Below are 57671 nucleotides of genomic sequence, written 5' to 3' on the forward strand. Positions count from 1 at the left end.
GTTCGAATTTTGCCTTCGCCATGGGCCCTCAAGCGCCTCGTTTTCCAGTGGGGGCCTTGCCCCGGTTCAACATCGCGCGCTCTTTAGCTGCCCCGGCACGGCAGATCAAGCCGTCAGGCGGGTTCGCGCCGCCCCGTCACACCCCCGGGTCGCCCGCCCGGGGGCGCGCCAGTCCGCGCACCGCCATGCAGCCCGCTAACCCGCAGGCCTTCATTCCAGAGAACTGTCTGGGGCCGCCCGTATCGACGGGCGGCCGGGTCGCGGCTCAGCGGCGCTGTGCCATGTAGGCCGCAAGGTTCGCGGCCTCGGCGTCGCGGTCGTAGGGCGTGCGCACCTGCCCGGGCTTGGGCTCGAACCACTCGGGGTGATCCAGCAGCCAGTCATGCACCTGCTTGGCACCCTGCGTGACCAGGTTTTCCAGCTGCTCCTCCTTGCCGCGCGCGATGCCCGAGCCGATGATCGGCGCGGTGTTCTGCAGCCCTTCGAAGGCGGTCACGCGGAACGGCTCTTCGTTCAGCTTCTCCTGCGTGGCGTTGTCGTAAAGCGTGACGTCGAAGATCAGCACGGATTTCGGCGTGTAGATGACCGGGACCCCGGGTTGCGCCAGCACGTAGCCGCCGATGCCGATGCCCAGGTGGTAAAGCCCGTCGCCATCATAGCCGCCGATCCGCTCCTCGATCGCCTCGGACAGCGCGGCGGTCAGCTCTTCGGTGCTGGCGTCGCGCGAAAACGGGCCCTTGCGCACGTCGGGGGCGACCACGATGTTGTGGCCCAGCCGGAAATCGCCAAGCTCGGGCAGCGGTGCATCGGGATCTGGCGTGGCACAGCCGGCGAGCCCCGCGATCAGGACCAGAAGGCAGGCGAAGGGGCGCAGGAACGTCGTCATGGGGGCTCGGTCTCTCTTCGGTAAGCGTCGGGGCTGGGCCACAGCGATAGCGCAGCCTGCCCCGTCGCGCAACGCGGCCCCCCGCGGGCGCGCGGCCGGGCGGGCGGGCGGGCCACCCGCGGCAGGACGGGCTTTCGTGCCCAGCCCCGGGGCCCTAGGATCAGGATGGTGCGGACGGCCTCCGCCCGCGGCAACGGAGTGGCTATGGACTGGCGCGAGGAAGGCACGCTGTTGACCGTGCGGCGCCATGGCGAAAGCGCGGCGATCATCGATGTCTTCACCGCCACCCGCGGGCGGCACGCGGGCGTGGTGCGCGGCGGCGCCGGCCGACGGCTGTCGGCGGTGCTGCAACCCGGCGCGCAGCTCGACCTGACCTGGCGCGGCCGGCTCGAGGATCAGCTGGGCAGCTTCACCGTCGAACCCAAGCAGTCGCGCAGCGCGGGCGTGAGGGGCGACCGGCTGGCGCTGGCCGGGCTGAATGCCCTAACCGCTTTGCTGGCCTTTCTGCTGCCCGAGCGCGAACCCCACCCGCGTCTTTACGCGATGTCGGTGTCGATGTTCGACGCGCTGGAAACCGAACCCGACTGGCCGCTGGCCTACCTGCACTGGGAGCTGGCGCTGCTCGAAGAGCTGGGGTTCGGGCTGGACCTGTCGTCCTGCGCGATCACCGGGTCGCGTGACGATCTGGCCTTCGTCTCGCCCCGGACCGGGCGGGCGGTCGCACGCGATGCGGCGGGCGACTGGGCCGACCGGCTGCTGCCCCTGCCGCTGTGCATGCTGGGCCAGGGCCCGGCGACACTGAGCGAGCTTCTGGCAGGGCTGTCGACCACGGGGCATTTCCTGGAAAACCGCATCGCCCCGGCGATGGGCGACCGCCCCCTGCCCCCGGCGCGGCACCGGCTGATCGAGACCATCGCGCGGCTGCGCTAGGCGCGTCGGGGGCAATCGCAGCCCAGCCACCGGTCCAAGGGTCCGCTTCCGTCCTCAGCAGGCGATGGCCGCTCCAAGGTTCGGCACCTCGCTAGTGGCCGCCCCCTCCAGGAGGGATCGGCAAAGGCTCCCCTTTGCCCTGCCCGTTGCCCTGCGCGTCGCCCTACCCTGCGCCCTGCCCTCCGCAGACGGGGCAATCGGCACGGCTGTGCACCGTGATGACCCGGGTTTCGGCATAAAGCCCGTCATAGATCATCAGCCGCCCGCGCAGCCCCTGGCCCGCGCCGGTGATCTGCTTGACGGCCTCAAGCGCCATGATCGACCCCACCACCCCCGGAAGGGGTCCGGCGACGCCGGCCTCGGCACAGGTGGGGGCGAGCCCCGGCGCGGGAGGTTCGGGAAAGACGCATTGGTAGCAGGGACCGCCCGAGGCGGGATGCCACAGCGACACTTGCCCCTCCCACTGGCTGATCGCGGCACCGATCACCGGCACCCCAAGCCCGGCGGCAACGCGGTTCACCAGGTAGCGGGTCTCGATATCGTCGGTGCCTTCGAGGATCAGGTCGTACTCAGCGAAAAGCCCGGCCGCGATCTCGGGCGTCAGGCGGCGGTGATAGGGGCGCAGCACGGCAAAGGGGTTCAGCGCCCGCATCGCCCGCTCGGCAGAGAAGACCTTGGGCATGCCGATGCGGTCGTCGGCATGGGCGACCTGGCGTTGCAGGTTCGTGGCCTCGACCACGTCATCGTCGATCACCCCGATCGTGCCGACCCCCGCCGCCGCGAGGTGCAGCAGAGCGGGCGACCCCAGCCCGCCGGCCCCGACGACCAGCACCCGCGCCTGCTTGAGCGCGGTCTGCCCCGACCCGCCGATTTCGCGCAGGGCGATGTGGCGGGCATAGCGCGGCAGCTCTCCCTCCCTGAACCGGGCCGGGCCGGCGGCCTCGGTTTCGGGCGCTCCGGCGTCCCGCGCGACGCGGGATTTCAGGACGGCCAGCCCCCTGCGATAGACCCAGACCAGCGCGACCAGCCCGCCCAGCACCAGCCATTCGGCCAGCGACCCGCCCAGCGTCGTCCGCAGCGGGTGGCCCTCGGGCAGGACGGCATGGGCGAAAAGCACGGCGAGGTAGAGCAGCCCGATCATCGTCCAGCGGGTGCGGCGCGGCGTGCCCAGCACGGCGCCCACCCCCCAGAGCACCGCGGCGAGCACAAGCACCGGCGCCATCGTCTAGCCCCGCCCGGTGGAGCCGAAGCCGCCCGTTCCGCGGGCCGTGGTGTCGAGCGTCGCGACCTCGTGCCAGCGGGCGGGCGAGACGGGCGCGATCACGGCCTGCGCGATCCGTTCGCCGTGGACGACGTGGAATGCCGCCTGCCCGAGGTTGATCAGGATCACCCCGAGAGGCCCGCGGTAATCGGCGTCTATGGTGCCGGGCGTGTTCAGCAGCGTCACCCCGTCGCGCAACGCCAGGCCCGAGCGCGGGCGCAGCTGCATCTCGTAGCCGCGGGCCACGGCAACGCGCAGCCCGGTGGGGACAAGCACCCGCGCGCCCGGTTCAAGCACGACACCGTCCCGCTGGTCCTGGGGGAAGTTGGCGCGGATATCCGCCCCGGCCGCGTCGGCCGTCGCCGGTTCGGGCAGGGCGACGGTCGGGTCGGCCCACTCCTCGCGCACCACCTCGACCACCGCGGCGCCTTGTCCCTCGTGCACTGGCATGTCTCCTTGTCGTCTGTTCGGGGCCGGTTTGCGGTCTGTTCGCGCGGGGGCCGCGCTAGCTCAGCGCCTCGGCGATGCGGGCTGCCAGACGGCGCCCGACCTCGTCCTTGGCCATCCTGTCCCACGTCTCGGGCCCCGCCTCGGTGATCAGCGTCACCGCGTTGTCGGCACCACCCATGATCCCCGTGCCCTCGGACACGTCATTGGCGAGGATCCAGTCGCATCCCTTGCGCGCACGCTTGGCCGTGGCCTGCGCCACGACATCCTCGGTCTCGGCCGCGAAGCCCACGACTAGAGCGGGACGCCCGTCGCGCAGGTGGGCAATCTCGGACAGGATGTCGGGATTTTCCACCATGTCGAGCGCGGGGACACCCCCTGAGGTCTTCTTTATCTTGCCGCGCGGCGTCTCGCGCATGCGCCAGTCGGCCACGGCGGCCGCGAAAACGGCGATGTCGGCGGGCAGCGCCGCCTGCACCGCGGCCTGCATCTGGCGCGCGGTCTCGACGCGGATCGCCTCGACGCCCTCGGGTGGGGGCACCGCGGCGGGGCCGGTGACGAAACTGACCCGCGCGCCCAGCGCGACCAGCGCCGCCGCCACGGCCGCCCCCTGCGCGCCGGAAGAGCGGTTGGCAATGTAACGCACAGGATCGAGCGGTTCGTGCGTGGGGCCCGAGGTGACGATGGCGTGGCGTCCGGCGAGCGGCCCGTCGGCCCGCGCCGCCGGCTGGGACAGCTTCCCGCCCGCGTCCGGCACGCCGGACATGGCCACCGCCCCTTGCGATGCCGCACCGGACGCGTCGCCCAGCGCGGCCATCACCGCGTCGACGATGGCCAAGGGCTCGGCCATCCGTCCCGGCCCGTATTCGCCGCAGGCCATGTGCCCTTCGTCGGGGCCCACCGACAGGATACCGTCGCCGGCCAGCGTGTCGCGGTTGCGCCGCGTCGCGGGATGGTCCCACATCCGCACGTTCATCGCGGGCGCCACCAGCACGCGCGTGTCGGTCGCCAGCAAAAGGGTCGAGGCAAGATCGTCGGCATGACCGCCGGCCATCTTCGCCATCAGGTCCGCCGTCGCGGGCGCCACGACGATCAGGTCCGCCACGCGCGACAGCTGGATATGGCCCATCTCGGCTTCGTCGGTCAGGTCCCAGAGGTCGGTATAGACCTTCTGCCCGGCCAGAGCCGAAACCGACAGCGGAGTGACGAACTGGGCGCCTGCGCGCGTCAGCACCGGCGTCACCTGTGCCCCGCGTTCGCGCAGGCGACGGATCAGGTCGAGGGACTTGTAGGCGGCAATCCCGCCCCCGATGATCAGAAGAATGCGCGTGTCGGCAAGCATCGACGGGTCTCCCTGCAACCGCGCGACGGGGCGCGCGCGTGCTGCCCCGGATCTACGGGCCGCAGGGCCCGAACTCAAGCCCGCCCGCAGCGACCACCAGCGCCGGGCCCCTTACGGGCAGCTCTGCGGCCAGCCCTTGAAACGCCACGGGCCCCGCGGTTTCCGCAGGGCCCGGCAAGGCACAGGCATGGTGCGCACAGGTCAGGCGAAAAAGCCCATGACCTCGCCCGATTGCCCCTCGAGGCTCTTGCGCATCTTTCCGAAAGCGGCGGCTTCCAGCTGGCGCACCCGTTCCTTGGACAGACCCAGCTCGTTGCCGAGCGATTCCAGCGTCCGCGGGTCGTCGCGCAGCTTGCGTTCGCGCACGATGAAGCGTTCGCGGTCGTTCAGCTCGGACATGGCGGAGACCAGCCAGTTGCGCAGCGTGCCGATGTCCTTGTCGCGCGCCACGGTGTCCGAGGCCTGGTCGCCGCCATCCTCAAGCGCATCTATCCATTCGCGGCCCTCATCCTCAGCCGACTGGGTGGCGTTGAGCGAATAGTCCGATCCGGCAAGCCGACCCTCCATCATCTCGACGTCGTGCAGGGGCACGCCGACCTCGCGCGCGATCATGTGGCGCAGCTGGTGGCGGTCGAGGCTTTCGCCCCGCGACTGCGCCTCGCGCTCAAGCCGGGCCTGCACGCGGCGCATGTTGAAGAACAGCGATTTCTGGGAGGAGGTCGAGCCGGTGCGCACCATCGACCAGTTGCGCATCACGTAGTCCTGGATCGAGGCCTTGATCCACCAAACCGCGTAGGTCGAAAACCGCACGCCGCGATCGGGGTCGAACTTGTCCGCGGCCTTCATCAGCCCCAGCCCTGCCTCCTGAACCAGATCATTCATCGGAGCGCCGTAGCGGCGGAACTTGGCCGCCATCGAAATCGCCAGGCGCATGTAGGCGGTCACCAACCGGTGCAGCGCCCGTTCGTCCCGTTGATCGCGCCAGGCGTAGGCCAGCTGCAATTCGGTGTCGGCATCCAGAAGCTCGGCCTGCATGGCGCGCCGCGAAAGTGAATATTCTGAAAATCCGTCAAGTGCCATCGCCTGTTCCCCAACCTTAGCCCGCGACGCAAGGCTTACGCCTCCTCTGCGAACTTGATACGAAGCGCCAACGCCGTTGGCCGAAGGAAAGTTTCCGCAGAATGTTGCCAAGTCTCAGTTTTGCCCTAGGCGGCGCGGGATCGGGCAAGTCCGCCTATGCCGAGGCGCTGGCCGAGGCCGCGGCGCCGAACCGCCTCTATATCGCCAGTGCCGAGGCCGGCGACCGCGAGATGCAGGCCAAGATCGCCGCCCACCGGGCCCGGCGCGGCGCGGGCTGGCGCACGGTCGAAACCCCGCGCGATCCCGGCCCGGCCCTGCGGGGGATGGCCGGTGACGAGGTGGCGCTGTTCGACTGTCTCACCATGTGGCTGGCCAACCACCTTTTCGCGGAAAGCGACCTGGACCTGGCCGAGGCAGAGCTGTTTTCGGCCCTCGCCGCGGCCCCGGGCCGGGTCATCGTGGTCTCGAACGAAGTCGGCTTCAGCATCGTTCCCGACAATGCGCTGGCCCGGCGGTTCCAGCGCGAACAGGCCCGCCTGAACCGTGAAATCGCCGCCCGCGCGGGGCTGGTCGCGGGGGTCATGGCGGGGCTTCCCTTCGCGCTCAAGGGGACGCTACCGGAGCTGCCGTCGTGACCTGCGCCCGGCTGTGGTGGGTGCGGCACGGACCGACCCACGCGCGCAGCATGTGCGGATGGACGGACCTGCCCGCCGACCTCTCGGACACCGCGGCGTTGGACCGGCTGGCCGCGGCGCTGCCGGCGGGCGCACCGGTGATCTCGTCCGACCTGTTGCGCGCGCGCCAGACCGCCGCGGCGCTGGCGCGCGGCCGGCCGCGCCTGCCCGACGACCCCGCCCTGCGCGAGATGCATTTCGGCGCGTGGGAGGGGCGCACCCATGCAGATGTCGAGGCCGAGAACCCGACGCTCATCCGCCGGTTCTGGGAGACGCCCGGCCCCGTCGCACCTCCGGACGGGGAAAGCTGGGACAGGCTCGCCGCCCGGGTCGACGCCGCCGCCGACCGGCTGGCCGCGGAGGCCGCGCACCGTGGCGGCGACGTGATCGTCGTGGCGCATTTCGGCCCGATCCTCAGCCAGATCGCCCGCGCCCGCGCCATCCCCCCGCAAGAGGCCTTTGCCCAGCCCGTCCGCCACCTGTCGCTGACGCGTCTGCGCCGCGACGACCGGTGGTCAGAAGAGTGCGCCGATCAGGTGATCTGAGAGGCCTCCCGCGGCCGACCCGGTGCAAGGCCGCGACCGGGCGAAGCGGATTAAAGCGGGATGCCCCCTTGCGCCTGACCTTCCGCGCCACCCCGGCCCTCGCCGATCCGGCCCCGGCGGATCCGCCCCTGACGGGCAATTCATCACGATCCGCGCAGGCCCCGTCACGCGATGTCATTGGCGCACCGCGCGGGCCTCGTGGCAAAGACGAAGAGCCCTCATCGGAGTCTGGCCCGTGACCTACGACCTCTTCATCGCCGACCGTCTCTATTCCAGCTGGTCGCTGCGCGGCTGGTTGATCTTCGACAGCTTCGGCCTTCCGGTCACGACCCATGTGGCGGGGCTTTATTCCGGCAGCTTCGCGCAGGACCTCGCGCCCGTCGCCCCGGCGCGCACCGTGCCCGCGATGCGCACGCCCGAGGGCCTTGTCGTGGGCGACAGCCTCGCCATCGCCGAGACGCTGGCCGAGCGCCATCCCGACATCCCGCTCTGGCCCGCCGACCCGGCCGACCGGGCCCGCGCGCGATGGCTGGTGGCCGAGATGCATTCGGGCTTTTCGGCCCTGCGGCGCGACTGCCCGATGCGGCTGGGCTACGCGGTCCGGGACTTCGCCCCCACGCAGGCCGTCCGCGACGACGTCGCGCGCATCGAGGCGCTCTGGGCCTTCGCCACCGAGACGCGTGGCACCGAGGGGCCGTGGCTTTTCGGTGCCTGGTCGCTGGCCGACATCTTCTATGCACCGGTCGCGACCCGGATCGCGACCTATGGCCTGCCCGTCGGCCCGGCCGCGGCGGCCTATGTCGCGGCCCACCTCGCCCATCCCGCGCTGCGCCGCTGGCGCGGGATGGGACTGGCGGCCGAAGGGCCCGAACCACCGGCCTACCGGCTGGATCTGCCCCGGGCGCCCTGGCCCGGCCCCGCGCCGCTGCCCGCCGAGGCCGTCATCGACGGAACCGCCGAGAACAGCAGCTGCCCCTATTCCGGCCGCCCTGTCACCCATTTCCTGCGGTTCGACACCCGCGTCTGGGGCTTTTGCAACGCGTTTTGCCGCGACAAGACCGCGGCCGACCCCGCCGCCTGGCCGGCCTTCCTGGAAATGGTCGACACGGAAGCACGACGTTAACCCTTTGCTAACCCTGCCGCGCCGAGACTGCCTCTCAGGCGGGGCGGGCCCCGACACCGCGCGGGGGCGACGATCATGGCGACACGAACCTATACCGTGGCCTTCGAGGGGATCGAGGCGCGGCTGGTCGAGGTTCAGTGCGCGATCTCGCCCGGCCTGCCGGCCTTTACCGTCGTTGGTCTGCCCGACAAGGCCGTCAGCGAGGCGAAAGAGAGGGTGCGCTCGGCCCTGGGCGCCCTGTCGATCGCGCTGCCGTCGAAGCGTATCACCGTGAACCTGTCGCCTGCCGACATTCCCAAGGCGGGATCGCATTTCGACCTGCCAATCGCGCTTGCCCTACTTTCGGCCATCGGCATCCTGCCCCCCGACGTGGCCGAGGGGATCGTGTCGCTAGGCGAGCTGTCGCTCGACGGCACGCTGGTGGCGGCAGCGGGGGCCCTGCCCGCCGCGATGACGGCGGCGGCCGAATCCCGCACCCTGATCTGCCCCGCCGCAAGCGGCCCCGAAGCGGCGTGGGTCACTGCCGCCGAGGTCCTGGCCCCGACCCACCTGTCCGAGGCGATCCGTCACTATACCGGCCAGTCCCGGCTGCCCCCCGCCGAGCCGGGCGAGGTGGCCGACCTGCCGGTCGTCCGCGACCTCTGCGAGGTCAAGGGGCAGGAACGGGCCCGCCGTGCGCTGGAGATCGCGGCGGCGGGGCGGCATCACATGTTGATGGTGGGGCCGCCGGGCGCGGGCAAATCGACGCTGGCCAAGTGCCTGCCCGGCCTGTTGCCGCCGCTGTCGCCGGAGGAGGCTCTGGAGACATCGATGATCCTGTCGCTTTCGGGCATGATCAAGGGTGGCGGGCTGTCCCGGACCCGCCCGTTCCAGGAGCCCCACCACACCGCCTCGTCCCCCGCGATCATCGGTGGCGGGCGCAGCGCCGCGCCCGGTCAGGTCAGCCTTGCCCATAACGGGGTGCTGTTCCTCGACGAACTGCCCGAGTTCGCACGCGATGTCCTGGACGCGCTGCGGCAGCCGCTGGAAAGCGGCGAGGTCATGGTCGCCCGGGCCAATGCCCATGTCCGCTATCCCTGCCGGGTGCTGCTGGTGGCCGCCGCCAACCCCTGCCGCTGCGGCCATCTTGCCGAGCCCGAGCGCGCCTGCGCCCGCGCACCCGAATGCGGCGAGGATTACATGGGCCGGATCTCGGGGCCCCTGATCGACAGGTTCGACCTGCGGATCGACGTCCCGCCCGCGCCCGTCCCCCCGCCGCCCGACTCGCACGGGGCCGAAACCTCGGCGACCGTGGCCGCCCGTGTCGGCGCCGCGCGCCGGATTCAGGCCGACCGCTATGCCGGTCTGCCGGGCGTGCGCGTCAATGCCGACGCCACGGGGGACCTTCTTGGCCGTGTCGCGGCCCCCGACGACACGGGCCTTGCCCTTTTGACCCGCGCGGCCGAACGGTTCGGCCTGACCGCCCGCGGCTATCACAAGGTGCTGCGCGTCGCCCGCACCATCGCCGATCTGGAAGGGTCCGACCGCGTCGGGACCGGACACCTTGCCGAGGCACTGAGCTACCGCTTTCCCTCCGCCCGTGTCGTGAAACCCTTGGCCGCCCCCGCGATCGCCGCGGACTAGCCCGGTGGCCACCGGGGCTGCGGCGCTTTGGCCTGCTGGCCCTTAAAAACGGAGACCTGTCGATAAAGGTCGTCAACTTGGCGAAGCATGGGCTGCGCACGGCTCCGGGCGCGCTGTTGATCGCGCTGCCATCGCGGGCATCACCCTCTGCCTGTCGCCTGCCGACATCCCCGGGACGGGATCGCATGTCGATTCGGGCACCGCTTACGTAGCTTCGGCGCCCCGGCGGGCCGCGGTCCTGTCAGCGGATCACGAGACACCCGAACATGCGCAACGCCCGCCGGCAGGGCCGGCGGGCGTTGCGCAGTGCGTGAAGCGAGAGGTGTGCCGCCCGTCATGTCATCCGGGGCCTGTCCCCGCCCCGTCAGGCGGCGGAGCGGGTTCCGCCGAGATTGCCACAGAATTCGGCCAGCACGTCCGCGTAGTCGGGATCTTCCGAGGCCAGCGTCAGCGTCGCGGCAAGCATGCCCTGCTTCGAGCCGCAGTCGAAGCGGCGTCCGCTGAAGGAGAACCCGACAAGCCCCACACGCTCGATCCCAGCGGCAATGGCGTCGGTCAACTGGATCTCGCCGCCTGCGCCGGGCTCCTGCACCGCGAGGTCGTCGAAGATCGAGCCGTCAAGCACGTAGCGCCCGACCACCGCCTTGGTCGAAGGCGCCTCTTCGGGCTTGGGCTTTTCGACCATGCCCTTGGCAAAGGTCAGCGGACCGTCGGTATGCGTGGCGTCGAGCACGCCGTAGGACGAAACGCGCTCCTGATCGACATCCATGGCGGCGACCATGTGCCCGGCCTTGGTCTTGGCATAGGCCTGCGCCATCTGGGTCAGGCACCCGGGCTCGCCTAGCATCAGATCGTCGGGCAGAATAACGGCCACCGCGCCCGGCAAAACCTCGTCCCGCGCGCAGAGCACCGCGTGGCCCAGACCCAGCGGTTCTTCCTGCATGACGAACACGATTTCCTGCTCGCCCTCGTGGATCGCGGCGCGGTGCAGGTCTTCGGCAATGTCGCCCTTTCCCCGCTCGTTCAGGGTCGAGTGCAGTTCGGCATCGTGGCGGATGTGCCGCTCGATCGCGGATTTCGAGGGATGGTTGACGAAGATCAGCTTTTCGATCCCGGCTTCGCGGGCTTCGTCGATGGCATACTGGATCAGGGGGGTATCGATGACCGGCAGCAGCTCTTTCGGCGTCGCCTTCGTTGCTGGAAGGAATCGAGTCCCCAATCCCGCCACTGGGAAGATCGCGGTCTTGATGGCCGATTTCGTCATGCTAATTCGCTCCGTAAATTGTCTAGGTCGATATCGCGACGGGCGGACCACGCGATCGGGCCCGGGCGCCAACGTCGCAACCGCCGGGGTAGTTCCACGCGCAGCGGGTGACCCGGCGGCGCCCTCGGCGATCTACCCAATCATTGGTCAAAACACTCTTTAAACAACGCGGACAGCTTGCCTGACACGCCTGCGGATGACCAGCCCCGCCAGGGATGCCCGGCGATCCCTCGCCGGCCCTGCGAGGGCACCGCGAAAGGATCGCCCGCCGCCTCCGGCAGGATTGCCCCGGGACAGCACCCCGCCCGCTTCGCGCGACATGCCCTTTTGCGCAGTGGCGCCCCCTGCGGCACCCGCCGGGCGGGGGATTTGCTGCTTGAAGCTTCCGGCTGTCCGCCTACCCTAGGAGCAAAGCCGCCCCACGGACCGACCGGCCGGACAGGGCGACATGGCGGGGCCCCCGAACCGGCAGGATCTGCAAGATGCAGGCACTGCCCGACAGGGGCCTCGTCGTGCGGCGCGGCAGAACAGACCGCGGCACCTGGCCTTCTTGCCCGTGCCCGCGGACACGAACAGGAAGGACGCACCACTCCATGACGATGCAGAGCCTCTCGGCCAACCAGACCTCTGCCCACAGCCACCCCTACGACCGTATCGCGGTGATCGGCTCGGGCTCCTGGGGGACGGCGCTGGCCAGCGTCGCCCGCCGCGCCGGGCGCAACGTGATCGTCTGGGGGCGCGACGCCGACACTGTCGCGGACATCGCGCAGAACCGCCGCAACACCAAGTACCTGGGCGATACCGAACTTCCCGAGGGGATCGAGGCCACGACCGACATGGCCCATGCCTTGCAGGGCGCGCAGGCCGTGATGGTGGTGACGCCGTCGAAGACCCTGCGCGAGGTCTGCTCGCAGATGCGCCCCCATCTGAACAAGGGCGTTCCGGTGGCACTTTGCGCCAAGGGGATCGAGGCACATACCGGGCTTCTCTTGAACGAAGTCGCGTCCGAGGAGCTGCCCGGCCACCCCGTCGGCGCCATCTCGGGCCCCACCTTCGCCCGGGAAACGGTGTTGGCGCACCCCACCGCGGCGACCGTGGCGTTTCCCTTCCGCTACGCCGACCGGCTGGACCCGCTTGACAGCCCCGCGGTGCGCTTCGCGATCTCGCTGTCGTCGGAAAGCTTCCGGCCCTACATCTCGGACGACATCGTCGGCGTCGAGATCGGAGGTGCGGTCAAGAACGTCATCGCCATCGCCTGCGGGATGATGTCGGGCGCGGGCTTTGCCGAAAACACCCGCGCCGCGCTGATCACCCGCGGCATGGACGAGATGAAGACGCTGGCCGAGGTGCTGGGCGGTCGCCGCGAAACGGTGACCGGCCTTTCCGGCGCCGGCGACCTGACGCTGACCTGTTCCTCCGAAACGTCGCGCAACATGTCTCTGGGCATGCAGCTGGGCCGCGGCCTGTCGCGCGAGGAGTGCTTCGGCGGCGAGGATGTCGTCGTCGAGGGCGAGGTCAACGCGATCTCGGTCATCGACCTTGCGCGCCGCATCGGCGTCGTGCTGCCGATCTGCGACGCGGTGCACGCCGTGCTGCACCGCAAGGCCGACCTGCAGGACACCTTCCGCGACCTCTGGTCCCGCCCGATCGAATCCGAGCCCAAGGCGCTCGAAATCTCGCTCAACCATCCCTTCGCGGATGGCCGATCCGTTCCGAATCAAGGAGTCTACTGATGCGTCCCGACAGCTTTGCCGAATTGCCCGACATGGGCGGGCGGCACTTCGTCCTCGCCACCGACCTCGACGGAACCTTTCTCGGCGGGACCGAGGAGGCGCGCAAATCGCTTTATGACTGGATCGAGGCGAACCGCGAGACGGTTGGGCTGGTCTTCGTCACCGGCCGCGATCCGAAGTTCATCGCCGAGCTCTGCGAAAGCGGCGTGCCCTGGCCGGAATACGTGGTGGGCGATGTCGGCACCACCATCGCGCAGGTCGGCCCCGGTGGCCGGATCGAGCCCATCGAGACGCTGGAGCAGCAGATCTCCGAGGCATGGGCCGACAGCGGCGACCGGGTGCGCAAGGCGCTGGACGGGGTCTCGGGGCTGACGCTGCAGCCGACCGATTTCCGCTATCGCGTCAGCTACGACCTCTCGCCCGACACCTTCGACAAGGCCGCCATCGGCATCGTCGACGATCTGGGGCTCGACCACCTGATTTCCGACAACAAGTATTTCGACGTCCTGCCCAAGGGCGTCAGCAAGGGCCCGTCGATCAAGCGGTTGACCGCCCATCTGGGCATCTCGCCCGACCGGGTTCTGTGCGCCGGCGACACGCTGAACGACCTGTCGATGCTGGAATGCGGCCTGCCGGCCGTCGCGGTGGGCGGATCGGAACAGGCGCTGCTAGACCGGGTGTCGCCCCTGCCCCATGTTCATGCCGCCGAGGCGATCGGCGCGGCCGGGATCGCCGAGGCGATCCGCGAGCTCAATCTGCACGAGATGCCCTGAAGGAGGTTCGCTCATGCCCAGTGATCTGGTCATTGTCTATCACCGCCAGCCCTACGAAGAGGTCGAGGTCGACGGAAAGATCGAGTTCCGCGAGAACAAGAGCCCCAACGGCATCGTCCCCACGCTGAAGGGCTTTTTCGGCCGCGTGCCGAAGGGCGCCTGGGTCGCGTGGAAACTGGCCGAAGACCCCTCGAATCCCGATTTCAAGCGGGTGGTCGAGATCGAGGACAGCTACGGGAAATACTCGGTTTCGCGGCTGCCGCTGACCGAGCAACAGGTCAAGAGCTTCTACCACGTCACCTCGAAAGAGGCGTTCTGGCCGATCCTGCATTCCTTCAAGGAAAAGTATAACTACGACCCCGTGGACTGGCCGACCTTCCGCGAGGTGAACTGGGCCTTCGCCGAGGCCGCCGCCGCCGAGGCGTCGAAGGGGGCGGTGGTCTGGGTGCACGACTACAACCTGTGGCTGGTGCCCGGCTACCTGCGCCAGCTGCGCCCCGACGTGCGGATCAGCTTCTTCCACCACACGCCCTTCCCCGCCGCGGACATGTTCAACGTGCTGCCCTGGCGCAAGGAGATCGTCGAGAGCCTGCTCTCCTGCGACGTCGTGGGGTTCCACATCCCGCGCTACGCCGCGAACTTCGTCGGCGTGGCCGACAGCCTGTTCGAGATCGAGGTGCCGCGCCGCGAACCCGTAAACCCCGATTTCATCGTCGAAGGTACAGCCTTGTCCGAGCGTCGCGTCGCAAGGTCGATCAGCTACAAGGGCCGCAAGGTCGAGATCACCGCCTCGCCGGTGGGGGTCGACGTGGACTACATCGAAAGCCTCGCCCAGAAGCCGGAAACCAAGGATGCCGCGCAGCAGATCCGCGATGAGCTGGGCGATCGCAAGATGATCCTGTCGGTCGGGCGAACCGACTACACCAAGGGCGGCGCAGACCAGCTGATGAGCTTCGAGCGTCTGCTGGAAGAGAACGAACACCTGCACGGCAAGATGCGTCTGATGCACGTCTCGGTCTCGGCCAACCGCAACATGACGGTCTACGAAGAGATCCAGAACGAGATCGAGCAGGTCGCCGGCCGCATCAACGGCCGTTTCGGCACCTTCGAATGGACGCCGATCACGTTGGTCTCGCGCGCCATCCCCTTCGACGAGCTTGTCAGCTACTACTGCGCCGCCGACGTGGCCTGGATCACGCCCTTGGCCGACGGGATGAACCTGGTCGCCAAGGAATTCGCCGCCTGCCGCATCGACGGCGACGGCGTGCTGGTGCTGTCGGAATTCGCGGGCGCGGCGATCGAGATGGGGTCGGCCATCCTCGCCAACCCGTTCTCGTACCGCTCGATGGACCGCGCGATCCTTCAGGCGCTCGACATGCCGGAAGACGAGCGGCGCGGCCGGATGGAGCGGATGCGCGAGACGATCAAGCGCTACGACATCCGCGCCTGGGCCGAGGATCAGATGGCCGGGTTTGCCGGCGCGGGCGGTCCGCTGGACGATTCCGACGCCGCCTGACCTACGGCGACCCCGACACGAAAAAGGCCCCGTCGCGTATGCGGCGGGGCCTTTTTTCCTGTCGTGTCCATCCCCACGCCCGGGGCGCGCGGGGGGGGGCCGCTCAGTTGCCTACATTGCCCGCCGCGGTCACAAGACCGAACCCGGTCCCAATGAGCCCCAGCGCGACGCGCAGCGAGGTCACCGGGCTTTCCGTCGCCACGATCACGTCGCCGGGCATGATCTCAAGGTTCTTCGCCGCGAACAGGCCGTCGGCGTTGGTCAGGTCGATGGCGAAGATCACCCGCTCTTCCCGCGGCCCCTGGTATCCGGCGGTCAGCGCCGTGCGCGGGTATTCCCGCAGGATCAGGATGCCCTCGGGGTCGGCGCGCGATGCGACAAGGCCGCCCGCCATCGACATCGCCTCAAGCGCGGTGACATGGTCGCGGGGGAAATCGATGGTCTTCTGCGTGCCCGAGGCGCCGAGGGTCAGAAAGAACCTCTCATCCTCTTCGACGATGATCTTGTCCCCCCCCGTCAGGACCGCGTCGGCCTGCGGATTGTCGAAAAGCGTATCGGCCGAAATGGCGTAAAGCGTGCTGCCGCGCTGCAGCTTGACCCGCGGGTTGCGCAGCGTCGGGGGGATCCCTCCGGCGCGGCTGATCAGGCTCAGAACCGACGAATTGCGATTCTGCAGCGGGTAGCTGCCCGGCTGCGAGACGCCGCTGACCAGGTCGACCGAGCTTTGCTCGCCCGCGACCAGCACGGCCTGGACCTGCGCCGAGGGCGCGATCGAAGACAGGCGGTTCTGGATCGACAGCCGCGCCCGCTCGGGGCTTAGCCCGGCCACCCGCACGTCGCCCACATAGGGGACGAAGACCGAGCCGCCCGGCGACACGACGAGCGGTCCCAGTTCCACCTGCGACGTGGCCGGCGACACCAGAAGCGAATTATCCTCGCTGTCCCAGATCCGCACTTCCAGCCGGTCGCCCGTCGCGATGATCTGGCCCGTCGATCCGGCCGTCGCCGCGGGCCAGCCGCTGTAGCGCTCTGCCCCCAGGTCGGGCCAGGCCTCGACCGCCGGGATCAGGGCGCGCGTCACCGGGTAGAAGGCGATGCCGGACCCGGGCTCTGTCACCTCGCCCACGATATCGGATTCGGTCGGGCCGCCGCGCGGCAGATCTCCGCACCCGGCCGTGAACAACGCGATGCCGGCCGCCGAGAGAAGTCCGCCAAATCTCATGCAATCGTCCCAATCTATATCCCCGGCCCGCCGTCTGGCTATGGCCCGCGCGCACGTTACTATGGCAGAAGGCGAAGGCAAACAACGCCGACCCATGATCGGCGGAAAACAGGACAATTTTCTATGACGACACCCGTCCTGCTGGGCGCGACCGGCACCGTGGCCCGGCTGGTCCGGCATAGCTGGCCCGCGGCGGCGCCCGCGCCGGTCTGCCTGGCGCGGCGCGCGGCCCCGGGCATCGACGCGATCTGGGACATGGAGGGCGCTCCGCCCCCGCGGATGGCCGACAGCCCCAGCGCGGTCATCGACCTGTCCGGCGTCGTCCCCGGGCCCGGCGCGCAGCTTGAGCGGAACGCCGACCTGGCCCTCGCGGCCCTTGCCGCCGCGCGCAGCTGGGGCGCGGGGCGGCTTTTCTGGGCGTCGTCCTCATCGATCTACGGCGCAACCTCGGGGCCCGTGGACGAAGACACGCCGCCCTCCCCCCTTGTTCCCTACGGCGCGGCCAAGGCCCGGGCCGAGGCCGCCCTGATCCGGGCCGCGGCCGCCCCCGGCGCCCCGCGGCTGACGATCCTGCGGCTGGGCAATGTCGCCTTTGCCGGGCAGCCCTTCTATGCCGCGCGGCAGGGGCGCGTGACGCTCGACCGGTTCGCGGATGGCAGCTATCCCCGCCGCAGCTATATCGGCCCCCGGGGGCTGGCCGCTGTCCTCTCCGGCCTCCTGCAGCTCGACCAGGCGGGCGCGGCCCTGCCCGGCATCCTGAACGTGGCGGCGGCGCGGCCCACCGGCATGGACGCGGTGCTGGATGCGCTGGGGGCCGACTGGGGGCCCCGCCCCGCCCCGGCCGACGCGGTGTCCGAGCTCTGGCTCGATACCACGCGGCTTGAAAGCTGCCTGCCCGGCCGCGCGGGGTCGGGCGATGCGACAGACCTCGTGGCCGAGGGCGACGCCCTGCCTGACGCGGGACGCGACGCATGACGCCGGCCAAGCGGATGCTCGACCTCGCGCTGGCGCTGGTCCTTTCGATCGTGCTCGCCCCCGTGCTGGTGGCGCTGATCGCGGTGCTCTGGGCCACCTCGGGGCGGCCGATCTTCTACGCGGCCGAACGGATGCGGGCCCCGGATCGGCCGTTCCGGCTGTGGAAGCTGCGCACGATGACGGTTGTCGACACCGATTCAGGCGTCTCGGGCGGGGACAAGGCCAGCCGGATCACCCCGGCCGGGCGCCTGCTGCGCAAGACCCGTGCCGACGAGATTCCGCAGCTGTGGAACGTTCTGAAGGGCGACATGAGCTTCGTGGGACCGCGCCCGCCCCTGCGCAGCTATGTCGAGCGTCGGCCGGACCTCTACGCCCGGGTCCTGCGCTCCCGGCCGGGGATCACCGGCCTCGCGACGCTGCGGTATCACCGGCACGAAGAGCGGCTGCTGGCGCGCTGTCGCGACGCGGCCGAGACGGATCGCGTCTACCTGCGCCGCTGCGTGCCGCAGAAGGCGCGGCTGGACCTGATCTATCAGGAGAACCGGACGCTGTGCTTCGACCTTGCCCTGATGTGGCAGACCGCGGCGGGGGTACTGCGCCGGCGCTAGCCCGGCGCAGCGCACCCGCGGCGCGGCGCCGGGTCAGTCGTGCACCCGTTCCAGGACCAGGGAGCCGACCTCCGGGCCGACCCACTGCAACGACTGCCGGATCGTGCCGTCGGCTTCGATCCAGTAGAGGTTTTCAAAGCTGGCCAGATCCGAGCTGCAGGCCTCGGTGATCTTGCGCGACGGGTAGTCGCGGCCCGCAACCTCGATGCTGTCGGCGCCCGTGTCGGTGATGGTGCAGGTGAAGCGCGCGCGCCGGATCACCTCGTCCCCGTTCAGGTAGTAGTGATCGCGCAGCGCCGTGCCCCGGGTGCGGCGCACGTCGGGCGGCTGGGCCGAGGTGATGTCCTCGCCGAACCCCTTGGTCCCGACCAGCACGTCGCGGTCGAGCAGCAGCTGCGTCCCATCCACCGACTCGTAGGTCGTCACCGTCCCGTTGCGGCCCACGGGCATGATCAGCGCCGCATCGTCGTTCTTGCGTCGGGTCAGGACGACAACCTCGCCCAGGTCGCGGATCGCCTGATCGGACAGGGTGACCCGAGATGGCGCGCGGTTGCCCAGCTGGGACACGATGCCCGTCGTCACATTGCGCAACGTGCTCTGCCCGGACTCCGAGCCGCAGGCCGCAACGCCCAGTGCCGTGGCGAGCAACGCCGCCATACGCATGGTCTTTCCGGTCATCGCAGCACCCGCCCCCATTGTCCTTCAAGTTCGGATTCGTGGTAGGTGCGCGCCCGGCCGTAAAGCCGCCCCGGCACCGACAGGCGGGCCCCGCCGTCGCGGGTGACCGGCCGGATCACCGTGCTGGCCGCCCGGCGCGTCGGTTCGCCCGTGAACCACGAGGTCGGGATCCGCAGGCGGATGCCCTTGTCGAACGACCCTTCGCCGAAATCCTCGGCCGACACGTCGGTCACGGTCGCAAAGGCACCGACGGACCAGCCGTTCTCGAATTCGCGATCGAAGCCGAAGGTCGCACCATAGTCGCCCGCCAGGTAGCGCCCCACATCAACCTGAGCGTGATATCCGCCGCCGATGTCGTAGTAGGCCGACAGGTGGCCGGTCACGACGTCGTAGTCCTGGAATCCGAACTGCACGTCGTAGTCGCGCTGCTTGGCATAGTTCAGCTCGGCCCCGAGGGCGAGCTGGCTGTCGACCGGCTTCCACAGGATTTCGCCCGAGACGCCGCCGAACATGCGTTCGAGGTAGCCGCCCGTGACCCGGCCATAGAAATTGGTGGCCGGGCGGAAGTAGTAGGTGGCCGTCAGGCTATCGAGCGACGGGTCGCCCTCGCGGTCGTATAGCGGGAAGTTCGACCGCACCGGCGGCAGCACCGAGGTGTCGATCCGCTTGTTCTCGTCGAGGTTCCCGATCAGCCGCTTCGAGATAGAGCCGGCAAAGACCAGCCCCGGCGCGGCCTCGTAGGACGCGCTCAGCCGGGCGCCCAGATCGGCACGAATGGGCGAATCCGGATCGAAATAGCTGTTGCGGATGTAGGGGCCGAGGTTCCATTTGAACCGCGGCACGACCTCGGCGTTGCGCACGGACCCCGCGGGCTGCGGCACGGCTTCGCCGATGCCCGCCACGGCGGCAAGCTTGTCGGCGCCGTCGGGCGCGGTCTCGTAGGTTTCAAGGTCCGAGCGGCGCAGCGTGACGGTCGACACCGGCATGCCGTCGACCGAGGGCGTGATGCGGAAGGTCTCGACCGAGGCCGGCAGGACCCGGGACATCGCCCGGGCCGCGCGGCCGATGGCCTGCGCCTCGGCATCGAAGCGCGGGTTGCGCACCCGCACGGTCGCGGTGCCCGCGTCCACGGCCAGCGATTCCAGATCCAGCCCCTGTTCGTCGAAATCGGCGGCCAGGCGCTGGGTCAGCGTGGCCGCGACCCCCGGCGTCTGCGTCCAGTCCGTGGCATAGGCGGCAGGGTCGCTGCCGCGCGCCGGGCGCGGCTGGACCGGCAGCGGCCCCGGCGCGTAGGAGCCCGTCATCGGCGGCTCGTAGGGATTGGCGACGAAGTTGACCTTCAGCCCGATCTCCGAGCCGTACATGTAATAGGCGCCAAGGCTGGCGTTCTTGTTGAGCCGGTAATCGACGCCGAAGTTCAGCGGCGACGCGCGGTCGATGATCGCGTCCGAGACCGAGCCCCGCTCGCCCGCCTCAAGCTCGTAAGCGTCCGAGGAATACTCGGCCAGCAGCGTCATGCGGTCGGTGGCCTGGTACTCGATCCCCGCAAAGGGGGCAGCGGGACCGCGGAAATACTGCTCGGCGTTGAGCGTGCCGCCCTGGTCCACCTCGATCGGGTCGCGGTCGCCGAAGGGCGACCCCAGGTCCCCGTCCGACCCCAGGCGCCCCCAGCCCAGGCCGACGGTCGCGCGCAGGCGCGGGGTCACGGTCTTCGACGCCGCGATGTATTCGCCCGAGGACACGCCGGTGCCCACGAAATCCTGCAGGCCGACGGCCACGGCCGGCAGGTAGCGCGACTCCTTCAGGATCAGCATCGAGATGTCGAAGCTGCGGTCGTAGTAATCCTCGTACCCCGCGTAGTTCAGGTCCTGGAAGCCCTGATAGCGGAAGGTCCCCGAGACGCGCGGAAAGATCTGGAAGCTCAGCGAACCGCGGGAGATCCCGCCGAAATACGACAGTGTCGAGGCGAGCTGCCCATCGGGCTGAACGGCGGCGGAGGGCATGTCGATGACGCCCGAGACGCCGTAGAAGTTGAGCGTCGGCCGCCCCAGTTCCTGCGGAAAGCTGGCGGTGGTTCCGCCCAGCACGGCGGACAGGGCGATGGCACTGACACTGAGAGTTCGAATCACGGATATTCCTCGCAAACTGCCGCGCCGACATCGCGGCGCCCCGGCGGTCGATGCTGGCACACAAAACCACGCCCCCGCCGGTGTTTCAATTCGTGCCCGGCCGGACCGGGGATAAAACATGCCTTGTGGCGGATTGCACACGCGGCGCGGCACGGCGACGAAGCGCCCCGTCATTCCGGGGGCCCCGCCATTCGGCGCCCTACCGAACCGGCGTGCGCCCCGCAGGTCCCGCGCCCCGCAGGTTCCGACCCCTGCCGCGCAGGGACACGCCCCCGGCGATCAGACGATTTCGGCCGTCTCTCCGCGCACCACGCCGGCCCCGTAGCCTTCGACCCAGCGGCGGGCGACGGCAAGGGCGGCATCGTCGTTGCCCGTCGCCACGGCCTCGCGCAGCGACCGGATCGCGGCTGCGACCTCGATCTCGCTCAGGCTGGCCTCGTGCGCGCAGAAGATCTTTTCGTGCGGCGTGGTGATGTGCCCCTCGCCGATCAGAAGCTCTTCGTGCAGCTTCTCGCCCGGGCGCAGGCCGGTCACCTGGATCTCGATGTCGCCCTCGGGGTGCGTTTCGTCCCGCACGCTGTAGCCCTGGTCCGAAATGACCTGCCGGGCGAGGTCGATGATCTTCTTGGGCTTGCCCATGTCCAGCACGAAGACCTCGCCGCCCCGGGCGAAGGAGCCCGCGGTCAGAACGAGGCTCACCGCCTCTTCCAGGGTCATGAAATAGCGCGTGACCTCGTGATGGGTCAGCGTCACGGGGCCGCCACGGGCAATCTGCTCCTGGAACAGCGGGATCACCGACCCGGAGGAGCCCAGCACGTTGCCGAAGCGCACCATGGCAAAAACCGTGTCGGGCGACCGGTTGGCCATGTCCTGCACCACTAGCTCGGCCAGCCGTTTCGACGCGCCCATGACGTTGGTCGGGCGCACCGCCTTGTCCGACGAGATCAGGATGAACCGCGCCACGCCCGCCTTGCGCGCCTCGCGGGCCAGCGTCCACGTTCCCAGCACGTTGTTCGCCATGCCGACCAGCGGATTGGTCTCGACCATCGGCACGTGCTTGTAGGCGGCGGCGTGCAGGATCACGTCGGTCCCGTGATCGTGCAGCACGCGCCGGACAAGCCGCGGTTCGGTGACCGACCCGAGGATCGGCACGATCTGCGCGCCCACTTCCTCGGCCAGCGGCTGCAGCGCCTTCTCGGCCTCGTAGAGGGCGTATTCGCTGATCTCGAAGATCACCAGCGTGGTGGGCTTGCAGCCCAGCACCTGCCGGCACAGTTCCAGCCCGATCGAGCCGCCGCCGCCGGACACGAGAACCGACCGGCCCGCAAGCCCCGCACCATCGGCGGGCTGATCCGCCTGCACGGCCTTGCGCCCCAGAAGCTGGGCCGGCGGAATCGGCACCAGCTTGTCCAGCAGCGCCTCTTCCCCGATCAGCTGGGCGAAGGAGGGCAGCGCCTGCACTTCGACGTTGTTCTTTTCTAGACGCCGGGCGATCTGCATCCGCTTGGGTTGCGACAGCGACGGCATCGCCAAAAGGACCCGCCGGATATTGCGGTCGCGGACGATCCCGGCAATGTCGACCGGGCGCAGCACCGGCAGGCCGATCACCGTGAGCCCCTGCAGGGCGGGGCTGTCGTCGACAAAGGCCACCGGCTCGATCGAATCGTGCGAGGCGAGCGCGCGCGCCAGTTGCATGCCCGTCGTGCCGGCGCCGTAGATCAGCACCCGTCGCCGCGGCTGCTGATGGCGGTAGATCGCAAGCGTCAGCTCCAGCAGGAAGATCCGGCAGAATCCCGAGAAGACGAAGTAGACGATGCCGAAGACGACATAGGTGCCGCCGTTCAGCTGTGCCTGCGCCACCTGATGTAGCGCCACGTTGCACATCGCGACCAGCAGCGACAACAGCGCCACCCGCCCCATCCCGCGCATGTCGTAGGAATTCAGGCGGATGTTGGGAATGCCGAGGAAGGTCGAGATGCCGGCGGTCAGCACCATCAGCAGGGGCAGGATCAGGACCGCGTTGGCCAGGAATGTCGGGATCGTCTCAAGCCGCTGCTGCACGGCAAGCGTGAAGACATAGGCCAGCGGCACGACGGCCACGTCGACGCCAAGCAGGATCCCGCGGCGCTGCGGTCGCGACAGGGCGTTCAGAATGCGAAAGAGAAGGTTCAACGGCGGCTCCAGTCAGACCCATCTTCCAATCGCCGCCGACAGTTCGACTGACAAGGGTCAGGAAGCATTACTCTTGACACGTATCCGAGTTGCAATCCAAACACACCGGTACAGACCGAGTATTCGCGCTGACGTGGTAGGCTGCAAGACGAAACTGCTGCCCGTGCGGAAACTCGCCGATCCCCGCAGCGCGAGGGGCGGACGCAGAATCGCCGGATCGTGGCCAGGGGCCCCCGCGCAACCGGACTTAGGCGGGAGCAGATCCTATGGCAGGCGTGCGGCGGGCACTCGTAACCGGCTCGGCCGGATTCATCGGCATGCACGTGGCCGAACGGCTGCTGAACGACGGGTACGAGGTGACGGGCCTCGACTGTTTCTCGGACTACTACGACCCTGCGCTGAAGCGCTCCCGCACCGCGCAGCTGACCCGGCACGCCAGGTTCACCGCCGAGGAAGGCCGGATCGAAGATCCGAACCGCCTGATGGATCTGTTCGCCGAGCGGCGCTTCGACGTCGTCGTCCACCTCGCCGCGCAAGCCGGGGTGCGGTATTCCATCGACAACCCGCGCTCTTACGTAGAATCGAACCTGATCGGCACCTTCGAACTGCTCGAGGCGGCGCGCGCCCATCCCCCGGCGCACATGCTTCTGGCCTCGACCAGCTCGGCCTACGGCGCGAACACGCAGATGCCCTACACCGAGACGATGAAGGCCGACACGCAGATGTCGTTCTACGCCGCCACCAAGAAGGCGAACGAGTCGATGGCGCATTCCTACGCCCACCTCTTCGGCCTGCCGGTGACGATGTTCCGCTTCTTCACCGTCTACGGGCCGTGGAGCCGGCCCGACATGGCGCCCTACAAGTTCGTGTCGGCGATCCTCGAAGACCGCGAAATCGACATCTACAACCACGGCGACATGATGCGGGACTTCACCTATATCGACGACCTGGTCGAGGGCATCCGCTGCATGATCGACACGCCGCCGCGGATCGGCGCGCCCGTCAGCGACGACGACAGCCTGTCGCCGGTCGCGCCGTTCCGGGTTGTGAACATCGGCAACGCCGCCCCGGTACGCCTGCTCGACTTCGTCGCGGCGATCGAGTCCGCGCTGGGTCGCCCCGCAAAGCGGCGCTATCTCGACATGCAGCCGGGCGATGTGCCGGCCACCTGGGCCGACACCACGTTGCTGTCGGCACTGACGGGTTATGCCCCGAAGACCCAGGTCGCGCAGGGCGTGGCCAATTTCGTCGCGTGGTATCGCGACTACTACGGACACTGACCGCCCCGACGCCCGGCCCGTCCGGCAAGGGTCCTTATATCAGCAAAACACCTGGCCCGGGCTGCCCGCCCACCGGCCCGCACCCGGCCCGACCTCCGGGCAAGGGGCGCCTGTCCGCTGCCCCCCTCGTACGCCGGGCGGCTTTCGAGTCGCGACGGTTGCCTGTCTGCCACCCCCCCACGCTCGTCGTTCGCCCGAGGGCTGGTCCGCCGCGGTCTGCCTCGCTGTCCGGGTATCCCGGGCGCGCGGCAGGCCCGGCCCGACGACGTGCGGCCCCCCTGCCCCATGGCAGGACATGGGCCAAGCGGTCGCCCCACGGCGCACAGCCGGGAGGGTCGGCCATTCAGACGCGGGTTATGGTGCAGCCCGCGAACAGCTCTTCGGTGATGTCACGGTCGCACAGCCGTGTCGCCTCGCTGGTGACGGCGGCCGACGCGGCGGCCACGCCGTAGCGCAGGCACTCCTCGGGGCTGCGCTCCTGCGCGAGGGCGAGGGTGAAGGCTCCGACGAAGCTGTCGCCCGCCCCGACCTTCGACACCACCTCGACCGGCGCGCCGACCGCGTGCCACGCACCCGTCGCATCGGCCAGCACCGACCCGTCGGCGCCACGCGCCACGATGACCATGCGCGCCACGCCCTTCTCGACCAGCTCACGCGCGAAGGCGGCGGTATCCTCGACCTGCGGATGCGGGCGGCCGGCCAACTCCTCGGCCTCCTCGCCGTCCATCCGCAGGACGTGCAGCGCCTCGTGCGGCTTTTCCACCAGGTGGAACAGCGCGGGCCCTGAGGTATCGACGATCAGGCGCGCGTTGCGCCCCGCCACGTGCCCGGCGAGGATCGAGGGGAAATCCTTGGCCACCCCCGGAGGCTGGCTTCCCGAAAGCACGACCAGCGTGCCGTCCCCCGTCGCCTGATCGATCGAGCCCAGCGCGCGGGTCACGTCGTCCGACTGCCAGACGGGCCCCGGCATCACGAAGCGGAACTGGTCGTTGAGGCTTTCGTCGGTAACCGAGATCGACTGCCGCGTTTCGCCCGGGCCCTGAAACGCCACCGTCGCCACGCCTTCAAGCGACAGAAGCTGCAGGAGGTTCGCCCCGGTGGTACCGCCGATGGCCACCAGCGCCACCGCCTGTCCGCCCAGCTGGCGGATCGCGCGGGCCACGTTGATGCCGCCGCCGCCGGGGTCGATCTGCGGCTCGGTGCAGCGCAGCTTTGGCCCGGCCGACACCTTGGGCGCCGCGGTGGCGAAGTCGACGGTGGGGTTGAGCGTGATCGTCAGGATATGCGCGCGCATGGTCCTCGCTTTCAAATTCGACTGGCTGTTGGGATGCAGGGTGGGTCGCCCGACGGCGGAATGCAACTCCCGGCGGTACCGCCGCGGAGGGACACCGCGGCGGAAAGGCGAAGGGCGTGGAGGCGGTCGTCGGACGCCTATTGGCGCATGATCGTGATGTCAGGTCATTCCCACCAGCGGTCGATCGCGGCGATCTGCGCATCCGACCAGCCGAAGTGATGCGCCAGTTCGTGCACGAAGACATGCGCCACCAGGTCGCCAAGCCCCACGTCGCCGCGCATCGCCCATTCGTCCAGGATCGGCCTGCGGAACAGCCAGATCGTGTCGGGGCCCATCGGCTGATCCATCACCGATTTCTCGGTCACCGGGATCCCGTCGTAGACACCGGTCAGCTCGAACGGGTCCTCGATCTGCATCTCGTCCAGCATCGTGTCGGGGGCGAACTCCTCGACCCTCAGCGAAACGGCGGCGGCTGCGGCGCGAAACGCGTCGGGCAGCGCCTCGATCGCGGCGCGCGCCATGTCGGCGATCTCGCCCGCGTCGGGCGCCGTGAGGTCGTGGATGGGGCCTGTCTCGGTCATGCCCAGGATATGGACAATTTCGCGGCTCTGTGGAAGAGACCGCGATCGAAGGAGAGCCCTCATGACCGTCACCCGCTTTGCCCCCTCGCCCACGGGCTATATCCATATCGGCAACCTGCGCACCGCGCTTTTCAACTGGCTGATCGCGCGCAAGGCGGGAGGCGAGTTCATCCTGCGGCTGGACGACACCGACCCGGAGCGGTCGAAACAGGAATATGCCGACGCGATCCAGGAAGATCTGGAATGGCTGGGACTGACCTGGGACCGCGTCGAACGGCAAAGCCAGCGGCTGGACCGCTACGCCGCCGCCGCCGACGCGCTGCGCGACAAGGGCCGGTTCTACGAGGCGTTCGAGACCCCGACCGAGCTGGACCTCAAGCGCAAGAAGCAGCTGAACATGGGCCGCCCGCCGGTCTACGACCGGGCCGCGCTGGCGCTGTCGGAGGAAGACAAGGCGCGCCTGCGTGCAGACCGCGGCGCCGGCGTTTGGCGCTTCAAGCTGGATCACGAGCGGATCGAGTGGGAGGACGGGATCCTGGGGCCGATCTCGATCGATGCGGCCAGCGTGTCGGACCCGGTGCTGATCCGCGCCGACGGTCAGGTTCTCTACACCATCGCGTCGGTCGTGGACGACACCGACATGGGGGTGACCCATGTCGTGCGCGGCTCGGACCACGTGACCAACACCGCCACCCAGATCCAGATCATGGGTGCACTGGGTCACGGGCATCCCTCCTTCGCACACCATTCGCTGCTGACCGGCCCGCAGGGCGAGGCGCTGTCGAAGCGGCTGGGCACCCTGTCGCTGCGCGACCTGCGCGCCGCGGGGATCGAGCCCATGGCGCTGCTCAGCCTGATGGCCCGGCTGGGCTCGGCCGATCCGGTCGAGCTGCAGTCCAGCCACGACGACCTGATCGCGGGGTTCGACATCTCGCGCTTTGGCGCGGCGCCCACGAAGTTCGACCCCGAAGCGCTGAAACCGCTGACAGCCCGGGTCCTGGCGCAGAAGCCCTATGCCGAGATGGCGGACGAGATCGCCGCCCTAGGCGTGCCCGATGCGCTGGCCCCGCGGTTCTGGGAGGTGGTGCGCGAGAACATCGCCACGCGGACCGAGATCGCGGGCTGGTGGGACGTTCTGAACGGCCGCGCCCAGCCGGTGGTTTCGGACGAGGACGCGGGCTTCATCTCGGACGCCGCCGCCCTGCTGCCCCCCCATCCCTACGGGCCCGATACCTGGGGCGCGTGGACGCAGGCCGTAAAAGAAGCGACGGGCCGCAAGGGCAAAGGGCTTTTCATGCCGCTGCGGATGGCAGTGACGGGCCGGCAGCGGGGACCGGAAATGGCCGAGGTCATGGAGCTTCTGCAAGCCCCCCCCGCCATCGCGACAGGTCATACGCCCCGCGCGTGACCGGTCGGAGGACGCCTCCGGCGGGAGTATTTTCGAAGAGAAGAAACCGCTACCACGGGATCGGGCGGCCGGCGTAGTCGTAAAAGCCGCCAGTGTCTTTCGCCGAAAGGCCGTCCAGAACGTCCAGCAGGCGGGCGGCGGCATCGTCGGGTGTGGTCTTGTCGTGGTCGGGGTAGGCAGCGGTGAAATCCGTTGCCACCGTGCCGGGATGCAGCGCGACGCAAATGGCATACGGATGGGTGCGCCGCAACTCGATCGCCGCGCCATGCACGATCTGGTTCAGCGCGGCCTTCGACGCCCTGTAGGAGTGCCAGCCACCCAAACGGTTGTCGCCGATCGATCCGACCCGGGCCGAGAGCGCCGCCACGACCGTGCGCCGCTCGCGTGGCAACAGGCGCAGGCCATGCTTCAGCACCAGCGCCGGACCGATGGCATTCACCGCGTAGCTTTGTGCCAGGCGCTCTGCGTCCATCTCGGCCAGCGACTTCTCGGGGCGCCCGGCCCCGGGGCTGAGCGCGCCTGTAGCAAGGAGGATCGCATCGAACGTCCCCTCCAGCGCACCGAGACACCGGGCGACGCTGGCCTCGTCGGTGATCTCCAGCCCGTCGTCGCGGCGGGACAGGCCGGTCGCATCGGACCCACGCTGCCGAAGCGCCGCCATCAATGCGCCGCCGATCCCGCCCGACGCCCCGATGACAAGGGTGCGGTCAGTCGGCATAGATCATCTTCCGCGTCATGCCGCCATCGACGACCACCGTCTGCCCGGTGACGAAGCCGGCCTCCGCAAGCCAGGCCACAGCCCCGGCCACGTCCTCGGGCCGCCCGACGCGGCCCACCGGGTGCTGCCGATGGTCGACAGGCCGCAGGTCCCCGTTCGCCGAGATCCACCCCGGCGCAACCGCGTTGACCCGCACGTCGGGCCCGAGACTGACCGCCAAAGCATGCGTCAGCGCCTCGAGCCCGCCTTTCGCGGCGGCATAGGGTTCGCAATCGGGCTCGGACATCGCCGCCCGGGTCGAGGTGATGTTGACCACCGCACCCCCGGCAGTGCGCAAGGCGCGCGCCCCGTGCTTGACCATCAGCATCGGGCCGGTCAGCCCGGCGCCAAGCCACGCCTGCCAGTCCTCCAGCGCGAGCGTCTCGACCGGCCCAGCCTCGGGCGACGCGATCCCGGCGTTGTTGACCAGAAGATCGACCCGCGTCTCCCCTTCCCAGAAGGCGCGCACCTGCGCCTCATCCGACACATCGACCACCCGGAGCTCCACCCCCTCGCGCTCCAACTGCTTCAACCCGGGCGCGTCGCGATCCAGAGCCGCCACCTGCCAGCCCCGCTCCAGAAAATGCGCCACCAGCGCCGATCCTATCAGCCCCGCCGCTCCGGTAATCACCGCACGCCTCGCCATGCCCACACCCCCTCGCACTGCCACCTCGGACGTCGCGCCATCTAGCCCGCAACCGGACAGGGCCCATCCCCTGCATTCTCTTCTTCGGAAATACTCCCGGGGGAGTCCGCCGGCACGGCGGACGGGGGCGGGCAACCCCCGCGCCACCCCCCCGCACCAGACCCTCCGGGCGGCGGGCCCCACCCTCCGCCCCGGAGGGTGGGGAGGACAGGCGCGGCGCGGAACGCGCCTCCGCATGGCAACGGGGGGTTTTCATTCCCGACCGCGGCCCTATACTTCGCCGCATGACCGCGACCCGACATAACGCCCGCGCCCGCCCCGGCCTTCCGGCCGGCGCTGCGCGTGCCCGCGGCCTGCTTCTCCTTACGCGCCTCTGAGCGTGCCTTTCCGGCGCGCCGCTCAGGGGTGGACCAGCGCCGGGCCAAGGAGAAACAGAGGAATACCCCAATGACGACCGACATTTCCCAGGACCGCGTTCTGATCTTCGACACCACGCTGCGTGACGGGGAACAATCCCCCGGCGCCACGATGAGCCACGCCGAAAAGCTGGAGATCGCGGCGATGCTCGACGAGATGGGCGTCGACATCATCGAGGCCGGCTTCCCGATCGCGTCCGAGGGCGATTTCGCCGCGGTGAAGGCTATTGCCGAACAGTCGGGCAACGCCACGATCTGCGGTCTTGCCCGCGCCAACCCCAAGGACATCGACCGCTGCTGGGAGGCCGTGCGTCACGCGAAATCGCCGCGCATCCACACCTTCATCGGCACCTCGCCGCAACACCGCGCCATCCCGAACCTCGACATGGACCAGATGGCCGAGCGCATCCACGAGACGGTCAGCCACGCCCGCAACCTCTGCGACAACATCCAGTGGTCGCCGATGGACGCCACGCGGACCGAGTGGGACTACCTCAAGCGCGTCGTCGGCATCGCGATCAAGGCCGGCGCCACGACGATCAACATTCCCGACACGGTGGGCTATACCGCCCCGGTCGAATCGGCCGACCTGATCCGCCGCCTGATCGCCGAGGTCGAGGGCGCCGAGGACATCATCTTCGCCACCCACTGCCATAACGACCTGGGCATGGCGACGGCCAACAGCCTCGCCGCGGTCGCAGGCGGCGCCCGGCAGGTCGAATGCACCATCAACGGCCTGGGCGAACGCGCCGGCAACACCGCGCTCGAAGAGATCGTGATGGCGCTCAAGGTGCGCAACGACATCCTGCCGTGGTCCACCCGCGTCGACAGCACCAAGATCATGAACATCTCGCGCCGCGTCGCGACGGTTTCGGGCTTTCCGGTGCAGTTCAACAAGGCGATCGTGGGCAAGAACGCCTTTGCCCACGAATCCGGCATCCACCAGGACGGCATGCTGAAAAGCGCCGATACCTTCGAGATCATGCGCCCCGCCGACGTTGGGCTCAAGGAAACCAACCTGGTCCTGGGCAAGCACTCGGGCCGTGCCGCCCTGCGCTCGAAGCTCAAGGAGCTGGGCTTCGACCTCGCCGATAACCAGCTGTCGGACGTCTTCGTGCGGTTCAAGGCGCTCGCCGACCGCAAGAAGGAGGTCTACGAGGACGACCTCGAGGCGCTGATGCGCGACCAGAGCCAGGGCCCCGGCAACGACCACCTGCAGATCCGCGACCTGCGGGTTATCTGCGGCACCGAGGCGCCGCAATCGGCCGACCTGACGATGAGCGTGGGCGGCGAGGACCGGCAGGTCACCGCTGAGGGCGACGGCCCCGTCGACGCCGTATTCAAGGCGGTGCGCGAGGTCTTCCCGAACGAGGCGCGGCTGCAGCTCTATCAGGTCAGCGCCGTGACCGAAGGCACCGATGCGCAGGCCACGGTAACCGTGCGGCTGGAGGAAGACGGCCGCGTCGTGACCGGCCAGTCGGCCGACACGGACACCGTCGTCGCCTCGGCCCGCGCCTACGTGACCGCGCTGAACCGGCTGCACCTGCGCCGGCAGACCGCTGGCGCAGGCTCGGACCGCAAGCAGATCAGCTACAAGGACGTGGTCTAGGTTACGCCCCGGACCGAACGGCCCATGACCGGGGGGCGGCGCGCATGGCGGGCCGCCCCCTTTTTTTCATCCCGGTTCCGCCGCCGCGGACCGCCTGCCCCACGCGCTGTCCGGCCCCCGGGCGGACGCCAGACCTTGGCGGCTGCAGAAAGCGGCACCCGGACCATGCCGGCGGCGAAAAAACGCGCGGATTTGCACGCAACGCCTTTTCAGGCTTTTCTGGGCACCGCGCCCGGGATAGGCGGGCGGAACTTGGACATGGGCGACACTATGCAAGCGTCCCTCGGGCGGCAGGGATCCGCCGCGGCCGGGCCATTGGGCCCCGCCACGGGTCCCGGCCCTTGCCGCGAGGGGATGCCTGCGTATAAGAGCCTTCGGTCCGCGGCCCAGTGGGGAGTCGCGGAGCGCAACGGACCACAGCACGGGAAGGCCGTCATATGGCGAGCGTCGCAGGCTTGTTTTCTTCGGACATGGCAATCGACCTCGGGACGGCGAACACGCTCGTCTACGTCAAGGGCCGCGGTATAGTCCTGAACGAACCCTCGGTGGTGGCCTACCACTCGAAGGGCGGCCGCAAGGAGGTCCTTGCGGTGGGCGAGGATGCCAAGCTGATGCTGGGGCGCACGCCCGGCAGCATCGAGGCGATCCGCCCGATGCGCGAAGGCGTCATCGCCGATTTCGACGTCGCCGAGGAGATGATCAAGTACTTCATAAGGAAGGTGCACAAGCGCACGACCTTTTCGAAGCCCAAGATCATCGTCTGCGTGCCGCACGGCGCGACCCCGGTCGAGAAGCGCGCGATCCGTCAATCCGTGATCTCGGCCGGCGCCCGCCGCGCCGGGCTGATCGCCGAACCCATCGCCGCGGCGATTGGCGCGGGCATGCCGATCACCGACCCCACGGGGAGCATGGTCGTCGACATAGGCGGCGGCACCACCGAGGTCGCGGTGCTGAGCCTTGCCGACATCGTCTATGCCCGCTCGGTCCGCGTCGGTGGCGACCGCATGGACGAGGCCATCGTCAACTACCTGCGGCGCCAGCATAACCTGCTGATCGGCGAAGCCACGGCCGAGCGCATCAAGACCACCATCGGCACCAGCCGGATGCCCGACGATGGGCGGGGCGCCGCGATGCAGATCCGCGGCCGCGACCTTCTGAACGGCGTCCCGAAAGAGACCGAGATCAACCAAGCCCAGGTGGCCGAGGCGCTGGCCGAACCCGTGCAGGCGATCTGCGAGGCGGTGATGACCGCGCTGGAAGCGACGCCGCCCGACCTGGCCGCCGACATCGTCGACCGCGGAGTCATGCTGACGGGCGGCGGCGCGCTTCTGGGGGACCTGGACCTCGCGCTGCGCGAACAGACGGGGCTTGCCATCTCGGTCGCCGACGAGTCACTGAATTGTGTGGCCTTGGGCACCGGCAAGGCGCTGGAATATGAAAAACAGCTCCGGCATGTGATAGACTACGACAGCTGACCCGACAGGGGGTGCACCCGGTGCCCCCGCGCTGGAACCGCCCGCCCTGCCGATCGGGGCGTGGCCCGAAGGGAAGGCGGAATGGCAAGCGACCGCGGCCAGACGCAGCAATTCACCCGCCCCGTCCGGCGCATCGTTCTGGGGACGATGATACTGTGCCTGTTGGGCCTGTTCCTGTTCTGGCGGATCGATTCCCCCCGTGCCGAACGCGCCCGCGCCCAGATCGTCGACACCGTCGTGCCGTCGTTCGACTGGGCGCTGCTGCCGGTGACCAAGGTCGCCGGCATGATCGAGGATTTCCACTCCTACACACGGATCTATGAACAGAACCAGGAGCTGCGGCGCGAACTGCAGCAGATGAAGGCCTGGAAAGAGGCGGCGCTGCAGCTGGAGCAGGAGAACGCCAAGCTGCTCGACCTCAACAAGGTCCGGCTGGATCCGTCGCTGACCTACATCACCGGCGTGGTGCTGGCCGACTCCGGATCGCCCTTCCGGCAGTCGGTGCTTTTGAACGTCGGCGCCCGCGACGGCATCCGCGACGGGTGGGCCACGACAGACGGGCTGGGGCTGGCCGGCCGGATCTCGGGCGTGGGGCAGACGTCGTCGCGCGTGATCCTGCTGACCGACAGCAACAGCCGTATCCCAGTGACGATTCAGCCCTCGGGCCAGCGCGCGATCCTGGCCGGTGACAACTCGGCCCTGCCGCCCATCGACTTCCTCGAAACGCCGGAACAGGTGCGCCCGGGCGACCGGGTGGTCAGCTCGGGCGACGGCGGCGTGTTTCCCGCGGGTCTTCTGGTGGGACAGGTCGCGATGGGCACCGACGGGCGGCTGCGGGTGCGGCTGGCGGTCGAGTACGACCGGCTGGAATACCTGCGCGTCCTGCGGTCGCAGGACACCGAGCGCCTGACCGATCCCGGCAACCTCGTGGTGCCGGGCAACAGCGGTCGCGCGACCATCGCCGACGCGGGAGAACCCGGAGATGGTTGATCCGGTCTCGACCCGGCGGCTGGTCTACCGGCTGGGCTTCGTCGCGCTGGCGGCGGGCTTCATCTTCCTTCGGCTGCTGCCGTTCGAGGTCTCGGCCAACCGCGTGCCGGGCCCGGACCTGCCGGTGATCTTCGCCTTCGCCTGGGTGCTGCGCCGCCCCGACTACGTGCCCGCGACGATGATCGCGGCGGTGATGCTGGTCTGCGACATCCTGTTCATGCGGCCTCTGGGTCTGTGGGCCGCCATCGTGCTGATCGGGCTGGAGTTCCTGCGGGCTCGTGAAAACCTGTCGCGCGATCTGCCCTTCGTCGTCGAATGGCTGATGGTCGCGGCCACGCTCGCGACGATGACTCTGGCGCAGATCGCTGTGCTGGGGCTTTTCGTCGTGCCGCAACCGGCGCTGCAGATGAGCCTTGCGCACCTCGCCGTGACGGTGCTGAGCTATCCGGCCGCCGTGGTCATTTCGCGCTATGCGCTGGGGGTGACGAAGGCAGCCCCCGGAGCCGTCGACGCATTGGGACACAAGCTATGAGACAATCGCCTCGCGACACCGAAACCTCCTCGCGCCGGATCTCGCGCCGCGCGCTCGTCCTCGGCGGGCTGCAGACGGGCATGCTGGGTGTCCTGGGCTGGCGCATGCACCAGATGCAGGTCGATCAGGCCGACCAGTATCGGCTTCTGGCCGACGAGAACCGCATCAACATGCGGCTGATCGCCCCTGCCCGTGGCCTGATCTACGACCGCAATGGCGTGGCCCTGGCCGAGAACGCGCAGAACTACCGCATCGTCATCGTGCGCGAGGATGCAGGCGACGTCGATGCCGCCATCGCGCGGCTGAAGCAGCTGGTCGATCTCGACCCGGACGAGCTGGAGCGCGCACTGCGCGAGGTCGAGCGCCGCTCGCCCTTCGTGCCGGTGACGCTGACCGACCAGCGTGCGTGGGAAGACGTGGCCGAGGTGGCGGTGAACGCCCCCGCCCTGCCCGGCATCACGCCCGATGTGGGCCTGACGCGCAACTATCCCATGGGCGCCGATTTCGCCCATATCGTGGGTTACGTGGGCCCGGTCAGCGACTATGACCTCGACCGCATGGACGACGACGACCCACTGTTGCAGATCCCGAAGTTCCAGATCGGCAAGACCGGGGTCGAGAACAAGCTTGAACGCGACCTGCGCGGCAAGGCCGGATCGAAACGGATCGAGGTCAACGCCGCGGGCCGTGTGATGCGCGAGCTTGGCCGCGACGAGGGCATTCCCGGCAGCGACCTGCAGCTGACGATCGACAGCGGATTGCAGAACTTTACCCAGGCGCGGCTTTCGCTGGGCATGTCGGCGGCGGGCGTGGTGATGGACGTGCGCAACGGCGATCTTCTGGCGATCGGCTCGGCCCCGGCCTTCGATCCCAACAAGTTCGTGCGCGGCATCTCCAGCGTCGATTACAGCCTGCTGACCGACAACATCTATCGCCCGCTGGCCAACAAGGCGGTGCAGGGCGCCTATCCGCCCGGCTCGACCTTCAAGATGATGGTGACGCTCGCCGCGCTCGAGGCCGGTGAGGTCACGCCCGACGAAACCATCTGGTGCGGCGGCTACACCAAGGTCGGCAACCGCCGGTTCCACTGCTGGAAGCGGGGCGGCCATGGTCACGTGAACCTGGAAGAAAGCCTGCAGCATTCCTGCGACGTCTACTATTTCGACCTGGCGCAGCGCGTGGGCATCGACCGGATCGCCGCCATGGCGCGGCGCTTCGGGCTGGGATCGCATTTCGACCTGCCGATGTCGGCGGTCACCGCCGGCATCATGCCCGACAAGGCGTGGAAGACCGAGCGCTACGGGCAGGACTGGCGCGTGGGGGATTCGCTCAACGCTGCCATCGGACAGGGCTATGTCCTGGCCTCGCCGCTGCAGCTGGCGGTGATGAACGCGCGCCTTGCCTCGGGCACCGCGATCGAGCCCCGGCTGGTCAAGTCCGAGGGCGGGATCGAAACCGAGGTCCGCGGCGCCGTCTCGCTGGGGCTGAACGAAAATCACCTGCGCATGGTGCGCAAGGGGATGTACGCCGTGTCGAACACCCGGCGCGGCACGGGCTACGGCGCCCGGATCGCCGACGACACGATGCTGATGGCGGGCAAGTCCGGCACCTCGCAGGTGCGCAACATCACCGCGGCCGAACGCGCGCGGGGCGTCACCTCGAACGCCGACCTGCCGTGGGAGCGGCGTGACCACGCGCTGTTCGTGGCCTTCGCCCCTTACGAGAACCCGCGCTACGCGGTGTCGGTCGTGGTCGAACATGGCGGCGGCGGGTCCAGCGTCGCCGGTCCCATCGCCCGCGACATCCTGCTTTACGCCCTGCATGGCGGCCTGCCGCCGCTGGAAAGCTACCCCTCCTACCAGCGGGACGAGATCCGCGTGATGCAGGAAAGCCTGCCGCTCAGGGGGGCGGAGGGGGGCGAGGAAAGCAGCCGCGCATGAGCTACCTGGAATACAACGTCAAGCGGGTGCCGACGGGCCTGTCCAAGGTTCTCTACCTGAACTGGGCGCTGATCCTTCTGCTGACCGCCGTGGCGTCGGTCGGGTTCCTGATGCTCTACTCGGTCGCGGGCGGCGACATCTCGCGCTGGGCCGAACCGCAGATCAAGCGGTTCGTGCTGGGCATGGTCCTCATGCTGACAGTCGCGATGGTGCCGATCTGGTTCTGGCGCAACATGGCGGGGCTGGCCTACGGGGTGTCGCTGCTGCTTCTGGTCGTGGTCGAGGTCGCAGGCACCACCGGGATGGGCGCGCAACGCTGGATCGACCTCGGGTTCATGCGGCTGCAACCCTCCGAGCTGATGAAGATCACGCTGGTGATGTTCCTTGCCGCCTACTACGACTGGCTCGACATCAAGAAGACGTCGCGCCCGCTCTGGGTGCTGATCCCGCTGATGATCATCATCGCCCCCACCTACCTAGTGCTGCACCAGCCCGACCTCGGGACCGCGATCCTGCTGGTGGCGGGCGGCGGCATCGTGATGTTCCTAGCCGGCGTGTCGTGGTGGTATTTCTCGGTGGTCATCGCGGCGGGCGTCGGGCTGGTCGCGGCGGTCTTCACCTCGCGCGGGACGCCGTGGCAGCTGCTGAAGGACTACCAGTATCGCCGGATCGACACCTTTCTCGACCCGGCAAGCGATCCGATGAACGCAGGCTACCACATCACGCAGTCGAAGATCGCGCTGGGGTCGGGCGGCTGGACGGGGCGCGGCTTCATGCAAGGGACGCAGTCACGGCTGAACTTCCTGCCCGAGAAGCACACCGACTTCATCTTTACCACGCTGGCCGAAGAGTTCGGTTTCGTGGGCGCGATATCGCTGCTGACGCTCTACGCGCTGATCATCGTGTTCTGCATCATCTCCGCGATGAACAACAAGGACCGCTTCGGGTCGCTGCTGACGCTGGGCGTGGGCGCGACGTTCTTTTTGTTCTTCGCGGTCAACATGTCGATGGTGATGGGCCTTGCCCCCGTCGTCGGCGTGCCGCTGCCGCTGGTCAGCTACGGCGGCTCCGCGATGCTGGTCCTGATGGTCGCCTTCGGGCTGACCCAGTCCGCCCATGTCCACAGACCGAGAGGCCGATGACCCCCAAGATCCTGTTCACCGCGGGCGAGACGCAATTCGCCCAGTACCGCGAACCGCTGACTGCCGCCCTGGCCGAGGTTGGCGTTTCCGCCGACCTCGGGCGCGACCACGCGCCCAACGAGGTCGACTACCTCGTCCACTCCGCCCATTCCGGCGAGGTCACGGATTTCACGCCCTTCACCCGGGCCAAGGCCGTACTGAACCTCTGGGCGGGGGTCGAGACGCTGGTCACCAATCCCACCCTGACCCAGCCGCTGGCGCGCATGGTCGATAACGGCATGACCGAGGGGATGTCGGAATGGGTGGCGGGCCACGTGCTGCGCCATCACCTGGACCTCGACACCTTCACCCTGAACCAGACCGGGTGGAGCCACCCGCCGGTGCCGCCCCTGGCCCGCGACCGCCGGGTCGGGTTCCTGGGGCTGGGACGGCTGGGCCGCGCCGCGGCCGAGATGCTGGCCGCGCTCAACTTCGACGTCGCTGGGTGGAGCGGTTCGCCCAAGAACATTCCGGGCATCGACACGTTCCACGGGCCCGAGGGGCTGGCCCCGCTGCTGGCCCGGTCCGAGATCCTGGTGCTGCTGCTGCCGTTGACCGACGGGACGCGGAACATCCTGAACGCCGAACGGCTGGCACAGCTGCCGCACGGGGCGGTGGTGCTGAACCCCGGCCGCGGGCCACTGATCGACGACACGGCCCTTCTGGCCGCGCTGGACAGCGGGCAGGTCGGGGCGGCCACCCTGGACGTTTTCCGGCAGGAACCTCTTCCCGCCGATCACCCCTTCTGGGCACATCCGCGGGTGACCGTCACGCCGCACGTCGCCTCGACCACCCGGCCGCAAAGCGCATCGCGCGTGATCGCCGAAAACGTGCGCCGCGGCGAAGCAGGCGAACCCTTCCTGCACCTCGTGGACCGCGCCGCGGGCTATTGACCGCCGCGGCGCTGCCCCTCCTGCCTCACCGAACCACCGACCTGCGACGCCAGCGGCGTTCGGCGCGCCGGATTGCCCGCGATCAGCGCAGCTTCGGCGGTTTCGCCGGGTCGCTGCCGGGGGCGCGCGGTGCGGCGGGCCTCTCGGGCTGCGGCTCGGGCAGGTCGACGCGCCACGCGACACGCTCCAGCCGGTCGGTCATCGGCTCGCCAGCCTCGAAAAAGGCGATGTCGAGCCGCAGGCCCTCGTCCTCGGCGAACCGGGCGGCCTCGGCCACCGATTGCGCCAGCGCGGTCTCGGCGCCCGGCGCCGCTCCCACCAGCGCGACCAGCGGGCTGTCGCTGCCGTCGTCCCAGACCGCCTGTGCCAGGTAGACCCGCGCGACCAGCCCCGAGGCGCGCGCCAGGCGATGATCCAGCGCCTCCATCAGCGGTCGTGGCAGTCGCGGCGCCCGCAGCTCGGCCGGACGGTCGCGCGCCTCGTCGGGCGCACCGGCCAGCCGTTCGGCCAGCCACACCATCGCCTCGGCCGGCAGCAGGGTCGACGAGGGCGCGACCGACAGGTTCAGCCCCAGCGCCACCCCCTGCCCGGCCAGCATCTGCGCAAGCACCCGCCCCGGCAGGGCCGCATAGGGGGCCGGCGCGCCGGTGAAGGTGGTCAGACGCTCTTCGCTGTCAAAGGCGACCACGGTCGGCCCGGTGTCGAGGTCGAAGACCGCGGGCGAGATTTCATCGCCCACAGGCTCCTTGTCGAGCAGCAGCACGAGTTCGGCGGTGGCCAGCCGGTCGTAGAACGCCCGACGCGGCGCGTCGTCGTCGCTGGCCTCCATCGCGGCATGGGCGGTGTCGAGTGCGGTCAGGGTCATCCAAGGGCCTCGCGGACATGGGTACGCAGGACGGGGACAAGCTCGTCTTCGAACCACGGGTTGCGCTTCAGCCATGCGGTATTGCGCCACGACGGATGCGGCAAGGGAAAGACCCCGGGCGCATGCTCGCGCCAGCGGGCGACCGTGGCCGTCACGCCTTCGCGCGTGCCCAGGTGCCACTTCTGGGCGTAGCCGCCGATCAGGACGGTCAGCCGGATGTCGGGCAGCGATCCCAGCACCTGTCGGCGCCACGTGGTGGCACAGATCGGCGGCGGCGGCAGGTCGCCGCCCTTGGCGTCATAGCCCGGGAAGCAGAACGCCATCGGCACGATCGCAACGCGGGAGCGGTCGTAGAACTCGTCATCGCTGACACCCAGCCACTGCCGCAGACGCTTGCCCGACTGGTCCCAGAACGGGGTGTTCGCCTCGTGCACACGAAGGCCCGGTGCCTGGCTGGCGATCAGGATACGGGCACCGGGGCGAAACCACAGCACCGGGTTCGGCGCATGGTGCGTGGCCGTCGCGGCGAACCGGTCGGCACAGATCCGGCAGCCTGCCAAGCTGCGCGTCAGGTCGGTTGAGTCGCCCCCCTCCTGCCCACGGTCCGCGTCATCTGCCCACCTCCCGGCGGCACCCGTCTTCGCGGCGTCCGTCATCGCTGGATCCGCCGATTGCGACGGCCACCCCGATCGCGGCCCCGATCGCAGCCCCGGGACCCGACCAGCGGCACCCTCAGGCCCCGCGGCCGCGCCCGCGACGGAACAGGCCCCGGACCATGCGGAAGATGGCGAAATACTTGATAAGCTTGCGCATGGCCTGTCTCGTTCCTCTTGTGCATGGGCGGTCAACGCGCGATGCCGGAAAGGGTTCGCAGGCGGCCAATGATCGGTCGGTGATCGCCCCATGATCCACGTGGAACGTCCATCGGCAGCGGTTGCCGGAGGGCGGCAATTATCCTATCCCCTTCGCAAAAGGCGAGGACATCTGTCATATGTATAAGGTCTGGAACTTCATCTCCAGCTACTCCCTGCTGCTGATCGCGGGGGCGCTTCTGGCTCTTGTCTGGGCCAATATCGACCCGAACTCCTATCACCATTTCGTCGAGTTCAAGCTGGTCGAGGATTTCTTCATCGGTCACGCGCACGAGGTCGAAGGTGAAATTCACCGCACGCTGACCCTGCACTACCTGATCAACGACGTGCTGATGGCCTTCTTCTTCGCCATCGCCGCCAAGGAGGTGTGGGAGGCGATCATCCTCGAAGAGGGGTCGCTGCGCGGCAAGAAGGCCGCGACGCCGCTGGTGGCGACGCTGGGCGGCATGCTGGGCCCGATCGCCATCTACCTGGGCATCGCCGCCATCATGGGCTCCGAAACCTTCAGCGCGGTGAACCGCGGCTGGGCCATCCCGACCGCCACCGACATCGCGTTTTCCTACCTCGTGGGGCGGATGGTCTTCGGCGCGGGCCACCCCGCGGTGCGGTTCCTGCTGCTTCTGGCCATCGCCGACGATGCCGCGGGCCTGATCATCCTCGCGATCTTCTACCCCTCGGGCGAACTGGCGCCGCAATGGCTGCTGGTGTCGCTGGCGGCCGCCGTGGCGGTGTTCGTGCTGGCCAACTGGCTGCCGCGCAAGATGGACCGCCACAACCAGCTGCGCCCGAATTCGACCTGGGTGCGCGACAGGCTGGGCTTCTGGCCCTATCTCGTCGCCGGTGCCGTGTCGTGGTACGGGTTCCAGCAGGCGGGCATCCACCCTGCGCTGGGGCTGCTGCCCATCGTGCCGACGATCCCGCATGCCGACCGCGCCTTCGGCATCTTCAGCGAGGCCGAGCAGTACCTGACCGACCTGCTGAACCATATCGAGCACATGCTGAAATACCCCGTCGAGGTAATCCTGTTCTTCTTCGGCCTCGTGAACGCGGGCGTCGAGTTCAGCTCGATCAGCGCGCCGACGTGGCTGGTGCTGGCGGGTCTGCTGATCGGCAAGCCCTTCGGCATCCTGTTCTTCGGCTGGCTGGCCGCGGGACCGCTGCGGCTGGGCCTGCCGCAAGGCATGCGGACGATCGACCTGTTCGTCATCGGCTGCGTGGCCGCCATCGGCTTTACCGTCTCGCTGTTCATCGCGTCGGTCGCCTTCCCGGCCGGGCCGGTGCAGGACGCGGCCAAGATGGGCGCGCTCTTCAGCTTCGCCGCGGCGATCCTGTCCTTCCTGGCGGGCAAGCTGACGCGGGTGGAAAAACAGCCCGGCTGACCGCACACAGCCACCGGGCCGCTACCGGGCCGGGAACGGACACAACATCGAAGGGGCGTGGCACGGGCCGCGCCCCTTTCTACATCCCCCTTTCGGCGCCCTGCCGTGGCCCCGCCCGCTCACGGCAAGTTTGACGGGCCTCCGGCGACAATGCGGCAATGGTCGTTGTGATGTTCCCGGGCAGCGACATAATGGGGCCCGATTGGGGGATTAGGCCCTGTCCTCGCCGGAGCGGTCTGCGCGCCGGACGAACCAGGGCCTCCGCCCGCCGATTCCGAGTGTCGCGATGATCGAGTTCAACACCGTCAGCAAGTCCTTCTGGACCGGTCGGCGCCGCAAGGTGATCCTGGAAAAGGCGTCGTTCCGGGTCGAGCTGGGTCAATCGATGGGGATTCTCGCCCCGAACGGCGCGGGCAAGACGACGATCATCAACATGATGGCAGGTCTGGAAAAGCCCGACGAGGGCGAGATCCGGCGCACCTGCCGCATCTCGTTTCCGCTGGGTTTCATGGGCGGTGTCATCAACCGGCTGTCGGCGACCGAGAACTCTCGCTTCATCGCCAAGCTCTACGGGCTCGACCCCGATTACGTCGAAGCTTTCTGCCGGTGGCTGTGCCACCTGGACGAATATTTCGACATGCCCGTCGGCACATATTCGGCCGGCATGCGGTCGCGGCTGAGCTTTGCGTTGCTGCTGGCGCTGGAGTTCGACATCTACCTGATCGACGAGGGCATGCCCGCGACGACGGATGTCGAGTTCAACCGCAAGGCCGGGGATCTGCTGCGCGAAAGACTCGAACGCTCGACGGTGGTCGTGGTCTCGCACCAGGCGCAGACGCTGGAGAAATTCTGTCGGACGGCCGCCGTTCTGAAGGACGGGCAGCTTTACATGTTCGACACGCTGGAAGAGGCGAAGCGGCTTTATGACTACGAAACCTAAGGTCAAGAAATTCCGCATCCGCCGGTCGAGCCCGCTTTTGTCCGGCGAAGCGCCGGGGGCCACGCGCCGGACGGCGGCCGAGCCGCACGCAGCCGCGCCCGTCACGACATCGCGCCCCTCCCCGGCCGCCCGGCCCGTCACCGAAGCCCCCGGGGGCCCGGACGCCGGACACCCCCGACCATCGCCTTCGGGCAGTGGCGCCGCCGCGCCCACCGCCGCCCCCATCCCAGCCGCAAGCCCGGTGCCAGGGTCTGAAGGCGCTGCGACGCGGCGCCCCCTGCCCGGGCCGGACACGGCACGTGAAACATCGTCCGGGGTCAGCACGTCCTCCGGCTCCTCCCCCGGGGGGGACTGGGGCGCGCATTGGCCGCACGATCCCGCCGCCGCGGGTCCGCAGCCAATACTGCCGCACCACGAGACACCGGGCAGCTCCTCCTCGACCCCGTCCGCCGGTCGCCCCACACCCGGGCCCACGTCCGGTGACGAGGCCGTCCGGCACCGCCCAGACCTTCAGGATCGCGCTGCCGCCGCTCTGGCCGATGCCGGGGGCGCCGAGGGGGAAGCCGACGGGCGCGCGGCGCCCGGGGCCGGCCCCGGCAAGGCGCCCTACCCGACCGCGGCGCAGGACGCCCGCATCGCCGATCCCGCCGAGATGTCGGCCGAAGAAGCCATCGCCCGGATCCGCAAGGAGGGTCTGACCGGCCGCCAGCTGCGCATGGCCCGGCGGATGGCGAACAAGCACGGGCTGTCCCCCACCTCGGACATCGACGCCGTTCGCCAGCTGCGGCTGCGGGGGATCGACCCCTTCGAACGCGCCAACATGCTCGATCTCGTGGTCCCGGACACGGGGCAGGAGGTCGGCGACCGGGTTCAGCTGCCGCAGACGATTCCCACCGAAACCGTCCCCTCGACCGAGGTGAAGCGCCCCGCAGCGATGCCGCGCCCGCCACGGCACCGCGAGATCTTCGAAATCCAGCGCGACATCGCCCGACGCCGCCGCCGCAAGCTTTTGCTGCTGGCCGCGCGGCTTTTCGTCTTCGTGATGCTGCCGACCGCGCTGGCGGGCTACTACTACGCTGTCATCGCCACGCCGATGTACTCCACCAAGTCGGAATTCGTCATCCAGCAGGCCGACACCGCGGCCTCGGCCGGCGGACTGGGCGGGCTCTTTTCCGGCACCGGGCTGGCCACCAGCCAGGATTCGATCACCGTGCAAAGCTACCTGACCTCGCGCGATGCGATGCTGCGGCTGGACCAGGACGTGGGCTTTCGCGAGGTCTTCTCCGATCCGTCCATCGACCCCGTCCAGCGCCTGCCCGAAGGCGCCTCGAACGAGGATGCCTACGACATCTACCAGGACAACGTGCAGATCGGTTACGACCCGACCGAAGGCATCATCAAGATGGAGGTGATCGCCCCCGATCCCGCCGTCAGCGCCGATTTCTCGCGCCACCTGATCGACTACGCCGAAGAGCAGGTCGACGGCCTTACCGAACGGCTGCGCAACGACCAGATGGCCGGCGCCCGCGAAAGCTACGAGGAGGCCGAAGAGCGCATGTCCGCCGCGCAGGCCCGGGTGCTGGAACTGCAAGAGCAGCTGGGCGTGCTCGACCCGACATCGGAATCGGCGGGCGTGATGTCACGCGTCACCGCGTTCGAGACGCAGCTGGCCGAGAAACGCTTGCAGTTGCAGCAGCTGATGGACAACCGCCAGCCGAACCAGGCCCGCGTGGACGGCGTGCGCGGCGATATCGACCGGCTGCAGACGCTGATCGCCAACCTGCGGTCGCAGCTGACCACGAACGACGGCGAAGCGGCATCGCTGGCCGCGATCACCGGACAACTGCGCATGGCCGAGGTCGATCTCGAGACTCGCACGCTGATGATGCAGCAGGCCCTGCAACAGCTTGAAACCGCGCGGCTGGAGGCGAACCGGCAGGTGCGGTACCTGTCGCTGGGCGTCAACCCGGTGCCGCCGGACGAGGCGACCTATCCCCGCGCGTTCGAGAACACGATCCTCGCCTTCCTGATCTTCGCGGGCCTCTACCTGATGATCTCGCTGACCGCGTCGATCCTGCGCGAACAGGTCTCGAGCTAGGCCGCCTGCGCGCCCCGCCCCCGGCCCATTGGGGGGTGGGGCGGGCGCCCGAGGTTTTCGTAGCGGAAACGGACATTTTAGCGCGTCTTCGGTCTTGCACACCGGTCGCACCGCGGCTAGAACCCCGCCCACCGTTGGGGTGTAGCCAAGTGGTAAGGCATCGGTTTTTGGTACCGTGTATCGTAGGTTCGAATCCTACCACCCCAGCCATCTTCCTTTTCAGTCGCGACTTCTGATCAACGGTCCTCCAAAGTGGTCCTCCCGGCCATCGGCCCAGACCCTGAGCTTTCCGTATCCCCAAGAAACCGGCGCCAAGACGGCCCGGGCCGCGTTTCACCGCGGCACCACGGCTTGCTTTCGTTTTTGTGAATGCCGGCGCAGGGCCGAGACCAGATGGTGCTTGCCAGAGATCCTGCGGCCGTCATGATCGCGGGGGCCCGATTGCACCGCGATCCCGCCCCCTCCGATCCTGCCCCTCCCCCTCAACGCGACCTTGCGAGGCTCGATGAACCTGACCCGCCGCGCCGCCTGTTTTGGCCTGACGTCACTTGCCGCCTGCGGCCCGCGCGAAAGAGCCGCCCCGGTCACTCTGCCGGGCCGCGTGCCCCAGCCCGGGGCGGTGCGGCCGCCCCGCTTCGGCGACCGGGACCCGGTCACGGAGTGGAGCGGCGGGCCCGCGCCGTCGTCCTACGCCGTCCACGGCATCGACGCCTCGAAGTTCCAGGGCACCATCGACTGGCGCGCGGCGGGGGCTTCGGGGGTGAACTTTGCCTTTCTCAAGGCGACCGAGGGCGGCGACCGCATCGACCCGCTCTTTGCCGAAAACTTCGCGGGCGCGGCCGCGGCGGGGGTGCCGGTGGGCGGGTATCACTTCTACTATTTCTGCAACAGCCCCGAGGTTCAGGCGCGCTGGTTCATCCAGAACGTGCCCCGCATCCCCGGTGCCCTGCCCCCCGTCCTCGACCTGGAATGGAACCCGTTCTCGCCGACCTGCGTGTCGCGCCCTCCGCAGGCAGAGGTGCGGCGCGTGGCGGAAACCTGGCTGTCGATCGTCTCGCGACATTACCAGCAACGCCCCATCGTCTACGTGCCGCTCGAGTTCTGGCGCGACCGGGACGTCAGGCACCTTCCGGCCGACTACTGGTTGCGAAGCGTGGCCAAGCATCCCGACGAGGCCTTCGCCGACCGGTCCTGGACGTTCTGGCAATACTCCGGCACCGGGCAGGTGCCCGGGGTCTCGGGCAACTGCGATCTCAACGTCTTCGGCGGCGGTGCAAGCCTCTGGCGCCGTTGGCTGGCGGCGCGGAGGCACGGCTGAGCAGGGGTATCGCGCCTGCCCCCCCCGAACGCCCTTCATCGCGACCCTTCGCGTCACCGGCCCCCTCCGCGCCCTGGCAGGAAGGGTCAGCGGAAGCGCTGACCCTTCCTGCCGAACACGCGGGGATCCTAGGACCTCGTGGCCATGCGACACGTCTCGCCCAGCCGGGCGGTGATCCTGCGGCGCGCCTCGACCGTGCAGGGCTGGACACCCGCGACCCGCCCGCAGATGCAGGAGGTGCCGCCCAGGAGCTCGGTGAAATCGACCTCGAGACCCGGTTGTCCAGGCTTTCCTTCCCGCGCACCTCGTCGTCGAGGTCCGACAACGGCGGTGTTGCAGAACTCTGGCGTCTGACGTCTCACATCGTGGATCCATGCGGCTAGAGCGCTGGCATGAGCCCCCCGCACGCTACCGCACCCGGACCTGATCCAGCGACAACGCGGCCCTGCGCAGGCGTGGCTAGATGCCGACCTGAGCAGACCAAGAGATGGCGTGGCTGGCACCGCACGAAGGGCGGTCCGGAGGCCGGACCACCATCGCCCGGCAGGGCACCGAAGCGCCGGCCGGTGTCATCACCGGCAGGCGGTCCGTAAGGCAGCCGATCGTGGGCATCCTGTCGGGGCGTGTCCACCACACCCGCGTGTCGCAGTGGCAGGGGGCCCCGGTGGCGGTTACCATGGGTCCGCACGCCTCGGTCGATCCTCGGACCAGGGATGAGGTGTGGATGACCCTAGGCACGCGCTCTGCCCTGTGCGACCTTATTGCCGGAAGCCACTCGCCGACATGCCTGCCCATCGCCCCGGGACGGCCGCTCAGACGCATGCCACTGGACCGCCTGAAGACCCTGAGCTGGCCGGCGGGCCGCCGGTCCATGTCAACCGCGCCGACCTTTCGCACCGGAATAGCCCGTCGCAGTCGCCACCTGCCCTGTCTGCGCCGGGATCTGCATGCAGCGCCAACAGAGCCGGGACGGCCCCTGCCGAGCGCAGGGCACTACTCTAGCCGCAAATCCCGCGCTTTTTGCACAAATTTTAGGCGGCCGCCTGCAGCGCGACCTTTCTGCCCGGCGACGTATTGACACAGGAAGGGCTGCCGGTACGGTCGCAACCAATCAAGCAATGGTTGGACAATTGGTTCAGAACACCTCCCCCTCCTCGCAGCCGCTTCTCGACGTCCGGGCGCTCAGCCTGGGGTTCGGGGCGTCGGAGACGAACCTGCTCGACGGCGTGCGCTACTCGGTCGACGCCGGCGAAACGCTGTGCATCGTCGGCGAATCCGGCTGCGGCAAGAGCGTCAGTTCGCTGGCCATACTGGGGCTTCTGCCCAAGGGCGTCGCCCGCATCCGCGAGGCCGACATCCGGTTCCGCGGCGAGGTCTACGACCTGTCCGACCCGTCCGCCCTGCGCCGTCACCGCGGCGCGGACATCGCGATGATCTTTCAGGAGCCGATGACCTCGCTCAACCCGGCGTTCAAGGTGGGCGAGCAGATCGCCGAAGCCGTGCGCGCCCATAACGACGTCAGCAAGTCCGAGGCGCGCGCCCGCGCGGCGCAGATGCTGGCCCGTGTCGGCATCCCTGCCCCCGAGGCGCGGATGAACGAATATCCGCACCAGCTGTCGGGCGGCATGCGCCAGCGGGTGATGATCGCAATGGCGCTGGCCAACGACCCGGCCCTCCTGATTGCCGACGAACCCACCACCGCGCTGGACGTGACGATCCAGAGCCAGATCCTAGACCTGATCCGCGATCTGCAGGCCGAAACCGGCATGGGCACCATCATGATCACCCACGACCTGGGTGTGGTGGCCGAAATCGCCGACAAGGTGGCCGTGATGTACGCGGGCGTCATCGTCGAAAGCGGCCCCGCCGCGGCGATCTTCAACGACCCGCAGCATCCCTACACCATCGGGCTGATGTCCTCGATGCCCAGCCTGACCGGCCCCCGCCACAGGCTGGCAACGGTGCCCGGGACGGTGCCGACGATCGAGACGATGCCCAAGGGATGCCGGTTCTCGTCGCGCTGTCCCTTCGCGCAGCCCGTCTGCACCACTCCGCCGCCTGAACGGAGCTTCGGCGCGGGCCACACCGCGCTGTGCCATTTCGCCCCCCTCGACGCGATGCTGGAGCAAAGCGATGGCTGAGCCGATCCTGACCGCCACCAACCTCGTGCGTCATTTCGATGTCGGCGGGTCGCTGTTCGAGAAACCACGCAAGCTGCGCGCGGTCGACGACGTGTCGCTGACCGTCAACACGGGCGAAACCCTCGCCATCGTGGGGGAATCGGGCTGTGGCAAGTCCACGCTGGCACGGATGCTGATGCGGCTGATCGCGCCCACCTCGGGGCGGATGACCTTCGAGGGGCGACAGATCGACCAGGCCAGGGGCCGCGCGCTGACCGAGTTGCGGCGCGACATGCAGTTCATCTTCCAGGATCCCTTCAGCTCGCTGAACCCGCGGCTGACAGTGGGGCGGCTGGTTGGCGAACCGCTGGAAACCCACGCGCCCGCCCTGTCGGCCCGCGACAGGCGCGCAAGGGTGGCCGAGCTTCTGACGCAAGTCGGCCTGCGGCCCGAACACACCGACCGGTATCCGCACGAATTCTCGGGCGGTCAGCGCCAGCGCATCGGCATCGCCCGCGCGCTGGCCTCGGGACCGAAGCTTCTGATCGGGGACGAACCCGTCTCGGCTCTGGACGTCAGCGTGCAGGCGCAGGTGATCAACCTGCTGGCCGACCTGCGCGACCGGCTGTCGCTGACCCTCGTGGTCATCGCCCACGACCTTGCCGTCATCCGCTACATGAGCGACCGCGTCGCGGTGATGTACCTGGGCCGCATCGTCGAAGAGGGCCCGACCGACGAGATCTTCGCCCGGCCCCGGCACCCCTATACCATCGCGCTTCTGTCGGCGATCCCGGTGGCCGAACACGGCCGCATCAAGCAGAAGGTCGAGCTGGCGGGCGAGATGCCCAGCCCCATCGACCCGCCATCGGGCTGCCGGTTCCACACCCGCTGCCCCTTTGCGCAGGACCGCTGCCGGGCTGAGACGCCGCAGCTGCGCGACACCGGGCTGGCGCCGGGCCACGGCGCCGCCTGCCACTTCTTCGAAGAGATCGCCCGCGACGCCGTCCCGCCCGCGCAGGGCGCGGGCACGGGGATGACCGACGGCGCCCGCGCGCGGTTCGCGCTTTACGCCCAGGCGCTGGCCGGGCGGACCACGCGACCCCGCGCCGATGCCCCGCCGCTCCCCGGCGCCCAGCCGAATGTCGCCACCCGGTGACGGGCCATTCCGCAGACCGGCCCCCCGGGCCACCCCACAGCCAAGAACCGCCCCGCCAAGGGCGGCGTACCGCAACAAAGGAGATAACACCCATGACCCTTTTCCGCCTCACCCTCGGCGCCGCCCTGCTGGGGGCCACCGCGCTGGGCGCACAGGCCCAGGACCTGCGCATCGGACTGGCCTCGGACGCCGACGTTCTGGACCCCGACCAGTCGCGCACCTTCGTCGGGCGCATCGTCTACACCGCGCTCTGCGACAAGCTGGTCGACATCACGCCCGAGCTTGAGATCGTGCCGCAGCTGGCGACCGAGTGGAGCTTCAACGACGACAACACCGCGCTGACAATGACCCTGCGCGAAGGCGTGACCTTCCACGACGGCACCGCCTTCAACGCCGAGGCCGTGGCCCGCAACATCGAGCGCAGCCAGACGCTGGAGGAAAGCCGCCGCAAGTCCGAGCTGTCGTCGATCGACAGCGTCGAGGTGCTGGGCGACTACGAGATCCGGTTCAACCTGACCCAGCCCGACGTGACCGTGCTGGCGCAGCTGGCCGACCGCGCGGGCATGATGATCTCGCCCGATGCCGCCGACGAGGCCGGCACCGATTTCGGCCTGAACCCGGTCTGCTCGGGGCCCTTCAAGTTCGAAGAGCGTGTCGCGCAGGACCGTATCACGCTGTCCGCCTTCGCCGACTACTGGAACGCCGACGAGATCCACCTCGACAGCGTGACCTACCTGCCGATCCCCGACACCACGGTGCGGCTGGCCAACCTGCAGTCGGGCGATCTGGACATCATCGACCGGCTGGGCGCCACGGATCTTGAACAGGTCCGTTCGGCCGGGGGGATCACCGTCGAAGAGGCCGTTTCGCTGGGCTACCAGGGGATCACCTTCAACATCGACAACGGCGACCGCGGCGACAACCCGTGGGGCAACGACGCGCGACTGCGCCGGGCGTTGGGACTGGCCGTGGGCCGCGACATCATCAACCAGGTGGTGTTCAACGGCGCCTTCCGGGCCGGCAACCAGCCCTTCCCCCCCAGCTCTCCCTGGTACGACGCCGAGATCCCCGTGCCCGAGCGTGATGTCGAGGCGGCGCGCGCCCTGCTGGAAGAGGCCGGGTATCCCGACGGCATCAGCCTTGAGGTGCAGGTGCCGAACCGGCCCGAGAACATGCAGCTGATGCAGGTGGTGCAGTCGATGGCCTCCGAGGCCGGGATCGACGTCCAGATCACCTCGAAGGAATTCGCCACCATGCTGCAGGACCAGTCCGCGGGCGATTTCACCGCCAGCCAGGTCGGCTGGTCGGGCCGCATCGATCCCGATGGCAACATCCACGGCTTCGTGACCACCGGCGGCGGTCTGAACGACGCGGGCTATTCCAGTGACGAGGTCGACCGGCTTCTGAACGAGGCCCGCACCGTGTCGGACGACGCCGAGCGCAAGGCGCTTTACGACCAGGCGCAGGCGATCCTGAACGAGGACATGCCGATCCTCTACCTCTATCACCAGACGTGGCTGACCGCGCTGGACGACGCGATCGAGGGCTTCGTCGCCTATCCCGACGGGATGATGCGCCTCGAAGGCGTGACCAAGACCGAGGGCTGAGGCCCGTCCCCCTCCTGCCCCCTCCCCAGTTCCGGGGAGGGGGCGCTTCGAACACCGAGGACCCGCCCAGATGCTGTCGTTCATCCTGCGCCGCCTGCTGATCGCGATCCCGACGATCATCCTGATCTCGATCTTCGTCTTCGCGCTGCAGAAATTCCTTCCCGGCGATCCGATCCTCGCCATGGCGGGCGAGGAACGCGACCCCGAGACCATCGCCTTTCTGCGCGAGAAATACCGGCTGAACGATCCGATCCCGCTGCAGTACCTGACATGGGTCGGCAACGCGCTGGCGGGCGATCTTGGCATTTCGCTGCGCACCAACCAGCCGGTGCTCGAGCTGATCGGTGAAAAGCTACCCGTGACGATCCAGCTTGCGACGATGGCGATGATCTTCGCGATGGTCATCGGCATTCCCGCGGGAATCCTGTCGGCGGTCCGCAAGGGCACCGTCATCGATTACGCGGCCAACGTCATCGCCCTGTCGGGACTGTCGATCCCGAATTTCTGGCTGGGCATCATGCTGATCCTGCTGCTCAGCGTGAAACTGCAGTTGCTGCCCGCCAGCGGCTACGTGCCCTTTGCCGACGATCCCCTGCGGTCGATCCAGGTGATGGTGATGCCGGCCTTCGTGCTGGGCACCGCGCTCGCGGCGACGCTGATGCGGCACACCCGCTCGGCGATGCTGAGCGTGCTGACCTCGGACTACGTGCGCACCGCGCGGGCCAAGGGGCTGTCGGAACGGCGGGTGATCCTGAAACACGCCTTCCGCAACGCGCTGACGCCCATCGTCACGCTGTCGGCGCTGCTTTTCGGCGAACTGATCGCGGGCGCGGTGCTGACCGAACAGATCTTCACCGTGCCGGGCTTCGGCAAACTGATCGTCGATGCCGTGTTCAACCGCGACTACGCCGTCGTGCAGGGCATCGTGCTGGTCACCGCCGTGGGCTTCATCGTGATGAACCTGCTGGCCGATGCCGCCTACGTCCTGCTCAACCCGCGTCTGAGGAGCTGAAGCCATGGCCCAGGCCGCAACCCCCATCACCATCGACGCCGAAAGCGCGCATGATCCGGTTCTGGACCCCGTGCTGGATCGCCGACCCGAGAACCGGGTGTGGAAGAAGTTCCGCAGCCACCGTTCGGCCGTTCTGGGCGGGATCATCGTGGCGTTCTTCATGGGCATGGCGCTGGCCGCGCCGCTCCTGCCTATCCCCGACCCCACGGCGACTGACTGGGGCGCGGTGCGCCAGGCGCCTTCGGCCGCGCATCCCCTCGGCACCGACGAAATCGGGCGCGACGTGCTGTCGCGGCTGGTCTGGGGCGCGCAAGCGTCGCTTCTGGCGGGCGTGATCTCGGTCCTGATCGCGGTCTGCGCGGGCGTGCCGCTGGGCATCGCGGCAGGCTATTTCGGCGGCTGGACCGACGCCATCATCTCGCGCTGCACCGAGGCGATGCTGGCCGCGCCCTTCCTGATCCTCGCCATCGCGCTGGCGGCCTTTCTCGGGCCGTCGCTGACCAACGCGATGATCGCCATCGGCATCTCGGCCACCCCGCTCTTCGTGCGGCTGACCCGCGGACAGGTGCTGTCGGTCGCGGCCGAGGATTACGTGGACAGTGCCCGCGCCATCGGGCTGCCGACGCGCAAGATCCTGGGCCGCTACATCTTTCCCAACATCCTGCCGCCAGTCCTGGTGCAGGCGACGCTGACGATCGCCACCGCGATCATCGCCGAAGCGTCGCTGTCGTTCCTGGGCCTCGGCCAGCAGCCCCCGGCCCCGTCCTGGGGGTCGATGCTGAACACGGCGAAGAACTTCCTGAACCAGGCGCCCTGGATGGCGCTGTGGCCGGGCATCGCGATCTTCCTCGTCGTGCTGGGATTCAACCTGCTGGGCGACGGGCTGCGCGACGCGCTCGATCCCCGCGACCACTGATGCGAGACGTTTCATGACCAAGTTCACCACCCGCCCCGATATCCGCGGCACCTTCGGCGTCGTCACCTCGACCCACTGGATCGCCTCGGCCGTGGGGATGTCGATCCTGGAAAAGGGCGGCAACGCCTTCGATGCCGCCGTGGCCACGGGCCTCGTGCTGCAGGTGGTCGAACCCCACCTCAACGGGCCCGCCGGCGACCTACCGGCAGTCTTCCACAGCGTTGCCAGCGGCGACGGCGTCGTCGCGGCGCAGGGCCCCGCCCCCGCCGCAGCGACGATCGAGCACTATCGCGCGCAGGGGATCGAGCTGATCCCCGGCTCGGGCCTTCTGTCGACCGTGGTGCCCGGCGCCTTCGACGGCTGGATGCTGATGCTGCGCGACGAGGGCACGATGACCCTGCGCGAGGTGATGACCCCCGCCGTCGACTACGCCCGCGACGGCCACCCGATGCTGCCCCGTGTCGCCGACCAGATCGCCGGCCTGGCCGAGTATTTCGCCGCCGAATGGCCATCGGCAGCCGAGGTCTGGGTACCGGACGGCAACGCCCCGCACGCACATGCGCTGTTCCGCAACCCAGGCCTGGCCCACACCTACCAGCGGCTGATCGAAAGCGGCGAGGCGGCGGGAGACGACCGGATCGCCCAGATCGACGCCGCGCGCGGCGAATGGGCCGAAGGCTTCGTCGCAAAGGCCATCTTCGACTACCTGGAGACGGCCGAGGTGCACGACGTCTCCGAGCGTCGCAACCGCGCCGTGCTGGCGCCGTCGGACATGGCGACCTGGCGCGCCGCGATCGAGCCGCCCACGCAATATACCTACCACGGCTGGACCCTGTCGAAGACCGGGCCCTGGGGGCAAGGCCCGGTGCTGCTGCAATCCCTCGCCATCCTGAAGCACTTCGACCTGGGCGCGATGGACCCGCTCGGCGACGAGTTCGTGCACACCGTGATCGAGGCGATGAAGCTGTCCTACGCCGACCGCGAGGCCTATTACGGCGATCCCGACCAGTCCGAGATCCCGATGGAGCACCTGCTGTCGGACGCCTACAACGCCGAGCGGGCCAAGCTGATCGGAGCCGACGCCTCGACCGAGCAGCGCCCGGGCCGGGTGCCGGGGTTCGAGCACCAGGCAGATGCCTACATCGCCCGTGCCGCGCGGGATTTCGGCGTGTCGGACGTCGGCGCGCAGGAACCGACGATGGCGCACCTGACCGACCGCAAGGGCGACACGGTGCATCTCGACGTCATCGACCGCTGGGGCAACTGCGTCGCGGCCACACCCTCGGGCGGGTGGCTGCAGTCGAACCCGGTGATCCCGGGGCTGGGCTTTCCGCTGAATTCGCGCGCCCAGATGTTCTGGCTGGAGGAGGGGCTGCCCACCTCGCTCGCCCCCGGGCGCCGGCCGCGCACCACCCTGACCCCGACGCTGGCGGTGCACGAGGACGGCACGCGCCTCGTCTTCGGCACGCCGGGCGGGGACCAGCAGGACCAGTGGCAGCTGATCTGGTTCCTGCGCTACGTGCATCACGGAATGGGTATGCAAGAGGGCATGGATTCGCCATTGTTCCACACCATGCATTTCCAGGGCTCCTTCTACCCGCGTGCGGTCAAACCGGCCGAGATGATGATCGAACCCGCCATCGGCGAAGCGTGCATCGACGCCCTGCGGGCCCGCGGACACAAGGTGACGGTGGCTGGCGACTGGACCGTCGGGCGCCTGACCGCGGCCCGTCGCACGCCCGACGGCGCCCTGACGGCCGCCGCCACCCCGCGCCTGATGCAGGCCTACGCGGTGGGGCGGTAAGCTTGACCTACTCGATCATCGCGCGCCGGCCCGAGACCGGTGAAATCGGCATCGCCGTCGCCTCTCGCTTCTTCGCCTGCGGCGCCATCGTGCCGCATGTCGGCCGCCGTTCCGCCGTCGCCACGCAGGCCTTCGTCAACCCGCTCTGGGGAACCGAGGGGCTGGCCCGGCTCGAGGACGGCGCCCCGGCGCAGGCGGTCCTGGACGACATGGTCGCCCGCGACGGCGGCCATGCGATCCGGCAATGCCACATGCTGGACGCCACGGGCGGCTTCGCGGCGCATACCGGCGGGGACTGCGTCGACTGGTGCGGCCACCTGATCGGCGCGCATCATTCGGTCGCGGGCAACATGCTGGCGGGCCCCGAGGTGGTGCAGGCCACCTTCGACGCCTATGCCGCCGCGCACGACCTGCCCCTGCCCGACCGGCTGCTGCACGCGATGCGCGCGGGCGAGGTCGCGGGCGGCGACAAGCGCGGGCGCCAGGCAGCCGGGCTGAAGATCCACCGCGGCGAGCTTTATGCCATCCTCGATCTGCGCGCCGACGACCATGCCGACCCGCTGGCCGAGCTCGAGAGGCTTCTCGACGTGTCGCGCGAACGCTATGCCCATGTCGCGCAGGCCTTTGCGACGACCGGTAATTTCCCCGGCAGCACGGATCGCGGCCCCATCGACGCAGCGATCGAGCGTGAGGACGCCCGCCGCCGCGCCGCCGGCATCGCCACCCGCTCGCAGGCGACAGAGGCCGCGCCGGCCACGCCCGGGGAGGGGCGCTGAAATGGAAGGTCAGATCCTCGAACTGCTGTCCACCATCGCCCTGCCATCGGTCGCGGCGGGCGTCGTCGGCGGCGTGCTGGCGGGGCTGCTGGGCGTGGGCGGCGGGATCGTCATCGTCCCCGCGCTCTACTTCGCGCTGTCGCTCACGGGCATGGACGCCGCGCAGGTGATGCAGCTTTCGGTCGGCACCTCGCTGACCACGATCATCTTCACCTCGCTCAGCTCGTCGCTGGGGCACTACCGCAAGGGCGCGATCGATTTCGACCTGCTCAAGCTCTGGGGCCCCTCGATCCTCGTGGGGGTGGTGATCGGCGGCGTGCTGGGGGGGCTCGTGTCGGGCCTCGCCCTGATCGCCGTCTTCGCGGTGGTCGCGCTGATCGTCGCGCTGGACATGATCCTGCGCGGCGGCGGCCAGATCGACAACCCGCGCACCTCATCACGGCCCGTCATGGCAGTCTTCGGGGTACTGGCAGGCACGATCTCGGCGATGATGGGGATCGGCGGCGGGACGGTCTGCGTGCCGATCCTGAACATCCTGGGCTACGACATCCGCCGCGCGGTCGGCACCTCGGCCGCGATCGGGTTCATCATCGGGCTGCCCGGGGCGATCACCTACGTTCTGACCGGCCTCGGGCACGACGGCCTGCCGCCGCTGTCGCTGGGCTACGTGAACCTTGCCGCCGCGGCGGTGATCATCCCGCTGACGGTCACCTTCGCCCGCGTGGGCGTCGCCATCGCCCACCGCATCCCGCGCCGGGCGCTGCGGCTGTCCTTCGGCCTCTTCCTCTTGGTGACGTCGATGCGCATGTTCCTCGATCTCTACCGGGCGATGTGACCGTGACCGCGCCCGACGCCGACCTGATGCGCAGGCTGCAGGACCTCCTCGTCTCTGACGCGGTCCCGGCCGACGGGCGGCTGCCCCCCGAACGGGACCTGGCCGCGCGCTTCGGGGTCAGCCGGGCGCGGTTGCGGCACGCGCTCGACGCGCTGGCCGACAAGGGCACGATCTACCGCCGCCAAGGGCACGGCACCTTTGCCGCGCCGCCGGTGGTCTGCGGCTCGACCGCGCTCAGCCGCATCGCGCGCGAGGCGACGCCGCAGGACGTCATGGAGGTGCGGCTTGAGATCGAACCCGCGCTGGCCGCCCATGCCGCGTCGCGGGCGCGGGCCGACGACCTGGCCCGGCTGGAACAGATGATGCTGGCGACGCTCGACCAATGCGAACGGGCGGCCTACGAGACCGCGGACGACATCTTTCACTACAACATCGCGGTGGCCGCGAAGAACCCGCTGTTTCTTGAAATCTTCGGGTCGATCCGCACGGTGCGCAAGCTTGCCACCTGGAGCGACGCCCGTCGCGAGACCCACACGCCCGAGGTGATGGCGCGCTTTGGCGGGCAGCACCGCGCCCTCTTCGAGGCCATCGCCGCACGCGACAGCGCCGAGGCCGCCCGGCTGATGGAGCTGCACCTGCTCGACGTGAACCAGACCGTGCGCCGCCGCGCGACCGAGGCACACCCCGCCTGACCCCCCAACTGATCCGCAACTTGCGTGCCTTCCGGCGCAGCCGCGCGGGTAAGGCGCACCATCACGCCCTGCCCGCTTCGGGCCGGCACGGCAATGCCGACGCCCGGCCCTGCGTCTGCCGGGCCTTTCCGGCCTGACGCCATGGCCACCCCGCCCCCGGGCCGCTTTCCCGCTTTGCGTGACCCGGCGCAGGATACGGCGCCGCCGAAGCCGCGGCGGCGTTCCGCCGCAATTCCAAGAAAACTACTCGGGTTTATTGCCCTTGCGCGGGTGCGTTGCTAGGGATCGGCGCAACGCGCCTTTGGAATGCCCCCGTGACGGATCACACAGCCCCAGCCTCCGCCCCTCTACCGCGCCCCTGCCGGCTGAGCGTCCGCTCGGTCGGGGCCGGTTATGGCAGCGGCAGCACTGCCCGGGCCGTGCTGCAGGACGTGTCGCTCGACATTCCCGACGGCGCGCTGACCATCCTCGTCGGACCGAACGGCTGCGGCAAGTCCACGCTGCTCAAGACCATGGCGCGCATCCTGCCCGCCAGTTCGGGCGCGGTGCTGCTGGACGGGCGGCCGATCCATGCCACACCGTCGCGCAACGTCGCCCGGCGGCTGGCGATCCTGCCGCAGGGCCCCGTCGCGCCCGAGGGGCTGACGGTGCGCGAACTGGTGGGTCAGGGGCGTTTTCCGCACCAGACCCTGCTGCGCCAGATGTCGCGCGACGACCGCCGCGCCATAGACGCGGCGATGGCGGCGGCCGACGTCGCACAATTCGCCGACAGTCCGGTGTCGCGCCTGTCGGGTGGCCAGCGACAGCGCTGCTGGATCGCCATGGTTCTGGCGCAGGAGACCGATATCATCCTGCTGGACGAACCCACGACGTTTCTCGACCTAAAGGTGCAGGTCGACCTCCTGGTGCTCTTGCGCCGGATCGCGCATCGCGACGGGCGCACGCTGGTCGTGGTGCTGCACGAACTGAACCTCGCCGCCGCCTTCGCCGACCTGCTGGTGATGATGAAGGACGGCCGGATCGTCGCGCAGGGCGCGGTGGACGCGACGTTCACGCCGCAGACCCTGCAGGATGTCTTCGGCCTGCGCGCCCGCGTCCTGAGGGATCCCGACAGCGGTCGCGCGATCTGCGCCCCCGTCATCGACGTGCCGCAGGCCATGGCCGCGCAATGACCGGGGCCGCGCTGCCGCGACACGGACGGGCCGCCTCGGTCGCGCCCGCGGCGGGGCTGGCGCTGCTGGTTCTGGCGTTCCTGTGGCACATCTCGGTCGGGGCGAAGACGATTCCCCTGCCCGTGG

At 69.1% G+C, this 57671-nt stretch carries 50 protein-coding genes and 1 tRNA gene (1 of these 51 running past the window's edge); 35 read left to right on the top strand and 16 right to left on the bottom strand.

The window, feature by feature from the left end; translation table 11 throughout:
* Positions 1-265: 265 nt before the first annotated feature.
* Positions 266-886, bottom strand: a complete 621-nt coding sequence (locus EKE94_RS16670) for a hypothetical protein (protein ID WP_127907773.1) — start codon at positions 884-886, stop codon at positions 266-268.
* 204 nt (positions 887-1090) lie between these two features.
* Between EKE94_RS16670 and recO the strand changes: the two genes are divergently transcribed.
* The gene (recO, locus tag EKE94_RS16675; protein WP_127907774.1) at positions 1091-1816 is read left to right on the top strand and encodes a DNA repair protein RecO; all 726 of its coding nucleotides are present in this window, start codon (positions 1091-1093) and stop codon (positions 1814-1816) included.
* 163 nt (positions 1817-1979) lie between these two features.
* Here the strand turns inward: recO and EKE94_RS16680 are convergent, their stop codons facing one another.
* From EKE94_RS16680 to EKE94_RS16695, 4 genes are all read right to left on the bottom strand, one after another.
* Positions 1980-3038, bottom strand: a complete 1059-nt coding sequence (locus tag EKE94_RS16680) for a HesA/MoeB/ThiF family protein (RefSeq protein ID WP_127907775.1) — start codon at positions 3036-3038, stop codon at positions 1980-1982.
* 3 nt (positions 3039-3041) lie between these two features.
* Positions 3042-3521 (bottom strand): dUTP diphosphatase, encoded by a 480-nt coding sequence (gene dut / locus EKE94_RS16685; protein WP_235856072.1) that lies wholly within the window; start codon positions 3519-3521, stop codon positions 3042-3044.
* Positions 3522-3582: 61 nt separating this feature from the next.
* A complete protein-coding gene (locus tag EKE94_RS16690; RefSeq protein WP_127907777.1) occupies positions 3583-4866 on the bottom strand; it encodes a bifunctional phosphopantothenoylcysteine decarboxylase/phosphopantothenate synthase in 1284 nt (427 codons plus the stop codon).
* 201 nt (positions 4867-5067) lie between these two features.
* Complete coding sequence (locus tag EKE94_RS16695) at positions 5068-5946, bottom strand: RNA polymerase factor sigma-32 (protein WP_127907778.1); 879 nt, start codon at positions 5944-5946, stop codon at positions 5068-5070.
* A gap of 101 nt (positions 5947-6047) precedes the next feature.
* Between EKE94_RS16695 and EKE94_RS16700 the strand changes: the two genes are divergently transcribed.
* The 4 genes from EKE94_RS16700 (at position 6048) to EKE94_RS16715 (ending at position 9911) form a co-directional block, all read left to right on the top strand.
* Positions 6048-6581 carry a bifunctional adenosylcobinamide kinase/adenosylcobinamide-phosphate guanylyltransferase gene (locus EKE94_RS16700; RefSeq protein ID WP_127907779.1) on the top strand — a complete coding sequence of 178 codons (534 nt, stop codon included), beginning with the start codon at positions 6048-6050 and terminating at the stop codon, positions 6579-6581.
* Positions 6578-7165: a histidine phosphatase family protein gene (locus tag EKE94_RS16705; RefSeq protein ID WP_235856073.1), complete on the top strand. Its 588-nt coding sequence runs from the start codon at positions 6578-6580 to the stop codon at positions 7163-7165. Before EKE94_RS16700 ends, EKE94_RS16705 begins: the two co-directional genes overlap by 4 nt.
* A 235-nt stretch (positions 7166-7400) precedes the next feature.
* Positions 7401-8288: a glutathione S-transferase gene (locus tag EKE94_RS16710; RefSeq protein WP_127907780.1), complete on the top strand. Its 888-nt coding sequence runs from the start codon at positions 7401-7403 to the stop codon at positions 8286-8288.
* Positions 8289-8363: 75 nt separating this feature from the next.
* Entirely contained in the window at positions 8364-9911 is a 1548-nt protein-coding gene (locus EKE94_RS16715; RefSeq protein WP_127907781.1) for a YifB family Mg chelatase-like AAA ATPase, read from the top strand.
* Between the two features lie 364 nt (positions 9912-10275).
* Here the strand turns inward: EKE94_RS16715 and EKE94_RS16720 are convergent, their stop codons facing one another.
* Positions 10276-11175 (bottom strand): UTP--glucose-1-phosphate uridylyltransferase, encoded by a 900-nt coding sequence (locus EKE94_RS16720; RefSeq protein ID WP_127907782.1) that lies wholly within the window; start codon positions 11173-11175, stop codon positions 10276-10278.
* Positions 11176-11768: 593 nt separating this feature from the next.
* On the opposite strand from EKE94_RS16720, the gene EKE94_RS16725 reads away from it, so the two are divergent.
* The 3 genes from EKE94_RS16725 to ggpS are packed head-to-tail and all read left to right on the top strand — an operon-like array spanning position 11769 to position 15197.
* Positions 11769-12908: an NAD(P)H-dependent glycerol-3-phosphate dehydrogenase gene (locus EKE94_RS16725; protein ID WP_127907783.1), complete on the top strand. Its 1140-nt coding sequence runs from the start codon at positions 11769-11771 to the stop codon at positions 12906-12908.
* Positions 12908-13681, top strand: a complete 774-nt coding sequence (locus tag EKE94_RS16730; protein ID WP_127907784.1) for an HAD-IIB family hydrolase — start codon at positions 12908-12910, stop codon at positions 13679-13681. Before EKE94_RS16725 ends, EKE94_RS16730 begins: the two co-directional genes overlap by 1 nt.
* A gap of 13 nt (positions 13682-13694) precedes the next feature.
* Positions 13695-15197 (top strand): glucosylglycerol-phosphate synthase, encoded by a 1503-nt coding sequence (gene ggpS / locus EKE94_RS16735; protein ID WP_127907785.1) that lies wholly within the window; start codon positions 13695-13697, stop codon positions 15195-15197.
* A 103-nt stretch (positions 15198-15300) separates the two neighbouring features.
* On the opposite strand, the gene EKE94_RS16740 is transcribed toward ggpS, so the two are convergent.
* Complete coding sequence (locus EKE94_RS16740; RefSeq protein WP_164870997.1) at positions 15301-16419, bottom strand: polysaccharide biosynthesis/export family protein; 1119 nt, start codon at positions 16417-16419, stop codon at positions 15301-15303.
* A 123-nt stretch (positions 16420-16542) separates the two neighbouring features.
* Between EKE94_RS16740 and EKE94_RS16745 the strand changes: the two genes are divergently transcribed.
* Entirely contained in the window at positions 16543-17394 is an 852-nt protein-coding gene (locus EKE94_RS16745; protein ID WP_127907787.1) for an NAD-dependent epimerase/dehydratase family protein, read from the top strand.
* Positions 17391-18002 (top strand): sugar transferase, encoded by a 612-nt coding sequence (locus EKE94_RS16750; protein WP_127907788.1) that lies wholly within the window; start codon positions 17391-17393, stop codon positions 18000-18002. The genes EKE94_RS16745 and EKE94_RS16750 overlap by 4 nt, the downstream gene beginning before the upstream one ends.
* Before the next feature lie 33 nt (positions 18003-18035).
* On the opposite strand, the gene EKE94_RS16755 is transcribed toward EKE94_RS16750, so the two are convergent.
* The 3 genes from EKE94_RS16755 to EKE94_RS16765 all read right to left on the bottom strand — a co-directional run bounded on the left by EKE94_RS16755 (position 18036) and on the right by EKE94_RS16765 (position 22981).
* Complete coding sequence (locus EKE94_RS16755) at positions 18036-18680, bottom strand: YjbF family lipoprotein (RefSeq protein ID WP_164870998.1); 645 nt, start codon at positions 18678-18680, stop codon at positions 18036-18038.
* Positions 18677-20809 carry a YjbH domain-containing protein gene (locus tag EKE94_RS16760; protein WP_235856074.1) on the bottom strand — a complete coding sequence of 711 codons (2133 nt, stop codon included), beginning with the start codon at positions 20807-20809 and terminating at the stop codon, positions 18677-18679. Before EKE94_RS16760 ends, EKE94_RS16755 begins: the two co-directional genes overlap by 4 nt.
* A gap of 279 nt (positions 20810-21088) precedes the next feature.
* A complete protein-coding gene (locus EKE94_RS16765; RefSeq protein ID WP_127907791.1) occupies positions 21089-22981 on the bottom strand; it encodes a polysaccharide biosynthesis protein in 1893 nt (630 codons plus the stop codon).
* Between the two features lie 266 nt (positions 22982-23247).
* Here EKE94_RS16765 and EKE94_RS16770 point away from each other — a divergent pair, with 266 nt between their 5' ends.
* Positions 23248-24261: an NAD-dependent epimerase/dehydratase family protein gene (locus EKE94_RS16770; protein WP_407940928.1), complete on the top strand. Its 1014-nt coding sequence runs from the start codon at positions 23248-23250 to the stop codon at positions 24259-24261.
* A 343-nt stretch (positions 24262-24604) separates the two neighbouring features.
* Here the strand turns inward: EKE94_RS16770 and EKE94_RS16775 are convergent, their stop codons facing one another.
* The gene (locus tag EKE94_RS16775) at positions 24605-25555 is read right to left on the bottom strand and encodes a 1-phosphofructokinase family hexose kinase (RefSeq protein ID WP_127907792.1); all 951 of its coding nucleotides are present in this window, start codon (positions 25553-25555) and stop codon (positions 24605-24607) included.
* A gap of 164 nt (positions 25556-25719) precedes the next feature.
* On the bottom strand, positions 25720-26136 hold the full coding sequence (locus EKE94_RS16780; protein ID WP_127907793.1) for a metallopeptidase family protein: 417 nt from the start codon (positions 26134-26136) through the stop codon (positions 25720-25722).
* Between the two features lie 61 nt (positions 26137-26197).
* On the opposite strand from EKE94_RS16780, the gene gltX reads away from it, so the two are divergent.
* Positions 26198-27544, top strand: coding sequence for a glutamate--tRNA ligase (gltX, locus tag EKE94_RS16785; protein ID WP_127907794.1), 1347 nt, complete (start codon positions 26198-26200; stop codon positions 27542-27544).
* Positions 27545-27593: 49 nt separating this feature from the next.
* Here the strand turns inward: gltX and EKE94_RS16790 are convergent, their stop codons facing one another.
* Together EKE94_RS16790 and EKE94_RS16795 are read right to left on the bottom strand one after the other, a co-directional pair.
* Positions 27594-28262, bottom strand: a complete 669-nt coding sequence (locus EKE94_RS16790; RefSeq protein WP_127907795.1) for an SDR family NAD(P)-dependent oxidoreductase — start codon at positions 28260-28262, stop codon at positions 27594-27596.
* Positions 28252-28947: an SDR family oxidoreductase gene (locus EKE94_RS16795; protein WP_206615106.1), complete on the bottom strand. Its 696-nt coding sequence runs from the start codon at positions 28945-28947 to the stop codon at positions 28252-28254. Before EKE94_RS16795 ends, EKE94_RS16790 begins: the two co-directional genes overlap by 11 nt.
* Positions 28948-29394: 447 nt before the next feature.
* On the opposite strand from EKE94_RS16795, the gene EKE94_RS16800 reads away from it, so the two are divergent.
* From EKE94_RS16800 to EKE94_RS16830, 7 genes are all read left to right on the top strand, one after another.
* On the top strand, positions 29395-30972 hold the full coding sequence (locus EKE94_RS16800) for a 2-isopropylmalate synthase (protein WP_127907796.1): 1578 nt from the start codon (positions 29395-29397) through the stop codon (positions 30970-30972).
* Between the two features lie 437 nt (positions 30973-31409).
* Complete coding sequence (locus EKE94_RS16805; protein ID WP_127907797.1) at positions 31410-32447, top strand: rod shape-determining protein; 1038 nt, start codon at positions 31410-31412, stop codon at positions 32445-32447.
* An 81-nt stretch (positions 32448-32528) separates the two neighbouring features.
* Positions 32529-33437: a rod shape-determining protein MreC gene (gene mreC / locus EKE94_RS16810; RefSeq protein WP_127907798.1), complete on the top strand. Its 909-nt coding sequence runs from the start codon at positions 32529-32531 to the stop codon at positions 33435-33437.
* Positions 33430-33969 (top strand): rod shape-determining protein MreD, encoded by a 540-nt coding sequence (locus EKE94_RS16815; RefSeq protein ID WP_127907799.1) that lies wholly within the window; start codon positions 33430-33432, stop codon positions 33967-33969. The genes mreC and EKE94_RS16815 overlap by 8 nt, the downstream gene beginning before the upstream one ends.
* Entirely contained in the window at positions 33966-35909 is a 1944-nt protein-coding gene (mrdA, locus tag EKE94_RS16820) for a penicillin-binding protein 2 (RefSeq protein ID WP_127907800.1), read from the top strand. The genes EKE94_RS16815 and mrdA overlap by 4 nt, the downstream gene beginning before the upstream one ends.
* Positions 35906-37051: a rod shape-determining protein RodA gene (gene rodA / locus EKE94_RS16825; protein WP_127907801.1), complete on the top strand. Its 1146-nt coding sequence runs from the start codon at positions 35906-35908 to the stop codon at positions 37049-37051. The genes mrdA and rodA overlap by 4 nt, the downstream gene beginning before the upstream one ends.
* On the top strand, positions 37048-37983 hold the full coding sequence (locus EKE94_RS16830; protein ID WP_127907802.1) for a 2-hydroxyacid dehydrogenase: 936 nt from the start codon (positions 37048-37050) through the stop codon (positions 37981-37983). The genes rodA and EKE94_RS16830 overlap by 4 nt, the downstream gene beginning before the upstream one ends.
* 82 nt (positions 37984-38065) lie before the next feature.
* On the opposite strand, the gene EKE94_RS16835 is transcribed toward EKE94_RS16830, so the two are convergent.
* Together EKE94_RS16835 and EKE94_RS16840 are read right to left on the bottom strand one after the other, a co-directional pair.
* On the bottom strand, positions 38066-38842 hold the full coding sequence (locus EKE94_RS16835; protein ID WP_206615111.1) for an SseB family protein: 777 nt from the start codon (positions 38840-38842) through the stop codon (positions 38066-38068).
* Positions 38843-38844: 2 nt separating this feature from the next.
* Entirely contained in the window at positions 38845-39504 is a 660-nt protein-coding gene (locus tag EKE94_RS16840) for a uracil-DNA glycosylase family protein (RefSeq protein ID WP_127907804.1), read from the bottom strand.
* Between the two features lie 335 nt (positions 39505-39839).
* On the opposite strand from EKE94_RS16840, the gene EKE94_RS16845 reads away from it, so the two are divergent.
* From EKE94_RS16845 to EKE94_RS16920, 16 genes are all read left to right on the top strand, one after another.
* Positions 39840-41099 (top strand): Na+/H+ antiporter NhaA, encoded by a 1260-nt coding sequence (locus tag EKE94_RS16845; RefSeq protein WP_127907805.1) that lies wholly within the window; start codon positions 39840-39842, stop codon positions 41097-41099.
* A 286-nt stretch (positions 41100-41385) separates the two neighbouring features.
* Positions 41386-42039, top strand: coding sequence for an ABC transporter ATP-binding protein (locus tag EKE94_RS16850; RefSeq protein ID WP_127907806.1), 654 nt, complete (start codon positions 41386-41388; stop codon positions 42037-42039).
* 652 nt (positions 42040-42691) lie between these two features.
* Positions 42692-44137, top strand: coding sequence for a capsule biosynthesis protein (locus tag EKE94_RS16855; RefSeq protein WP_328590508.1), 1446 nt, complete (start codon positions 42692-42694; stop codon positions 44135-44137).
* 135 nt (positions 44138-44272) lie between these two features.
* A tRNA-Gln gene (locus tag EKE94_RS16860) sits at positions 44273-44347 on the top strand.
* A 295-nt stretch (positions 44348-44642) separates the two neighbouring features.
* Entirely contained in the window at positions 44643-45455 is an 813-nt protein-coding gene (locus tag EKE94_RS16865) for a GH25 family lysozyme (RefSeq protein ID WP_127907807.1), read from the top strand.
* Between the two features lie 1130 nt (positions 45456-46585).
* Positions 46586-47596 carry an ABC transporter ATP-binding protein gene (locus EKE94_RS16870; protein ID WP_235856076.1) on the top strand — a complete coding sequence of 337 codons (1011 nt, stop codon included), beginning with the start codon at positions 46586-46588 and terminating at the stop codon, positions 47594-47596.
* Entirely contained in the window at positions 47589-48731 is a 1143-nt protein-coding gene (locus EKE94_RS16875; RefSeq protein WP_127907809.1) for an ABC transporter ATP-binding protein, read from the top strand. Before EKE94_RS16870 ends, EKE94_RS16875 begins: the two co-directional genes overlap by 8 nt.
* A gap of 92 nt (positions 48732-48823) precedes the next feature.
* Positions 48824-50338, top strand: a complete 1515-nt coding sequence (locus EKE94_RS16880) for an ABC transporter substrate-binding protein (RefSeq protein ID WP_127907810.1) — start codon at positions 48824-48826, stop codon at positions 50336-50338.
* A gap of 70 nt (positions 50339-50408) precedes the next feature.
* Positions 50409-51350 (top strand): ABC transporter permease, encoded by a 942-nt coding sequence (locus EKE94_RS16885; RefSeq protein WP_127907811.1) that lies wholly within the window; start codon positions 50409-50411, stop codon positions 51348-51350.
* A gap of 4 nt (positions 51351-51354) precedes the next feature.
* A complete protein-coding gene (locus EKE94_RS16890) occupies positions 51355-52266 on the top strand; it encodes an ABC transporter permease (protein ID WP_127907812.1) in 912 nt (303 codons plus the stop codon).
* Positions 52267-52279: 13 nt separating this feature from the next.
* Entirely contained in the window at positions 52280-54070 is a 1791-nt protein-coding gene (locus tag EKE94_RS16895; RefSeq protein WP_127907813.1) for a gamma-glutamyltransferase family protein, read from the top strand.
* A gap of 2 nt (positions 54071-54072) precedes the next feature.
* Positions 54073-54846 (top strand): DUF1028 domain-containing protein, encoded by a 774-nt coding sequence (locus tag EKE94_RS16900; protein WP_127907814.1) that lies wholly within the window; start codon positions 54073-54075, stop codon positions 54844-54846.
* A gap of 1 nt (position 54847) precedes the next feature.
* On the top strand, positions 54848-55681 hold the full coding sequence (locus tag EKE94_RS16905; protein WP_127907815.1) for a sulfite exporter TauE/SafE family protein: 834 nt from the start codon (positions 54848-54850) through the stop codon (positions 55679-55681).
* Positions 55682-55683: 2 nt separating this feature from the next.
* Positions 55684-56373 (top strand): FadR/GntR family transcriptional regulator, encoded by a 690-nt coding sequence (locus EKE94_RS16910; RefSeq protein ID WP_235856077.1) that lies wholly within the window; start codon positions 55684-55686, stop codon positions 56371-56373.
* Between the two features lie 314 nt (positions 56374-56687).
* The gene (locus tag EKE94_RS16915) at positions 56688-57545 is read left to right on the top strand and encodes an ABC transporter ATP-binding protein (RefSeq protein WP_328590509.1); all 858 of its coding nucleotides are present in this window, start codon (positions 56688-56690) and stop codon (positions 57543-57545) included.
* Positions 57542-57671, top strand: partial view of a FecCD family ABC transporter permease gene (locus tag EKE94_RS16920; RefSeq protein ID WP_127907816.1) — the 5' portion only. The gene runs 881 nt beyond the window's last position; 130 of the gene's 1011 nt are visible here — the first part of the coding sequence; it begins with the start codon at positions 57542-57544; its stop codon lies beyond the right edge, outside the window. The genes EKE94_RS16915 and EKE94_RS16920 overlap by 4 nt, the downstream gene beginning before the upstream one ends.

Source organism: Mesobaculum littorinae (assembly GCF_004011175.1).
GTDB classification, from domain to species: domain Bacteria; phylum Pseudomonadota; class Alphaproteobacteria; order Rhodobacterales; family Rhodobacteraceae; genus Tranquillimonas; species Tranquillimonas littorinae.

Bases quoted from the DNA above. Each gene is read 5' to 3' on its own strand.
- EKE94_RS16670 (WP_127907773.1), bottom strand. From the start codon at position 886: ATGACGACGTTCCTGCGCCCCTTCGCCTGCCTTCTGGTCCTGATCGCG.
- recO (WP_127907774.1), top strand. From the start codon at position 1,091: ATGGACTGGCGCGAGGAAGGCACGCTGTTGACCGTGCGGCGCCATGGC.
- EKE94_RS16680 (WP_127907775.1), bottom strand. From the start codon at position 3,038: ATGGCGCCGGTGCTTGTGCTCGCCGCGGTGCTCTGGGGGGTGGGCGCC.
- EKE94_RS16690 (WP_127907777.1), bottom strand. From the start codon at position 4,866: ATGCTTGCCGACACGCGCATTCTTCTGATCATCGGGGGCGGGATTGCC.
- EKE94_RS16695 (WP_127907778.1), bottom strand. From the start codon at position 5,946: ATGGCACTTGACGGATTTTCAGAATATTCACTTTCGCGGCGCGCCATG.
- EKE94_RS16700 (WP_127907779.1), top strand. From the start codon at position 6,048: ATGTTGCCAAGTCTCAGTTTTGCCCTAGGCGGCGCGGGATCGGGCAAG.
- EKE94_RS16715 (WP_127907781.1), top strand. From the start codon at position 8,364: ATGGCGACACGAACCTATACCGTGGCCTTCGAGGGGATCGAGGCGCGG.
- EKE94_RS16720 (WP_127907782.1), bottom strand. From the start codon at position 11,175: ATGACGAAATCGGCCATCAAGACCGCGATCTTCCCAGTGGCGGGATTG.
- EKE94_RS16725 (WP_127907783.1), top strand. From the start codon at position 11,769: ATGACGATGCAGAGCCTCTCGGCCAACCAGACCTCTGCCCACAGCCAC.
- EKE94_RS16730 (WP_127907784.1), top strand. From the start codon at position 12,908: ATGCGTCCCGACAGCTTTGCCGAATTGCCCGACATGGGCGGGCGGCAC.
- ggpS (WP_127907785.1), top strand. From the start codon at position 13,695: ATGCCCAGTGATCTGGTCATTGTCTATCACCGCCAGCCCTACGAAGAG.
- EKE94_RS16740 (WP_164870997.1), bottom strand. From the start codon at position 16,419: ATGAGATTTGGCGGACTTCTCTCGGCGGCCGGCATCGCGTTGTTCACG.
- EKE94_RS16745 (WP_127907787.1), top strand. From the start codon at position 16,543: ATGACGACACCCGTCCTGCTGGGCGCGACCGGCACCGTGGCCCGGCTG.
- EKE94_RS16750 (WP_127907788.1), top strand. From the start codon at position 17,391: ATGACGCCGGCCAAGCGGATGCTCGACCTCGCGCTGGCGCTGGTCCTT.
- EKE94_RS16755 (WP_164870998.1), bottom strand. From the start codon at position 18,680: ATGACCGGAAAGACCATGCGTATGGCGGCGTTGCTCGCCACGGCACTG.
- EKE94_RS16770 (WP_407940928.1), top strand. From the start codon at position 23,248: ATGGCAGGCGTGCGGCGGGCACTCGTAACCGGCTCGGCCGGATTCATC.
- EKE94_RS16775 (WP_127907792.1), bottom strand. From the start codon at position 25,555: ATGCGCGCGCATATCCTGACGATCACGCTCAACCCCACCGTCGACTTC.
- EKE94_RS16780 (WP_127907793.1), bottom strand. From the start codon at position 26,136: ATGACCGAGACAGGCCCCATCCACGACCTCACGGCGCCCGACGCGGGC.
- gltX (WP_127907794.1), top strand. From the start codon at position 26,198: ATGACCGTCACCCGCTTTGCCCCCTCGCCCACGGGCTATATCCATATC.
- EKE94_RS16790 (WP_127907795.1), bottom strand. From the start codon at position 28,262: ATGCCGACTGACCGCACCCTTGTCATCGGGGCGTCGGGCGGGATCGGC.
- EKE94_RS16795 (WP_206615106.1), bottom strand. From the start codon at position 28,947: ATGGCGAGGCGTGCGGTGATTACCGGAGCGGCGGGGCTGATAGGATCG.
- EKE94_RS16800 (WP_127907796.1), top strand. From the start codon at position 29,395: ATGACGACCGACATTTCCCAGGACCGCGTTCTGATCTTCGACACCACG.
- EKE94_RS16805 (WP_127907797.1), top strand. From the start codon at position 31,410: ATGGCGAGCGTCGCAGGCTTGTTTTCTTCGGACATGGCAATCGACCTC.
- mreC (WP_127907798.1), top strand. From the start codon at position 32,529: ATGGCAAGCGACCGCGGCCAGACGCAGCAATTCACCCGCCCCGTCCGG.
- EKE94_RS16815 (WP_127907799.1), top strand. From the start codon at position 33,430: ATGGTTGATCCGGTCTCGACCCGGCGGCTGGTCTACCGGCTGGGCTTC.
- mrdA (WP_127907800.1), top strand. From the start codon at position 33,966: ATGAGACAATCGCCTCGCGACACCGAAACCTCCTCGCGCCGGATCTCG.
- rodA (WP_127907801.1), top strand. From the start codon at position 35,906: ATGAGCTACCTGGAATACAACGTCAAGCGGGTGCCGACGGGCCTGTCC.
- EKE94_RS16830 (WP_127907802.1), top strand. From the start codon at position 37,048: ATGACCCCCAAGATCCTGTTCACCGCGGGCGAGACGCAATTCGCCCAG.
- EKE94_RS16840 (WP_127907804.1), bottom strand. From the start codon at position 39,504: ATGACGGACGCCGCGAAGACGGGTGCCGCCGGGAGGTGGGCAGATGAC.
- EKE94_RS16845 (WP_127907805.1), top strand. From the start codon at position 39,840: ATGTATAAGGTCTGGAACTTCATCTCCAGCTACTCCCTGCTGCTGATC.
- EKE94_RS16850 (WP_127907806.1), top strand. From the start codon at position 41,386: ATGATCGAGTTCAACACCGTCAGCAAGTCCTTCTGGACCGGTCGGCGC.
- EKE94_RS16855 (WP_328590508.1), top strand. From the start codon at position 42,692: ATGTCGGCCGAAGAAGCCATCGCCCGGATCCGCAAGGAGGGTCTGACC.
- EKE94_RS16865 (WP_127907807.1), top strand. From the start codon at position 44,643: ATGAACCTGACCCGCCGCGCCGCCTGTTTTGGCCTGACGTCACTTGCC.
- EKE94_RS16875 (WP_127907809.1), top strand. From the start codon at position 47,589: ATGGCTGAGCCGATCCTGACCGCCACCAACCTCGTGCGTCATTTCGAT.
- EKE94_RS16880 (WP_127907810.1), top strand. From the start codon at position 48,824: ATGACCCTTTTCCGCCTCACCCTCGGCGCCGCCCTGCTGGGGGCCACC.
- EKE94_RS16885 (WP_127907811.1), top strand. From the start codon at position 50,409: ATGCTGTCGTTCATCCTGCGCCGCCTGCTGATCGCGATCCCGACGATC.
- EKE94_RS16890 (WP_127907812.1), top strand. From the start codon at position 51,355: ATGGCCCAGGCCGCAACCCCCATCACCATCGACGCCGAAAGCGCGCAT.
- EKE94_RS16895 (WP_127907813.1), top strand. From the start codon at position 52,280: ATGACCAAGTTCACCACCCGCCCCGATATCCGCGGCACCTTCGGCGTC.
- EKE94_RS16905 (WP_127907815.1), top strand. From the start codon at position 54,848: ATGGAAGGTCAGATCCTCGAACTGCTGTCCACCATCGCCCTGCCATCG.